Source organism: Janthinobacterium sp. GW823-FHT03B06, assembly GCF_058796955.1.
In genome coordinates this window covers 737,774-792,793 of sequence record NZ_JBXAJE010000001.1, presented here as the reverse complement: position 1 = coordinate 792,793, position 55,020 = coordinate 737,774, and the positions used below count along the sequence as shown (strand labels likewise).

Sequence of the window (55,020 nt, the reverse complement as noted above, 5' to 3'; positions counted from 1 at the left end):
TGGAAACGGAACAGGCCATCTTCAGCGTGCTGTACAGCCTCGATTGCTACTGGCTCAGCCATCCGCTGGCCCTGCGCGGCGCCCAATGGAAAGGCGAACAGCTGGCACGGGCCGCGCGCATGGGCTTTCGCGTGCCCGCCACCGTGATCAGCAATGTGCCCGACGACGTGCGCGCTTTCCGCGCGGCCATCGGCGGACCCATCATTTTCAAGAGCATGTCCACGCCCACCCTGGCGGCCGAAACGGTCGAGGATGCAGACAGGGTCAGCGGCGGCATCGGCACCACCATAGTCGACGATGCCATGCTCGACAGCCTGGACGCCGTCAGCGAACTGAGCTGCCAGTTCCAGGAATATATCGCCAAGCAATATGAACTACGGATCACCGTGATCGGCAAGCAGCTGTTTGCCGCCCGCCTGTATTCGCAGGACGATGCGCGCACGGCCATCGATTCGCGCGACATGTCGGCCCCCATCCGCTACGAAGCGGCGACCTTGCCGGACGACATACACGAGCGCTGCCTCGCTTTCGTGCACAGCTATGGCCTCGAGTACGGCGCGCTGGACCTGATCGTCACGCCCGAGGGCGAGTATGTTTTCCTGGAAAACAATCCTGTTGGTCAATTTTTATATGTGCAACAACTGGTGCCCGCCTTGCCCCTGCTGGAAAGCGTCGCCGATATCCTGATCGAAGGAGCGTTATGCCACAGCCGGACCTGACCCTGCTGCCTTCGCAGCTGCGCGCACTGGAGCAGGCGCGCGACAGCCGCGCCATCGTCCTGGCCGCCTCGCACCTGGACATGGAATTGTTGCCCGCCCTCTACGAAATGTGCCAGGGCATCGGCCCCGCAGCGCGCCTCGACGTGGTGCTGCACGGACGGGGCGGCATCGTCAACGCGGCGCGCCGCATCGCCCTGCTGCTGCGCCAGCATGCGCGCCACCTGAGCTTTATCGTGCCCTTCCACTGCCAGTCGGCCGCTACCCTGCTGGCCCTGGGCGCCGATGAAATCATCGCCGGCGACCTGGCCCTGTTCTCGCCCATCGACCCGCAGCTCGACGGCGTGGACGGCGGCGCCATTTCCAGCCTCGACATCAAGGTCTTCGGCGACATGGCGCAGCAGTGGTTCGGCGTCGATGCCGGCGAAGCGCGCCAGCAATCCTTGTCCCTGCTGTGCGGCAGCATCTTTCCCCCGTCCCTGACGGCCTTTTACCGCACCACGCTGGAAATGGCGCAAATCGGCGAGGAATTGCTGGCCTGGCAATTGCCCGATGCCACGCAAGAGGCGCGGCGCGCCATCGTCGCGCAATTGGTGACCGGATACCACTCGCACAACTACGCCTTGACGCGCGAAGAGCTGGCCCAGCTGGGCTTGAACATGGCGCGCGATGCCCAGGCTGAACGGCTGGGCTGGGCCATCTCGACCCAATTGCAGGCGCACATAGGCGGCGCCCTGCGCAGCGCCCCCGACGAACCGTGGAACGACGCGCTGCTGGCCTCGCGCGACGGCGTGCAGCTGCGGCGCCAGCGTCCGGGCGGCTTCGCACCGCTGTGGACCACGCAAACGGGGGCAGCATGCTGACGGCATTACTGTCTGATATCGCGCGCTGCTGCATCGCCTTGCTGCTGCTGGCGGCCAGCGTGGGCAAGCTGCGCAGCTACGGGGAATTTCGCGGCAACCTGACCACCTCGTTCGGCCTGCCGCCCGCCGCAGCCACAGGCGCCGCGCCGGCCCTGGTGGCGGCAGAACTGCTGCTGGCCGGCTGGCTGCTGGCCGGCGGCGCCCGGCTGCCGATGCTGCTGTCGTTATTGCTATTGAGCTCCCTCACTGCCGTGCTGGCCTGGCGCTACTTCACGCACAGCGTGGTGCGCTGCAGCTGCTTCGGCGAAGCGGCGCGGCCCGTCTCGCAGTACGACTTGCTGCGCAACGCGCTGGCGGTGGGCATCAACGGCAGCTACTGTGCGCTGGCGCAAGATGCGGCCTTGCCCGTCGCCACCACTGTATTGGCGGCCGGCTTGGCGGCCATCGCCTGCGTGGCCATCATTTCCCTGCACGACATCGCCAACCTGGCAAAGGCCGGATGATGGATGCCGCGACCTTGCAACTGGTGCTGGCGGTGCTGGCGTTCGCCATCGCCGGCAATCTCTGGCTGACTCTGGCCGTGCTGCGCGCCAGCCGCCGCGAAAGGCTGGCGCCCACGGCGCTGGAGCTGGGCGAGCCCCTGCCTGCCGTGCCAGCCCGTCCGCTGGCTGGCGGCGCGCGTTTCCAGCCGGGCGCCGGCGGCCAGGCGGCCGTGCTGCTGTTCCTGGCCAGCCGCTGCCCGAAATGCGCGGAAAAGCTGGCCGGCATCGAACGGCTGCTGCCGCTGGCGCGCAATGCGGGCCTGGCCATGTGGCTGGTCAGCGAAGAGCCGGCCCGCCGGCTGCGCGCCTTCCTGCCCGGCGACGCCTTGCGTGCGGCGGCGGCGCGCGTCAGTCTGCGCGACTACCGGCGCGTCAATCCCCAAATGAGCTCGCCGTCCTATGTCTTTGTCAATCACCAGGGACGCGTGGAAGCGGCCGGCCTGATCGGCGACGAAGACTGGCTGGCCCTCGTCGGACAATTGAACGCCGAGCCGTCGCAGGAGCGCGCCGCATGAGCAATATCAACTTCGGCCCGCATTTTGAACGCCTGCGCCTGCTGTACCCCGTGCGCTGGCGCATCGCCGCCGGCCTGCTGTGCATGGCCCTTACCGTGGGCGCCCAGCTGGCCTTTCCGCAAGCCATCGCCTATTTCATCGACAACGTGACCGCCCTCACCCGGCACGGTGTCACGCCGGGCATGGTCGCCGCCATGCTGGCCTTCAGCTTGCTGTATGCGCTGGCCTCGGCCGCGCGCTTCTACCTGCTGCAATCGAGCGGCCACATGGTCGTCATGGGCGTGCGCCGGCGCCTGTTCGACGTGGTGATCAACCAGCCCATCGCCTTCTTCGACAAGCACCATGGTGGCGAGCTGAACAGCCGACTCACGTCCGACGTGTCGGCCCTGCATGAAAGCCTGACCATCGGCGCGGCCAACGCCCTGCGCTCGCTGTGCGTGTTTTTGGGCGGCATCGCCATGCTGCTGCAGCTGTCGCCCATGCTGAGCCTGCCGCTGGCCTTGTTCATTCCCATCAGCCTGTATCTGGGCAAGTTATCCGGCAGCAATTACCGGCAGCGCGCGCGGGCCATTTCGGCCACTCTGGCCACCAGCGGCAAGGTGGCGCAGGAATATTTTGCCCATGCGCGCCTGGTGCAGGCGTTCAACCAGCAAGGCGGCGCCATGGCCCGTTACGCGCAAGCCATGCGGGAGCTGCTGGGAGTGTCCCTGGCCGGTACGCGGCTGCTGGCCGTGTTCCAGGGCGCGCAGGGGCTGCTCGCCTTCGTGGCCCTGCTGACCACCCTGTGCTTCGGCGGCCACCTGATCGGCCAGGGCCAGCTGACGGTTGGCCAGCTGACGGCCTTTGTCATCTATGCCAGCATGGTGACGGACACGGCCGGCTCCATCAGCGAGTTCTGGAACACCTGGATGCGCACCATGGGCTCGACCGACCGCATCTTCGAGATCCTGCGCAGCCACCGCGCCGTGACCGAGGCGCCGCCGCAGCCGCCGCTGGCCGGCCACATCGCGCTGCGCGACGTGCGTTTTGCGTATCCCGAGCGCGTACAGGTCGCGGCCCTCGACGGCGTCAGCCTGTCCATCCGCGCGGGTGAAAAGATCGCCCTCGTCGGCGCCTCGGGTGCGGGCAAGTCCACCATCGCCAGCTTGGTGCTGGGCCACTACAAGATGGACGCGGGCAGCCTGCAATTCGACGGCATCGACGCGCAGGTGCTGGGCGTGACGCAATTGCGGCGCCAGATGGCCGTGGTGGAGCAGGAGCCGGCCCTGTTTTCCGGCAGCATCGCCGACAATATCGCCTTTGCCGTGCCGGACCGGGTCGTGGCGCGCGAAGCGATGGTGGCGGCGGCGCGCCTGGCCCATGCCCACGATTTTATCGCGGCCTTTCCGGACGGCTACGACACCCTCGTGGGCGAACGGGGCGTGCAATTATCCGGCGGACAGAAGCAGCGCATCGCGATTGCCCGCGCCATCCTGCGCGCGCCGAAAATCCTGATTCTGGACGAGGCCACCAGCGCGCTCGACGCGGCCAGCGAACAGCTGGTGCAGCGCGCGCTCGACGCGCTGATGCAAGGACGCACCACCATCATCATCGCCCACCGCTTTTCCACCATCGTCAAGGCCGACCGCATCATCGTCATGGACAAGGGCCGGATTTGCCAGCAAGGCACGCACGCCGAGCTGCTGCGCGCGGGCGGCCAGTATGCGCGGCTGATGCAGCAGCAGCTGTCGCAATTCCAGCAGTTGCATGACAGTACGGCCACCCTGTAAAGTGGGCAAGATGAAAAAAACCTACCATGGCAGTTGCCACTGCGGCGCCGTGCGCTTCGCGGCCAAGATCGACCTGGCGGCCCCCAGCCTGCGCTGCAACTGTTCCTATTGCCTGAAAATCCGCTGCTGGGCCAGCCAGGTGCCGCCCGCCGACTTCCAGTTGCTGGCCGGCGAAGGCGACTTGAGCGCATACCGCTTCGGCGCCGGGCGCGAGCGCCACTATTTTTGCCGCCACTGCGGCGTACGTCCGTTTGGCTACGGCGATTCGCCCCGCAGCGGCCCATTTGTCGGCATTGGCGTGAACTGCCTCGACGATGCGGCGGCGGCCGAGCTGGCCCGGGTGCCCGTCACCTTTGTCGATGGCTGGCATGACGACTGGGACAGGCCGCCGCAGGAAACAGGGCACTTGTAAACAATGCAAATGTAGAAATGGTTGTCAGCTACGCCGGAGTTTTCCTACGTGGCGACAAGGAGTGTCCCTATGGTTAAGCCCGACGCTTGCAACGAGAATGGTCTCAACGGTGCTGCACGGCGCCGGAGCTCAGCAGGAACATCCGACCCAATATTGGAGCGGATGACGACGCAGACTAACCTTAGGGGACATGATCATGACTTCGAACAGCAACGACAAATCCGGCAGCCAATCGGACAAACAGCAATCGGGCAGCCAACAGTCGGACAAACAGTCCGGCAGCCGCCAATCGTCGGGCGGCACCCAGGGCGGCACGCACGAGCAGCACGTCGAGGCGGGCCGCCAAAGCCACAAGAATGACGGCGACAAGCAATCAGGCTCACAAGGTTCGCAGCAGTCGGGCCAGCAATCGGGCCAGGGCAAGAGCGGCGGCGGCAGCCAGCAATCGGGTTCCGGCTCCGGCACGCGCGGCGGCACGCATGAGCAGCACGTGGAAGCGGGACGTCAAAGCCACAAGAATGACGACAAATCCTGATTTCGCAGGCACGGCCCGATACCGCTGGTCGGCATGAAAGCGCTGACGGCCATGCTGTGCGCCGGGCTGGGCATGGGCCTGGCCGCCTGCGGCGCCAGGAATACGGCATCGAACGTGGAGGCCCCGGGCGCGCCAGCCGGGGTCTCCACGCGCGTGCTCGATGCTGGCGCCGACGCCCTGCAAGCCCGGCCGCCCATTGCGGCCCTCAATGCCTATCTCGACGGTTTTCATTTCTACAACGGCAATCTGCGCGGTCAGATGGAGGCGCACCACTATTGCGCCATCGTCAATGAAGAGTTGATTCAATGCGTGATTTACGACGGCAACGTCAAGGATGCCAAGCTGATGGGCGTCGAATACATCGTCAGCGCCAGGCTGTACCAAGGTTTGCCCGCGGCGGAAAAAGCGCTGTGGCACAGCCATGTGCATGAAGTGAAGTCGGGCCAGCTGATCGCGCCCGGCATACCGGCCGTGGCGGAAAAGGCGCTGATGCAAAAGCTGGTGGGCACCTACGGCAAGACCTGGCATACCTGGCACACGGATCTGCACAAGACCTTGCCGCTGGGCGTGCCGCAACTGATGATGGGCTTTACAGCCGACGGCCAGGCCGACGCCGCCATGGTCGCCGCGCGCGACCACCGCTTCGGCATCGATTCGGCCGAAAAACGCCGCCAGCGGACCGACATCGCCGCGCCCGCCATCGTTGCTGGTGCCGACGCCTGGCAGCACGGCACGGTCATCCAGCTGGCCGACCCGACGGGAATGCCGCACAGTTCATCATCACCGCCGCCGCCATCCACGCACACGGCCGCGCCCGCCATTTCGCGTCCAGCCAGATAGACGGCGTGCGAAAGGCCGTTGTCTGGATCGGCATTCTGGGAGATAATTACGCCCATGAACGATACCACTACCTTACCCCCATTGCCCGATCGCCTGTCGATCGACCCGAGCAGCCCTTACCACGTTGCAGCCGTGTTCGAGAACGACGTCGGCATCCGCTTCAACGACAAGGAACGACTTGACGTGGAAGAATATTGCATCAGCGAACGCTGGATCAAGGTCGCTTCCACCAAGTCCCTCGACCGCCGCGGCCGTCCGCTGCAGATCAAGCTGAAGGGCAAAGTCGAAGCGTTTTACCGCTAAGCAACACCTGCAGTTGTCATCGAGGCCGATTTTCATCGGCCTTTTTTGCGTCCGCCGCTTTCCGCTCAGGCAGCGCTGGTGACCAGCCCGGCCGCGGCCGCCAAGGGCAGCCACAGCATGGCGTCGGCCAGCACCTCGTCCGGCGCCCTGCCGCTGGACCGTGCCGCCTGCTGCGCGCACTGCGCCAGCGTCGCGCCCCCGGCCAGCGCCTGCAGGCAGTCAAATTGCCACGGCTGCAGCTCTTGCATGGCAAGCTGGTAATGCATGCGTGAAATGGCAACAAAGGCGGGACTGGCCTGCGGCTGAGCCGGCACGGCAGCGTCCGGCGCCACCTGCACCTGTTGCCAGAATGCACACAAGGGAAATGACAGGGCCAGCAGCCGCGTGCACGGCGCCAGGCGCCAGGCCGGCGCATTTCCCAAAAGCAAGTCCAGACCGGACGGCAGGACGGGCTGCGCCAGTTTTTCCAGCCCCGGCGCCCTGCCCGCCTCGCTGCGCGCCCGCTCCAGCCGCGCCAGTTCGACGGGAAAGCGCAAGACGTCCCCCTGCGCGCCGGCGGCACCCTGGCTGGCGGCGAGAAAATCGGCAAAGCCGCCGCCCAGGTCGTACAAGGTCGGGGAAGCGGACGGGTGGCGCCAGACATAGGCGCGGGCAAAGAAGGCGAACAGCTCGTCGCCCATGACCTTGCGCAAGACAGGATAGTCGGCCTGCAGGCATTCGAGCAGACGCTGCACGTAGCCGTCCGCATGGATGTGCAGCGGCGCCGGCCCGCCCCGCGCCCGCTTCAACACTTGCTCCTGCGTCAAGCCGTGGCGCTCGCTGGCCAGCTGCGCGCCGCGCGCCGCACCGCCCGGCGCCGTCATCGCCGTCAAAAACCACGATTGCAATTGCGCCAGCGGTGCGTCCGCGCGCGCGTCGCCGTCGGCGCTACGGGGCATGGGCGGCCTTCAGGTGAAAGCCCAGCGGCGCCGAGACGGCGGCCAGGCTCGCCGTGGCCGTGGCCGTGGCTGGCACGGCATCGGAAAACTCTCCCCGCCCGGCCGCGCGCGCCTTGTCGAGTTCAGCCAGCAGCTGCGGGTACGCCGGGATATCCGCATCCCATTCCAGCAGGGCCGACACGCCCCCCGTCAACTGCTGCGCCAGCGCGTACAGGCGCCAGACGGCGGCCGGCACGGGGGCGTCGTGCGTGTCGATCAGCACGTCGCCGCAGACGGTGGGCCCGGCCAGGTGGATTTGCACGATGTGGTCATGCGGCAACTGGCGGATGTAGGCTGCCGCGTCATAGCCATGGTTATGCGCGCTGACGTGGACATTATTAACGTCGAGCAAGAGTCCGCAGCCCGTGTCCACCGCCAGGCGGCCCAGGAATTCCCATTCCGGCATGCTGGACTGGGCAAACTCCACGTAGGTGCTGGGGTTTTCCAGGATCAGGGGCCGGCCCAGGAATTCCTGTACCTGGCGCACGCGCGCGCCCACATGGCGCAGGCTGGCCTCGTCCAGCGGCAAGGGCAGCAAGTCATGGCTGTTGAGCGAGGCGGCGCCCGTCCAGCACAGGTGGTCGGAAATCCACGCGGGGCGGATCTCGGCGGCCAACTGGCGCAGCTTGCGCAGGTAGGCCAGGCTCAGGGGATCGCTGCTGCCGATCGACAGCGACACGCCATGCATGACGATGGGCACCTGCGCCGCCACCTGCTCGAGCACATGGCGCGCATAGCCGTGGTTGTCGATGAAATTCTCGCTGATGATCTCGAACCAGTCCACCTGCGGCCCGTGTTCCAGAATGTGCGCGTAATGGGGCGGGCGCAGCCCCACGCCCAGGCCCAAGTTCGGCAGGCCCAGGCGCGGAAGCGCCGCTGGCTTGACGGCCGCCATCAAGTCGACGGCGGCAAGGCCAGGCGCAGGTCGGTGGGCGCCGGCGGCGCGCCCACCGGCGTGCCGCGCGCCGCCATCACCTTGCCGTAGGCTTCCCATGCCTTGTCGTAGACATTGTCGCCGGGCGCGAAGCGCATGCTCTGGTCCAGCGGAATGCTGTGGTGGTCGGGCGCGGGGCCGAAATCGTACAGGGTCATGGTGGCGGGCTCGGGCGGATCCTTCTTCGTGGTGTTCGGATACAGCTGCGATGCCGAAATCGGCACGGCGCAGCCGCCGAAGCCGCCGCATTTGTTGTCGCTGGGCGCGCTGTAGACTTTATCGTCCTGCGGCGGCGGTGGCGGCACGTAGCACTCGCTGCCAGGCGCCGCGGCAGCCTTGACCGAATGGCCGCAGGACGAGCCGCCCGTGTCCGCCTGGGCAAAGCCGCAGCCGCCTTGGGCGTGGCAGCCGTTGGAGCCGCGGCACGTATGGTAGACGGCCAGCGCGGCGCAGGTGGACAAGGCCTCGCCCTCCAGATGCATGCCCTGGCAGGCGTGGTACAGCACGCCTTTCTCGGCCAGCGGCACGCCCGTCGCCAGGTTCGGCGCCTGGCCCAGCACGGCCCAGCAAATGGCCATGCGGTCGCCCGCGCCCACCATCGACGGATACGGAAACTCCAGTTGCTGGTTCAGCCAGTACTTGTCCAGCACGGAAGTGATGCCATAGATGGCGCCCGTGGCCACCGTGCTCAGCATCCCCAATGTGCCGCTGGTATCCTTCAGGCGGTTCAGGGCGCCCGCCACGGCAGCGGGCGCGGGGATGTTCTTCGGCGCGGTGGCCGGATTGTAGCGCTCGTTGGTCAGCATGGCTTCGCTCCAGCGCCCGCCTTCCTTGTGCCAGCCGGCCCAGGTCTGCACGGGCAGCATGGCCTTGACCTGACCGAAGCGCTCGTAGTGGTCGAACGGGGCGCTGTCGTGGCGTGCCTGTGCGTCGCGCGATTCGGCGTCCTTGCCATTGTTCGCGTACGAGGGGTAATCGCACTTCAACGCGGCCAGGTCTTCGCGGTAGTCGGGCTGCACGGCCATCAGGCGCTGCCCTGCGTCACGGCGGTAGCGCTGGATGGCCGTGGCACTGCCCTCGCCCTGGTCCGTGATGGCCGCCATCATGTCGATGGCCTTGTTGAACGAGCCCGTCTGGCCGCCATCCTGGTCCTGCGGGCCGAAGCAGGTGTCGAACTTGGGAAACTCGGCCCGCGCATGGCCCTGCACCTGGCTGTTGAACATGTCCTGCTGCACCGAGCCGTTGACGAACAGCTTGTGCCACAAGGTCTGGCCATCCGTGTATTCGATGCTGATATAGCGCGCGTAGCACTCATACATGTAGCCGATGGTACCGAACAGGGGCAGATCATGCACGTGCTTGCCCGGCGTCCAGCCCACGAACGGTACCTCGGGGAAATATTTGGTGTGGTTGTGCTCGTCAAACTTCGCCAGCTGGGCGCGCGCCTGCTGTTCCGGCTGCTCGATGGCGAGGAACAGGTCACACTGGTTATCGTTCAGCTCTTCCAGGTTGACGCGCACGTGGCGGTAGCCGGCCGTGTCCTGCAAGTCGACGATGTGCGGGATCACAGTGCAATCCTTGCCGTAGCAGGTCCAGCCGTGGTCCTGCGACTGCAGCTCCGAGCCCGTGAAGCATGGCGCCGTGCCGATGGCCGTGGCCAGGTTGGCCGCCATCTGCAGGTGCAGCATTTCCTGGATGAAGACGCTGAAAATGATATTGAAAGCCTTCTGCTCCTTCAGTTCGGGCCGCGCCGTGGTGCCCATGCCCGGCCACTGGCGGCCTTCGTAGTAGGTGATGCCTTTCGAGTTGATCTGGTGCGTGCCCTGGATCGAATACATGGTGGCCATGTACAGGGGAATGGTGAACAGTTCCACGCTGACGGCTGCCTGGGCGATGGCGCGCACTGCCGCCGTATCGGTGGCCAGCATGTCGAGCGGACGGTTGCTGATGGCGGCCTGGGTGCTTCCTAAAACGGGCATTTTCATTCTGTCTCTCCACAGGAACGATGCGTTTCGGATATCGGGCCGGGCCGCACCATCTGCGTGCGCTGCTCACGGCACGGAAATCATACGCCTGAGAAAGATATTTTTGCGGCAAGATTTATGTGCTGGCCGCGGTATTGATCTGCGTCAATTCAGCCGGGTTTTCAGCGCATAAATAAGCGTTTTACGCCGCCATTCGATGACAATTGAATAGAATCGGCGAAACGCGCGCGTGTATAAGCGCCGCACCGTCCAAGGCCGACGCGTCGCTTGCATGATGATAGTCAGGCACCTGGCGGCGGCTGGAAGGCGCAAAAGCCGGGCCACTGGTGGCGGCTGTCGCACACTTTCAGGCAGCCTTGATTGCCCTTGAACGTGGCGACGACCTTGATGGGAAAGCCATACAGTGGCGTGGTGGCCAGGAAAGCGGACGGGCAGCTTTGCTCGTTGCTGAAGCGGAAAGTGATTTCTTCGCGGCGGCCCTTGCGCGCAAAGCTCAGCATGAAGGTTTCATTGCTGTTCCACTGCGCCTTGCCCGGCACGCGGAAGCGGTAGCGCGGACTGCCCGGCTGCTGGCCGTCAAGTTTTTGGCCGAAGATGCGGCTGCTGGCCGTGGCCGTTTCCACCTTAGCGATCGGATAAGGCACGGCAAACATGTAGGTGCCGGCGAAACCCTGGTCGAAGCCCAGGCCCTTCTGGTAGAACGGCACGACGATATGCGGCGCGCCCCCGTATTCCACGCTGTTGCGCGCCGTCATGCGCGACGTCAGCTTGTCGTCGGGCGCTTGCCCGAAGACGACGTCCACTTCCACCAGGGCCTGGCTCTTGTCGATGTCTTGCGCCAGATAATCCCTGGGGGTGATCTCGCTGTGCACGCAGCCGGCCAGCAACGATGCGGCGAAACAGCCGGCGATGAGTTGAGGGTAGCTCATGGCTGTTTTCCTTCCGGGGGCGCGGAACTGAGGCCCAAGCCCGTCACTTGCCAGCCGCCCTTGCCTTGTTTCCATTGAAATTGCTGGCCGAACCAGGCCAGTTCCAGCTCGCGCCGGATGCGGTTGCTATCCGTGCGGCCCTGGCGCGCCTTGATGGCGGCGCCCGCCTGCGCGGAAGCGGCCTGCGACAAGGGTTTCAGCCACCGTTGATACGTGTCGGACGGCAAGGCCAGCACGCCGGCCACGCCGTCGTCGCGCGTGGCGACGATGATCCCCACCTTCGTCAGCGCATTCGTCAGCGCATTCGTCAGATACGCGCCGCGCCGCCCGTCGGGCGAAACGGAGACCAGCATGGCGGGCGCGTAATCGCCGGTGACGCCGCCCGGCACGTCAAACCACAGCAGCTCGCCCGTGCCCGTGTCGAGCGCGCGGCCGTCGCGGGCAAACAGCAGCATCTCGGGACGGCCCGGCTGCGGCACGCCCCATTCGGGGTCGCGCTCCGTGCGCACCATGCTGTCGCGCTGCAGGGGACTGATGGGGCGCATCAGCGGTTCACCATTCTGCACGCCGATGAGGATGGTGCCCTGGCCCGTGTAGCCCTTGGTAAAGGCCAGCAGCATGGGCTGGCCCTCGCGCGTCGCTTTCAGCGGACGCACCTCCACCACTTCGCGCGCGCCGCCGGGCCAGTAGCCGTGCTGGCGAAAGGACAAGGTAACGAGCGCGTCGTGGCGGTCACGCGTGACGACAAAGTCGCCGTATTGCTGCATCACCGGCACGTATGGCGCTTGCGCCTGCGCGGCGGGCACGATGGCGGCGGCCAGGGTGGCGGCGGCGGCCAGGCGGTGTAAAGAAAAGAACAGCATGGCATCCTGTAAAGGTCGCAAGGTGCGAAGGAGGCATATCATAGACGATTTCCCGTCAGCAACACTGTCCGATAGCCAACATCAACGGCGCTGGATTTCGATCAGCTCGATTTCGAACAGCTTGGGCCACAGTTTGCCCGTGACAAACAGGCGCTTTCCGCGCCCATCCCAGGCGATGCCGTTGAGCACGGCATCGGGATTGGCCGTGCCCCGCTGCTCGGGCGGCAGCAAGCCCGTCAGGTCGATCCAGCCCACCACCTTGCCGCTGGCCGGGTCGATGCGGGCGATCACATCCGCGCCCCACACATTGGCGAACAGTTGCCCGTCGACCATTTCCAGCTCGTTCAGCCGGTCGATGGGCCGCCCTTCGGCTTTCACTTCGAAGCGGCGCACTTCCTTCAGGGTTTTCGGATTGAGCACGCGGATGGCCGACGTGCCGTCGCTCATGTAAACGAATTGATTGTCGCTGGCCAGGCCCCAGCCTTCGCCCGGGTAGCTGAATTTACGTTTCAATTTGAAGGTTTTCAGGTCGAAGACATAGCCGGTCTGCGAAATCCACGTCAGGCCCAGGAGCTCATCGCCCACATCCGTGATGCCTTCGCCGAACACGTTCTTGTCGAGCATGCTTTTTTGCAGCACCTTGCCCGTCGTCAATTCCACCTTGCGCAAGGAAGACTGGCCGTTCTGGCCCGTGCTTTCATATAAATGTCCATCCTTGAACAGCAAGCCCTGCGTGAAAGCCTGGGGATCGTGCGGATAGGTATTCTTGACGAAATAGCCATATACGGGCAGGGCGGCCTGAGCGTAGCCCATTTCGCTCATCAGGCCCACGGTGCATAACAATCCCAGCAGCAATGAGCCGGCCGTGCGTTTGAGTCTGGTATTGACGTTGATATTCATCGGGTCGGGCGGAAGTTGGCGAGCGCCTATTGTAAACGTGCCGCGTCCGCCATGCGCGCCCTGACGAGCTCCAGCCAGGCGCGCGCCGCGAACGACAGCCGCCCGCCCCGGCGCCAGGCCAGCATCAAATTCCACTCCACGGGCGGGCCGTCCAGGGGGATGACGTCAAATTGTGCGGCATCAAGCGTGTCGCAATACATCTTCGGCAGCAGGCAGATGCCCACGCCCAGGCGTACCAGCGAGGCAATGAAATCCCACTGGCCGCTGCGGCCCGTGATGCGCGGCGCGAAACCGGCCCGCTGGCAGGCATCCTGCACGATGTCGTTGAGGGCAAACGCGGCGCCATAGGAGATGAAGGGGCTGTCGGCCAGCTCGGCCAGGGCCACGGCAGCGCGCCCCTGCCACGGCGAGCCAGGCGCCGCCAGCAGGCACAGCGGCGAGCGCACGAGGGGCAAGGCTTCGAAATCCTGCCAGGTGGCCGCGTTGCCCGGATAGTCGAGCATGGTGCCCAGTTCCACCGTGCCGGTGCGCAAGTCGCGCTCGATCGCCTGCGTGCCGCTTTCATACATTTTCAGTTCGATGCCCGGATAGCGCTGGTGGTATTCGGCCAGCCATGGCGCCAGGGTGGAGTGCGTCTGCGGCGACACGCCGACGCGCAATTCGCCCCGTTCCAGATGTTGCAGGTCACGCAATTCCACCTTCAGTTCCGCATGCAGGGCCAGCAGTTCATGCGCGCGCGACAGCACCACCTTGCCCGCGTCCGTCAGCGTAAAACGCTTGCCCGCGCGGTCCAGCAGGGCCAGGTCCAGCGATTGCTCCAGCTGTTGCACCATCTTGCTGACGGTGGGCTGCGTCACGTGCAGCCTGGCGGCCGCGCGCGTAAAACTGGCTTGCTCGACCACTTCGACGAAGTAGCGCAGGGAGCGGATATCCATGATGCATTCCAATATCGAATGATAATCATGAGTTTAAGTCATTTTATCTTTTGATGTGGGCTCACTACAATGAAAACCTCCCCCATCCGTTTGAAAGCCTGCCGTGAAAGCCGTCCCTTGTTCCACCGCCGCCCCACTCTCCATCCCTGTCTGGCGCCAGCCCGCGCAGACCGCGTGGCAAGTGGGCATCCTGATCGCCGCCTGGTGGCTGGCCGACGCAGCCGCGTCCGCCCTGCACTTGCCGTTTTCCGGCGGCGTGGTGGGCCTGTTCGTGCTGGTGGCCCTGCTGCTGGCGGGCTGGGTGCGCCCCGCCGCCATCGAACTGGGCGCGAACTGGCTGCTGGCCAATATGCTGCTGTTCTTCATACCGCTGGTCGTATCCGTGGTGCAATTTACGCAACTGTTGAAGTCGCAAGGTCTGATGCTGTTCGTAAATATCGGCCTGGGCTTTGCCTGCGTGATGCTGGCGACGGCGCTGACGGTGGAATGGGTGTGCCGCTATGAACGCAAGTTGCGTCTGAATAAGCTGCTGCGCCAGCGCGCCGCGAGGGCGCAAGCATGAGCACCCTGCTGCTGTCGCTGCTGTTCCTGCTGCTGACCCTGGTGCTGTTCTACGCCAACCAGGCCGTGCACCGCCGCCACCCGCACTTCTTGCTGACGCCCGCCATCTGCACTTCGGCCATCTTGATCGTCATCGTGCAGGCCACGTCGACGCCGTTCGCCACGTATTTCGGCGAGACGCGCTGGCTGCCGTGGTTGCTGGGCCCGGCCACCATCGCCTTTGCGCTGCCCATCTTCCAGGAGCGCAAGCTGATCCGCAAGCATTGGCTGGCCTTGTCGCTGGGCAGCTGCGCCGGCATCGTGGCATCGGTCGCCGCCACCTTGCTGCTGGACCGGGTATTTGGCGTGCACGGCGACATGGCGCGCAGCCTGCTGGCACGCTCCGTCTCGACGCCGTTCGCGCTGGAAGCGTCGCGCCACATGGGCGGTTCGGCCCAGCTGACGGGCATCTTCGTGGTGATGACGGGCTTGTTCGGCTTGATGCTGGGCAAGCCGCTGCTGAAACTGCTGCCCTTGCGCATGCGCATCGCCCGTGGCGCCCCGTATGGCGCGGCCGCGCACGGCTTCGGCCTCTCCGTGGCGCGCAGGGTCGGCACGGAAGAAGGCGCCGTGGCCAGCCTGACGATGATCTTTTCCGGCATCGTGACGGTGCTGCTGGCGCCGCTGCTGGGACATTTGCTGGGCTAGCGGCCCGCTTGCAGCGCCTGCATGCCATGCACGATCAGGTCGATGCCCGCCAAAAAATCCTCGCGGTCGTCGTGCGCGCGCAGCTGGCCCGCCACCTTGCGGGCGAACGGAAACGCCTGCGCGTCGAGGCGTGACCAGGCGCCCGCCAGGGTGTCGAGGAAATGCGCGCGTTCCAGGCCCTGTTCCCGGGCGATGACGGCATTGGCCGCATTCTGCCCGCTCACGCCCAGCAGATAATTGAGCAAGGCGCATGCCGCCATCCACTGCCGGTCCTGCGGCACGCCCAGCGCATCGACCTGCCGGCCCAGGCGTTCCAGGATGCGCACGGTGGGCAGCTGGCCCGGCGCGCGCGACAGGGCCGAACCCAGCCACGGATGCGCATCCATCGCCTCGAACATGGCCAGCGCCACGGCGCGGATGCCCGCCTGCGGCGTATCGCCAGGCGGGGCGGCCTGCATGGCGCGGGCGACGATGGCGTCGCTGGCGGCCGTGAACAGATCATCCTTGTCGGCCACGTGCCAGTAGATGGCGCCCGCCCCCGTGGCCAGGCGCGCGGCCAGGGCGCGGAAGGTCAGGCCGCCCTCGCCCGCTGTGTCGAGCAGGGCAATGGCGGCGTCGATGATGGAGTCGCGCGTCAGCGAGTCGGCGCGTCGTGGTGGGGTCGCTACGGTATCGGGCATCGCTTATCTTGACACAGATGATGGCTTGCCGCAAAATTCTTCTGGAACGCCGTTCCACTACTATTTTGAACACCACCTGAAAGATCACCATGCAAATCGCCATCATCGGCGCGGGCCTGGGCGGGCTGATGCTCGCCCGCGTGCTGCACGTCCACGGCATCGCCGCCACCGTGTATGAAGCGGATGCATCGCCGCAGGCGCGCCGCCAGGGCGGCATGCTCGACATCCACGAGGAAAGCGGCCAGCAAGCGCTGCGGGCAGCCGGCCTGCACGACGCCTTCCTCGCCCTCATCCATGCGGGCGGCGAAGCGAGCCGCGTGCTCGACCAGCATGGCACAGTCTTGCACGACGAGGGCGACGATGGCACGGGCGGGCGTCCCGAAGTGCCGCGCGGCGAGCTGCGCCGCATCTTGCTCGATGCCTTGCCTGAAGGCTGCGTGCGCTGGGGCCACAAGCTGACAAACGTCGCGACGCTGGACGGCGGCAGGTACATGCTGAGCTTTGCGCATGGCGCCACGGCGGCCAGCGATCTGCTGGTGGGCGCGGACGGCGCCTGGTCCCGGGTGCGGCCGCTGCTCTCCAGCGCGCAGCCCGCCTACAGCGGCATTGCCTTCATTGAAACGTATCTGTTCGACAGCGACCGCCGCCACGGGGCCACTGCGCAAGCCGTGGGCGCCGGCGCCCTGTTCGCGCTGGCGCCGGGCAAGGGCATCCAGGCTCACCGCGAAGCCGATGGCGTGCTGCATGCGTATGTGGCCCTGAGTAAACCCGAAGAGTGGCTGGCAGGCATCGATTTTGCCGATCCCGCTGCCGCCCGGGCGGCCATCGCCGCCCAGTTTGCCGGCTGGGCGCCGGCGCTCACGGCCCTGATCACGGACGCGGACACGCCGCCCGTGCCCCGTCCCGTGCACCTGCTGCCCGTCGACCACCGCTGGCAGCGCGTGGCGGGCGTGACCTTGCTGGGCGACGCGGCCCATTTGATGGCGCCGGCCGGCGAAGGCGCCAACCTGGCCATGCTGGACGGCGCCGAGCTGGCGCAGGCGCTTGCCGCGCAGCCAAGCGACGTGGAAGGGGCCCTGCTGGCATATGAAGCGGCGCTGTTTGCGCGCAGCAGCGCGGCCGCGGCCGAGTCGGAACGCATCCTGCGCCTGTGCTTTGACGGCGACGCGCCGCATAGCCTGGTGCGGTTCTTCACAGGCATGCGGGACGCCGGCCCGGCACGCACTGTGTGAAAGGCGGCGCCAAAGCCCCACGCCAGCGGCCTTTATCGGGGATAATACGTCTTTCCCCATTCCAAGCAGCCGCGCCACGATGAAATACCCCGCAGTCCTTCCCTTCAGCGACATCCTGCCACGCCTGCATGAATTCGACGCCATCATCGACGTGCGCAGCCCGTCCGAGTTCGCGGAAGACCACTTGCCGGGCGCCATCAACCTGCCCGTGCTAGACGACGAGCAGCGCGTGCGCGTCGGCACGCTATATAAACAGACCAGCGCCTTCGAAGCGAAGAAGCTGGGCGCGGCGCTGGTGGCGAAGAATATCGCGCGGCATATCGAAGACGGTTTCCTCGGTCACCCGCACGAATGGAAGCCGCTCGTCTACTGCTGGCGCGGCGGCAACCGCAGCGGCGCCATGGCGCACATCCTGGCGCGCATCGGCTGGCCCGTCACGCAACTCGACGGCGGCTACAAGGATTACCGGCGCCACGTGAACGCCGAACTGGCCACCCTGCCCGAGCGCTTCGACTTCATCAACGTGCTGTGCGGCCCTACGGGCAGCGGCAAGAGCCGCCTGTTGCAGGTGCTGGACAAGCAAGGCGCGCAAGTGATCGACCTGGAGCAATTGGCAGCGCACCGCGGTTCCGTGCTGGGCGGCTTGCCAGAGGAAGAGCAGCCCTCGCAAAAGGCGTTCGAGAGCGCGCTGTGGCAGCAGTTGCGCCAGTTCGACCCGGCATTGCCCGTCTTCATCGAATCGGAAAGCAAGAAAGTGGGCCGCGTGCGCGTGCCCGACGCGCTGATGGACAAGATGCGCGCGGCCGCCTGCACCGACGTGCGGCTGGCCACGGACCAGCGCGTGCAATTGCTGATGCAGGACTATGCGCATTTCGTCGGCGACCCGGAGCGCCTGAATGTGCAGCTGGCCCTGTTGACGCAGCTGCATGGCAAGGAGAAAATCGCTCATTGGCAGCAGCTGGCGACGGCGGGCCAGATGGCCGAACTGGTGGAAGAGCTGCTGGTCCAGCACTACGACCCCGTCTACCGGCAATCGATCGCCCGCAACTTCAGCCGCTACGCCCAGGCGACGCCGCTGGTCTTGCCCGATATTTCAGAACATGCCTTTGAGCAAGCCGCGCGCGCGTTGTGTGGTATTGTCGGCACTAATTCCCCCTAAAGACGCAGTGCCGGGGTCGGCCCCTGAGGGTCCGACCCCAGACCTTGCGTTTGGGGTAAAAATGATCATCGTTGTACACAACATCAGCAGGAATTTCCATGTCAGATAGCGCAGCAACATCCAATACCCCCATCCGATTGACCGAATTTGCCCATGGCGGCGGCTGCGGCTGCAAGATTGCGCCCGGCGTACTGGCCGACATCCTGAAAGGCAGCGGCGGCTTTCCCCTGCCGAAGGAATTGCTGGTCGGCATAGAAACCTCCGATGACGCGGCCGTCTACCAGCTCAACGACGAGCAGGCGCTGATCGCCACGACGGATTTCTTCATGCCCATCGTCGACGACCCGTTCGACTTCGGCCGCATCGCCGCCACCAACGCCATTTCCGACGTGTACGCGATGGGCGGCACGCCCATCATGGCGCTGGCCCTGGTGGGCATGCCGATCAACAAGCTTCCCGTGGAAACCATCGGCCTCATCTTGAAAGGCGGCGAAACCATCTGCGCCCAGGCCGGCATCCCCATCGCGGGCGGCCACACCATCGATTCCGTCGAACCGATCTATGGCCTGGTCGTGCTGGGCCTGGTGCACCCGTCGCAAGTGAAGCGCAATGCGGGCGCGCGCGCCGGCGACAAACTGGTGCTGGGCAAGCCGATCGGCGTGGGCATCCTGTCAGCCGCGCTGAAGAAGAATGCACTGGACGCGGATGGCTACGCTTCCTTGATCAACAACACCACCAAATTGAATACCCCGGGCAAGAAACTGGCCCTGCTCGACGGCGTGCATGCGCTGACGGACGTGACGGGCTTCGGCTTGCTGGGCCACACGCTGGAACTGGCGCGCGGTGCCAAGTTGCAGGCGCGCATCGCCATGGCTGACGTGCCGCTGCTGCCGCAAGTGCAGCAACTGGTGCAGAATGGCAACATCACGGGCGCCTCCGGCCGCAACTGGCAGGGCTACGGCGAGCAAGTGGCGCTGGCCGACAGTCTAACTGCCATCGACAAGGCGATCCTGACGGACCCGCAAACGGCCGGCCCCCTGCTGGTGGCGTGCGCGCCGGAAGCCGTCGAGCAAGTGCTGGCGATTTTCCGCGCCGAAGGCTTTGGCGACGCCGTCGTCATCGGCGAGATGCAGGATGGCACGACCGGGGTTTCCGTATATTAATGAACAATCTTTCAAAGGCAGTCCCATGACCACATTCTCCAACAAGTTCCCCGCCATCCTGGCCACCGTCGCCGCCACCCTGGCCATCCACAGCGGCCTGGCGCAGGCGCAGCAAGTGCTGCGCGTGTCCGCCATTCCCGACGAAGCGCCGACGGAGTTGCAGCGCAAGTTCAAGCCACTGGGCAGTTACCTGGAGAAAAAGCTGGGCATGAAGGTGGAATTTACGCCCGTCACCGATTACGCGGCGTCCGTGGAAGGCTTGATCAATCACAAGCTCGACATGGTCTGGTTCGGCGGTTTCACGTTTGTACAAGCCAATGTGCGCAGCGGCGGCAAGATCGTGCCGCTGGTGCAGCGCGAGGAAGACACGAAATTCCGCTCCGTGTTCGTGACCACCAGCAAGGACATCAATCAATTGTCTGACCTGAAAGGCAAGAACTTCACGTTCGGCTCGGAATCGTCGACCTCGGGCCACTTGATGCCCCGTTACTATTTGCTGGCCGCCAAGATCAATCCGGATACGGACATGAAGCGCATCGCGTTTTCGGGTGCGCATGACGCCACCGTGGCGGCCGTGGCCGGCGGCAAGGTCGATGCGGGCACCTTGAACATTTCCGTATGGGAAAAGCTGGTCGAAGCGAAAAAGGTCGATCCAAGCAAGGTGCGCGTGTTCTACACGACGCCGGGCTATTACGATTACAACTGGAGCGTGCGCGCCGACATGAACCCCGTCGTGCGCAAGAAGCTGACGGACGCCTTCCTGGCGCTCGATGCTTCCACGCCGGAAGGCAAGGAAATCCTCGAACTGCAGCGCGCCACCAAATTCATCCCGACCAAGGCCGAGAACTACAAGGATATCGAAGCGGCCGCGCGCGATGCGAAGCTGTTGAAGTAAACGACGTCGTCGCGTTTTATCGTAGGTCGGATTAGCGGCAAAGCCGCGTAATCCGACACAAGCGATAATGCCAACAATGTTGTCGGATTACGGCCTCCGGCCTAACCCGACCTACGCTGCCGTCGCATGGCGTAATCCGACACACCAACGCCCCCATACCGAACATCGCATGACATTCCAACTTCACAAGGTCAGCGTCCACCACGCGGGTGCCGCCGGCAATGCGCTGGCCCTGCGCGATGTGGACCTGGACGTGGCCCAGGGTGAACAGATCGCCCTGATCGGCCCTTCCGGCGCCGGCAAGACCAGCCTGCTGCACACCTTGGCCTGCGCGCTGCGCCCGGCATCGGGCACATTGCACATCCTGGGCACGTCGCCCTGGCAAGTCGGCAGCGGCGAACGCCACGCCTTGCGCGCTCGATTATTCCTGGCGCCGCAAACGCCGCCGCTGCCGCCGCGCCAGCGCGTCGTCAACGCCGTGCTGGCGGGACGCTTGCCGCAATGGAGTTTGTGGACGGCCATCCGTTCGCTGGTCGCGCCCGTCGATCCGCGCGCCGCGTGGGAAGCACTGGGCAAATTCAACCTTCAGGATAAGCTGTACGCCAGGGTCGACCGCCTGTCCGGCGGCGAACGCCAGCGCTGCGGCATGGCGCGCGCGCTCGTGTCGGATGCACAAGTGTTCCTCGTCGACGAACCCTTGTCCGCGCTCGACCCCACACTAGCCTTGCAGACGATCCATGTGCTGCAGGCGGAAGCGACGGCGCGCAACGCCACCCTGATCTGCAGCCTGCACCAGGTGGAGATCGCGCGCGCCTGTTTTACGCGCATCATCGCCTTGCGCGACGGCAAGATCGTCTTCGACTTGCCTGCTAGCGAGGTCAGCGACGCCATGATCGCCGAGCTGTACCGCAACAAGGCCGATCCGGCGCCCCAGTTCGAGGCGGTGGAGGCGAACCTGGACGCCGCGAGGCCCCTTTGCTGAAGAGCGCCGACGCCGCCATGCCGCGCGACCCCGCCTGGCGCGGCCGCCTGACCGGGGCTGCCATCGTGCTGCTCGTGCTGTGGCCGATGCTGGTGCAGGCCGAATTCAAGCCGTGGATACTCTGGAATGCGCAAAGCCTGGCAGCCACCTGGCAATTCATCGCCAGTTTCGTGCCGCCCGCCCACTCGCTGGAATTTTTGCAGCTGGTGGCCATTTCCAGCTGGGAAACCATCGCCATGGCCACGGCCGGCATGGCGCTGGCCATGCTGGGGGCCATTCCCCTGACCTTGCTGGTGACGGAGCGCCTGTCGATTTCACGCATCGGCAGCGGCACCGTCTCGCCCCTGGCCGCCGCCGTGCGCCACGCAGTCCGTGCGCTGCTGGTGCTGCTGCGCAGCGTGCCGGAACTGGTCTGGGCATTGCTATTGGTACGCATCGTCGGCCTGGGGCCGACGGCGGGCGTGATCGCCATCGCGCTCACGTATTGCGGCATGCTGGGCAAGGTGTATTCGGAAATCCTCGAATCGTCGGACGCCGCCGCCTGCAACGCGCTATTGAACAACGGCAGCGGCAGATTAAAAGCCTTGCTGTACGGCGCCCTGCCCGAATCGGCCGCCGAACTGGTGTCGTACACGATCTACCGGTGGGAATGCGCGATCCGCGGCTCCGTCGTCATGGGCTTTGTCGGCGCGGGCGGCCTGGGCCAGCGCATGGATGAATCGATGAAGATGATGGCCGGCAATGAGCTGGCCACCATGCTGATGGTCTTCGTGCTGCTGGTGGCGGGTGCCGATGCCGTGTCCGCCATGCTGCGCCGGAGGCTGGCATGAAGACGGAACCGATGTTGCCCGTCCCTGCCCCCGTGCGCTGGTCGACCTGGGCCTTGCTGGCCGGTTTAGTGCTGCTGGTCATCGCCAGCTTCGCCACCCTGCCCCTGAAATGGGGAGAATTCTTCAGCGCCGACGCCCTGCGCACGAGCGCCGATTTCCTGCACGGCTTCGCCCCGCCCGAGCTGGCCGCCCCCTTCCTGATGAAAGTCGGCGTGGCCACGTTCGAAACCCTGGCCATGTCGACCATCGGCACGGTGATCGCCGCCATCCTGGGCGCGCTGCTGGCCCTGCCCGCCAGCGGCCGTTTCGGCAGCCTGGCGCGCAACGCGACGCGTGGCGTGTTGAATGTGCTGCGCTCGATCCCGGAGCTGGTGTGGGCCTCGATCCTGCTGATCGCCGCCGGCCTGGGCCCGTTCGCGGGCACACTGGCGCTGGCCCTGCACACGGTGGGCGTGCTGGGCCGCTTGTTTGCCGACGCGTTCGAAAACTGCCCGCCCTTGCCGGCCGCCACCCTGCGCATCAACGGCGCCCGGCCTGCGGTGGCCTTTTTGTACGCCACCTTGCCGCAGTGCGGGCCGCAGATGATGTCCTACACTTTGTACCGCTGGGAAAACAATATCCGCGCCGCCGCCATCCTCGGCGTCGTCGGTGCGGGCGGCCTGGGGCAGATGCTGAAATACCATCTGTCGCTGTTCCAGATGCAGAACGCCGCCACCGTCATCGTCGCCATGCTGCTGATGGTGGCCGCCGTCGATGGCCTCAGCTACCTGCTGCGCCGCGCCATGACCCGCTAATTTTCACTTTTCACAAGGAATGCCCATGTCAGGCTGGTGGACGATTATCTCGACAGAAACGCCGGAACAAATGGCCGATATGACGAAAGTCAACAAGGAAGCGTTTCTCGCCACGTGGGAAGCGGGCCTGTTCGGCGCCGACTGGATCGCGCAACTGTGTGAGCAAGGCAAGGCGACCCAGCTGGCCTTCAACGGCTTCCCCAACCGCTACACGGCCTCGGCGGACGTTATCACGCCCCTGCTGCTGGCGGGCATCGCCGAAGCGCAGGATGGGGAGTTTCCGCAAGATAAGCTCACGGGCTGGCCCGGCAGCATTACCGTGTATCCGGAGCGCATCGCCGCCTGCAGACCTGGACAGTTGCTGACGATCGAAGTGTGGGACCAATCGTAAATGATGACCAGAGGCAAATGATTTACACTGGCAGCTGAACAATAAAGGAGTCCATGCATGGGATTGGCAATAACAGTCGGCGCTCTGGCCGACCTGCACGAAGAAGACCCGGAAGGCGCGCAATGGTTGGCCGATTCCCTGGCGCAAGCGAACGCCCTGCTGCAAAAAGCGGGCTTGCCGCAGCATGGCGAACCGCTGGTCTTGCCGCAACTGCAGTCGCGCGCAGCGCTTGATTCCTTTCCATACAGCTACCTGCATTATTTGCGCCGCGCGTATGCGCATGCGGTCCAGGATGGGCAATGGCGGGCCACGCCGCTGGCCGAAGGCGAGGATCCAAGCGAAGATCCGGTGCTGGAAGCGGCGCAGGATGACCTGGACAGCCACCTGCTCTGCCATTCCGATTGCGAGGGCTTTTATTTCCCCCTCGTCTTCGACGACGTCATTTTTGCCGATGATGAACATCCGCTGCTGGGCGGCATGCTCGGTTCCTCGTACAGCCTGCGCGCCGAACTGGTCACGGTCGCGCCCGCGCTGGGCATTTTCCTGCTCGGCGACGAGCTGAGCGATGAAGAAGCGGCGCGCATCAATGCGCGTATCGACGCCGAAGACGATCTCGAGCGCGAACTGATCGCCTGGCTGGCCGCGTATGAGGCATGCCGGCTCAGCATCGCACACAAGACGGCGATCGTCTTCAATTGAGCCTGCTGATACGCCCCACCGCCGCCAGCGACTGGCCCATGCTGAAAGCCACGCGCCTGGCCGCGCTGCTCGACGCTCCGACAGCCTTCGGCGCCAGCCATGCCAGCGCGGCAAGCTTTTCCGATGCGGACTGGCAAGAGCGCGCCATCAGCACGCCGCAGCGCACCTTCTTCCTCGCCTTTGACGGAGAACAGCCCATCGGCCTGGCCGCGCAAGTGGTGGCCGGCAATGGCGAATGCCATTTGATCGCCATGTGGGTACAGTCCGCATATCGCGGCCTGGCCGTGGCGCAAGGCCTGGTCGAGGCCGTAAAACAATGCGCCGTGGACAATAGCCACGTTCGCCTGGTGCTCGACGTCGCGCCCGAGAATGCGCGCGCGGCGGCGTTTTACCAGAAGCAGGGGTTTGTCTTTTTGCCCGAATGGGAAGCGCTGGAAAGCCATCCGCATATCCGCGTGCAGAAGATGGAGTGGCTGGCGCCGGCTTGAACGCCATCCATCTGTACACACAACAACAATCCCACAATGCTCGATACCGCTGCTTTCCCACAGCATGCGCTGGAGCGATGACAGTACGATCGAACTGGCATTCGACAACGACCAAACTGCGCAGTGACTACCGGAATGTCTACTTGACCCGCTGCTTTTCCAGCTTGCGCGCCAAGGTGCGCCGGTGCATGCCCAGCCTTCTTGCCGTTTCGGAAATATTGAAATCCGTCTCGGCCAGCATTTCGTGGATGCGCTCCCATTCCAGGGTCTTGATGTTGGTGGCGCGGTTCGTCAGTTCGATGTCGGCGTTGCCGGCCACGTGGCCGAAGGCCGCTTCGATGTCGTCCGTGTTCGACGGTTTCGCCAAATACTGGCAGGCGCCCAGCTTGATGGCTTCGACGGCCGTGCCGATGCTGGCGTAGCCCGTCAGCACGACGATCAGCATTTCCGGGTCGTGCTGGTGCAGCATCTGCACGCAGGCCAGGCCGGACGTATTGCCATTGAGTTTCAAATCGACGACGGCGTAGTCGGGGCAATGCTGTTCCAGCAAGGCGCTCGCCTCATCGAAATTGGTGGCCAGGATGACCTGATAGCCGCGCCGTTCGAACGAGCGGCCCAGGGTGCGGGCAAACGCGGCATCGTCTTCCACGATCAGTAACAGACGGTCATCCTGCATGGTGGTCGCTTTCTCTTTCCAGTTTGATGGCCGCCAGCGGCAAGGCCAGGTGCACCACCGCCCCGCCCTGCACCCGGTTGCGCGCCGTCACCGTGCCGCCCAGGGTACGCGCGACATTGACCACCAGGAACAGACCGAGGCCGCCGCCGGGCTTGCCCTTGCTGCTTTGATATGGTTTACCCAGGTGCGTCAGCATCGACGGCTCGAAGCCGGGGCCCGCATCGGTAACGACCAGGTGCAAGGCGTCCGCTTCGCGCGTCGCTTCGAAGCGCAGCCACTCGGGCGACGCTTCCAGCGCATTGTCGAGCACATTGCAGATAGTTTGTTTCAAGGTCGAATCGAAGACGACGGGCACATCGTGCTCGATGCGGTTATCGTACTCGAAATCCTGGATCGGGCGGCTCGTGCGCCACTCGTCGACCAGCTCGTTGAGGAAGGTATTGATCGTCGTCTTGACGGAAGATTCCCCGCGCGCCTCGCCCGCCGACAATAAAATGCCGCTGACGATGCTCTTGCAGCGCTGCAATTGCGCCTGCATTTCCGTGATTTCTTCCAGCAGTTCGCTGTTCTTGCTCAGTTCCGGCATGCGGCGCCAGTCGCCGAGGATGACGGACAAGGTTGCCAGCGGCGTGCCCAGCTCGTGCGCGGCGCCCGAGGCCAGCAAGCCCATGCGGATGATGTGCTCCTCTTCCGCCGCACGCTGGCGCAAGTCGGCCACCTTGGCGTCGCCGGCCCGCTGGTTGCGGTTGATGCGCGTGATGAACACCACCAGCAAGGCGGCGTTCAAAATAAAACAGATCAGCAGGCCTTGCACGTACAGGCTGGAAAAGCCGCGCTCGGGGTCGATCGGCAGGATCAAGGGGCCGGGCAGCAAGGCCAGGCCCGCCAGGCACAGGCTGGTAATGGCCACCATGATCCAGGTCGACCACACTTCCAGCAGCACGGCGCTGAGGATGACTTGCAATAAATACAGGAAGGCAAACGGATTGCTGATGCCGCCGCTCAGGTAGAGCTGGGCCGTCAGCACGGTGACGTCGACCAGCAGCGCGAGGAACAGGGCCGTGTTGGAAACGGGCTGGCGTTCGTGCCAGCGCAGCAGGCTGGCCAGATTGAAGGCGATGAGGCAGGACAGCACTTCCAGCATGTAGGGCACGGGCAAGGCGATGCCCAGTCCCACGCCCACGCCGAAGATCGTGCTGATCTGGCCGATCACGGCCAGCCAGCGCAGCTGGATCAGCAGCTTCATGTTCTGGTGGCCGGCCGGATGTTCCATCTCGGCCGCCACGGCGCCGCGTTCTAGTACCTCGCGGTTGGGCAGGATTTCAATCCTGCCCGGCATGGTCGCTTTCCTGGCGATCGGCATTGCCCGCCTTGCGCGCGCGGCGGCGCCGGTCTTCGCGCACGATCCACCATGTGATGCCGGCCACCATCAGGGCCAGCGCGAACCACGTCAAGGCGTACACGAGGTGGTTGTTGTGGAACGAGATCACGGTCAGGCCGCCGACGGGGGCGTCACTGGCCGTTTCCGATTTTTCCTTCGCATCGACGAAATACGGCGCCACGTTGGTGAGCATATGCGAGGCGGCGATGGCGGCCACGTCGCGCGAATACCAGTGCTGGGTGGCAGGACTGTTTTCACGCAAGAAACCGCCGCCCGTCTCGCTGATGCGCAGCAAGCCGTCGACCTCGACGATGCCGGCCGGCGTGCTGGCGGCGATGCCGGCGCGTTTCGGCACAAAGCCGCGGTTGATGAGCACGGTGCTGCCGTCGGCCAGGCGCAAGGGCGTCACCAGCCAGTAACCGCTGCCCAGTGCCGTCGTTGCTTGCACCAGGGTATTGAAAATGGGGAGATAAGTACCGGAGAGTCGCACATGGCGGTATTCATCCGTTTGCTGCGTGATGCTGGCCCAGGCTGCGGGTCCAGGCGCGTCCGTTGCGGGCGCATGTACGCGTTGTTCGACGCGCTCGATCAGGTCAAGCTTCCAGAACAGGCGCTTGACTTGCCAGGTTCCCAGGACGCAGAAACCGGCAAACAAGATCCCCGCCAGCAAGGCTAGCGCATACCGCACAGCCATGCCGCGTGGGCCTGGCGCGGCATCTTGCGATGCGGCGCCAGGGGCGCGCCCGGTGTTGCTTGGGCGCGGTTGACTCATCATGGAGCCGTTTTCGTATGCATGTACTCAGGCATCAGATCCGGCATCATGTTGTGGTTCATGTGGTACATGACCCACAGGGAACCGGCCATGGCAATACCCACGATCATGATCGTGAAGATCAGCGCCATCATGTTCCAGCCGCCTTCGGACTTGGTGTTCATGTGCAGGAAGTACACCATGTGTACCACCACTTGAACGGCCGCGAATGCCAGCAGGACCAGGCCCATGGTGCCCGAGTTGGTGATGGCTTTCGTCATCACCAGCCAGAACGGAATGGCCGTCAGGATCACCGACAGGATGAAACCGATGGCGTAGCTTTTCAGGCTGCCATGATCGTGGTTGTCATGGTGGTGGCTATCGCCGTGTGTGTGGTGGTCGCTCATGGCAGCACTCCCATCAGGTAGACAAAGGTGAAGACGCCGATCCAGATGACGTCCAGGAAGTGCCAGAACAGCGACAGGCACATCATGCGGCGGCCGTTTTCCGGGGTCAGGCCATGCTTGTTCAACTGGAACATCAAGGTCACGAGCCAGATCACGCCGAACGTCACGTGCAAGCCGTGGGTACCGACCAGGGCAAAGAACGACGACAGGAACGCGCTGCGCTGCGGACCGGCGCCTTCGTGGATCAGATGAATGAATTCATACATTTCCAGCGACAGGAAGGCCAGGCCGAACAGGCCCGTGATGCCCAGCCAGACCAGGGTGCTGCGCAATTGCTTGCGCTGCATGGCCAGCATGGCAAAGCCGTAGGTGATCGACGACAGCAGCAGCATGGCCGTGTTGACGGCCACCAGCGGCAGGTCGAACAGCGCGGCGCCCGTCGGGCCGTCCGCGTAGCTGCGGCCGACCACGGCGTACGTGGCGAACAGACAGGCGAAGATCAGGCAATCGCTCATCAGGTAGAGCCAGAAACCGAGCAAGCTGCCGTTTTCCGGGTGGTGCTCGCGCACAAAGTAGCTGCGCGTGCTTGGTGCGGCGCCAGCGGCGCCGGTGTTATGGGCGATGGTATCAGACATGGCTGCTCAGCAATTTAGTATAAGCGTCTTCGGTACGGACCACTTCTTCCGCAGGAATGTAGTAATCGCGCTTGTAGTTAAAGGTATGGACGATGATCGTAATCATCATGACCACGAAGCCGATGCCGGCGACGAGCCACATTTGCCAGATCAGGCCAAAACCGACCAGTGCGGACAGCGCGGCGATCACGAAACCAGCCCAGGTGTTCTTCGGCATGTGGATCTTCGTGAAACCGGACGTCGGACGCTGGTAACCGTGTTTCTTCATGTCAGTCCATGCATCGAGTTCGTGCACTTGTGGCGTGAAGGCGAAATTATAGTCTGGCGGTGGCGACGACGTCGACCATTCCAGCGTACGGCCGCCCCATGGGTCGCCGGTGACGTCGCGCAGGGCGTGACGGTTGCGGAAACTCACATAGAACTGCATCAGCAGGGAACCGATGCCCAGCGCGATCGAGACGGCGCCAAACCAGGCGATGATGGTCCAGATTTGCAAGGATGGATCTTCAAAGTGGTTGACACGACGGGTCACGCCCATCAGGCCCAGCACGTACAGCGGCATGAAGGCCAGGTAGAAGCCGACGAACCAGAACCAGAACGAGCACTTGCCCCAGAACGCATCGAGCTTGTAGCCGAAGGCTTTCGGGTACCAGTAGTTGATCGCAGCAAATACACCGAACACCACGCCGCCGATAATCACGTTATGGAAGTGGGCGATCAGGAACAGGCTGTTATGCAGCACGAAGTCCGCTGGAGGTACGGCCAGCAGCACGCCGGTCATGCCGCCGATGGTGAAGGTGACCATGAAGCCGATCGTCCACAGCATCGGCAGTTCGAAGCGGATACGGCCGCGGTACATGGTAAACAGCCAGTTGAAGATCTTCGCGCCCGTCGGGATCGAGATGATCATCGTCGTGATGCCGAAGAAGGAGTTGACGCTGGCGCCCGAACCCATGGTGAAGAAGTGATGCAGCCATACCAGGTACGACAGGATCATGATGACGCAGGTGGCGTACACCATCGAGGCGTAGCCGAACAGACGCTTGCTGCTGAACGTGGCGACCACTTCCGAGAACACGCCGAACAGCGGCAGGATCAGGATGTAGACTTCCGGGTGACCCCAGATCCAGATCAGGTTGACGTACATCATGGCGTTGCCGCCCAGTTCCGTCGTGAAGAAGTTAAAGCCGGCAACGCGGTCCAGCGACAGCATGGCCAGAACAGCCGTCAGCACCGGGAAGGCGGCGACGATCAGGATGTTGGTGCACAGTGCGGTCCAGGTGAAGACAGGCATTTTCATCCAGGTCATGCCCGGTGCGCGCATCTTGACGATGGTGGCGATCAGGTTGACACCGGACAATAGCGTCCCGACCCCGGCAATCTGCAAGGACCAGATGTAATAGTCTACCCCCACGTCCGGACTGCCGACGATGCCCGACAGCGGCGGATACGCCAGCCAGCCCGTGCGGGCGAATTCGCCGACGAACAGCGAAGCCATGACCAGGGCGGCGCCCATGGTGGTCATCCAGAAGCTGAAGTTGTTGAGGAATGGGAAAGCCACGTCGCGCGCGCCGATCTGCAGCGGCACCACGTAGTTCATCAGACCCGTCACGAAAGGCATCGCGACGAAGAAGATCATGATCACGCCGTGGGCGGTGAAGATCTGGTCGTAGTGATGCGGCGGCAGGAAGCCGGCATTGTCGCCAAAGGCGATCGCCTGCTGGGTACGCATCATCAGCGCGTCGGCAAAGCCGCGCAGCAGCATGACCAAGCCCAGGATCATGTACATGATACCGATTTTTTTATGGTCGATACTGGTGATCCAGTCGCGCCACAGGGTACCCCAGACGCGGAAATACGTCAGTGCCGCAACGAGTGCGATACCGCCCAGGGCGACCATTGCAAAGGTCGCCAGCAGGATAGGTTCGTGAAATGGAATTGCATCCCAAGTCAGACGGCCGAATATAAGCTTCGTCAGATCAATATGGTCTAGCATTGTTACTCTCAGAGAAAAAAGGGAGGCGCCAGGCAAGCGGCGCCAGTATCTGCAGCGCCACTACGATGCGCTGCGGGATTCATGCAGTGGTTACTTGGCTTGAACGCCCTTTTCCACGACTGCATCGCTAGCGACTACTGCCGTTACGGCCGCTACCGGGCTTTTTGCCATCGTCAATTTGTATGGCTCGACCGGCGTCACGCACAGGGCGTCGGAAACGATGGTGCGGTTCAGAATTGCCTTGTACAGATCGTTAGGCACGGCGCTGTAGCGGCGTACCGGGTCGCGTTCGCTAGGCTGGGCCAGCGACAGGTAGTCGTCGCGGTTCAGCGCGCCGCCACCGGCACGTGCCGATTCCACCCATTTGTCGAAGTCCGCATCATTGACACCGTGGAACTTGAAGCGCATGCCCGAGAAACCGGCACCGCTGTAGTTCGCGGAGAAGCCTTTATAGACACCCGGCTTGTTGATGACGGCATTCAACTGCGTTTCCATGCCCGGCATGGCGTAGATCTGACCTGCCAGCGCGGGGATGAAGAACGAGTTCATGACGGACGACGCGGTGATCTTGAAGCGGATCGGACGATCGACGGGCGCGTACAGTTCATTCACGGAAGCGATACCTTGCTCCGGGTAGATGAACAGCCATTTCCAGTCCATGGCCACGACTTCGACGATCATCGGCTTGTGGCTGGCGGGAATGGGGCGGTTGGCGTCGATACGGCTCAATGGGCGGTATGGATCGAGGGTGTGGGTGCTGATCCAGGTCAGCAGGCCCAGCACGATGATGATCAACAGGGGCGCGCCCCAGATAATCAGCTCGAGGCGAGTCGAGTGGTCCCAGTCCGGCTCGTATTTGGCCGCGGTGTTGTTTTTTCTATAGCGCCATGCGAACAGCAGGGTCAGGGCGATTACCGGAACGATAATCAACAGCATCAGCAATGTCGAGATGACAATCAGATTGCCTTGCTGAACTGCGATGTCGCCAGACGGATTCAGTACCACCGTATTGCAACCAGCCAACAATGCGAGAGGTAAAAGAAGCAGTCCGCGACGAACTTTTAATGAAAACATACAGGAAAGTCCAGTACAGGGGATGAAGATATGGTACTGTATTCTCACTGGAGCGCACTGGCAATTGGACGTTTTGTCCTACCCCTTGCTCGGACTTTCACTTGGTAGACGAGGACTTCTCCTACAACTATCTAATGAATAGTCCTGCTCCGGGCGTGAGACACCCGGGGTAAGTTACGCGTTGGCCGAACTCGAAACGATATTGGAGACGATCATCATGTCCAGCACGCGCACACACAGCGGCGATGTACCCGCCGACTTTTCCCCCCACTCCCTGCGCGACGCACGCGGGGCCGGCACGGTCGAATCGCATATCGACCCCGGTGAGATCGCCGTCGGCGTGATCATCGGCCGCGCTTCCGAATACTTTGACTTCTTTGTTTACGCCATCGCCTCGGTGCTGGTGTTTCCGCGAGTCTTCTTCCCGTTCGAAGAACGCCTGGAAGGGACGTTATATGCGTTCCTGATTTTCTCATTCGCCTTCATCGCCCGTCCGTTCGGCACCGTGATCTTCATGGAAATCCAGCGCCGCATGGGACGCAGCGCCAAGCTGACGTTCGCCCTCTTCCTCCTGGGCGTGTCGACGGCCGGCATCGCCTTCCTGCCGACCTACTCCCACCTGGGCTTTGCCGCCATCATCTGGCTGTCCGTGCTGCGCATCGGCCAGGGCGTCGCTCTGGGCGGTTCCTGGGATGGCTTGCCATCGCTGCTGGCCCTGAACGCGCCTGAAAACAAGCGCGGCTGGTACGCCATGCTGGGCCAGCTGGGCGCGCCCGCCGGCTTCCTGATCGCCGCCGGCCTGTTCTGGTTCATGCTGACCAGCCTGACGGATGAAGACTTCCTCGACTGGGGCTGGCGCTATCCGTTCTATGTGGCCTTCGCCATCAACGTCGTGGCCCTGTTTGCCCGTTTGCGCCTGGTGTCGACGAATGAATATGCGCGCCTGCTCGACGAACGCGAACTGCAGCCCGTGAGCGTGTTTGAAATGAGCCGCGGCCAGGGCCGCAACGTGCTGATCGGCGCCCTCGCCGCGCTGGCCAGCTACGCCCTGTTCCACCTGGTCACCGTGTTCCCGCTGTCGTGGATTTCCGTCTACCAGACGCGTTCGGCCCCGGACTTCCTGCAAATCCAGATGCTCGGCGCCGTGCTGGCCGCCATCGGCGTGGTGATTTCCGGCTTGCTGGCCGATAAAGTGGGCCGCCGCACCACCCTGGGCGTGCTGGCCGTGCTGATCGCCATCTTCAGCGCCTTCGTGCCGACCCTGATGGGCGGCGGCAATACCGGCCAGAATGTGTTCATCCTCGTGGGCTTCAGCCTGCTGGGACTGTCCTACGGCCAGGCTGCCGGCGCCGTGACGGCCAACTTCCCTGCCCGCTTCCGCTATACGGGCGCGGCCCTGACGTCCGACCTGGCCTGGCTGGTCGGCGCCGGTTTCGCCCCGCTGGTGGCGCTGGGCCTGTCGGCCAACTTCGGCCTCGCCTATGTCAGCTTCTACCTGCTGTCGGGCGCCGTCGCCTCGCTGGCCGCGCTGAGCCTGAACCGGGCGCTGGAAATCCGCGACTGACATATATATAGAGGCAAATCGGGTGGCAGCGTGCTGCCACCCGACAATACCCAAGAAACGCCGGCACCGTCCGGCGTTTTTTCATGCCCGCTCCTTGGCCAGGCTTACTGTATCGCCAGCTGCCGCCCTCCCGTCCCCTCTTTCTTCGGCAAGTCCAGCAGCAGCACGCCATTTTCATAGCGCGCCTGCGCGCCGGCCTCGTCCACCTCGTGCGGTAGCACGAAGCTGCGGTATTGCTGGCCATACTCGCGTTCGCTGCGCACGGTCTTGCCGCCGCCGTCGCGCGTCACTCTTTCATCTTTGAGTTCGGCACTGATGGAGACGCGGCTCCCCTCGATGGAGACCTTGATATCGTCCTTGTTGACGCCTGGAATGTCTGCCTGCACCTGATAGGCTTGCTCGGTTTCGGAAATATCGACGCGCATGCGTGACGAACCCGCATCGCGCAAGCGCAAGGCGGGCGCGAAAAAGTCATGCATGAAATCTTCCATGTCGCTGAACGGGTCGAAACGTGCCAGCGGGTTTTGCGGATCGCGACGCATCAATTGATTAGCCATGATGTCCTCCTGCATGGGATGGTTTGCACACGGCGGTCGTCGCAGGGACGCCGCCACCTCCTGCATCTTAGGATGCGAACCGCTTGTCTCTTTGATCTGCCTCAATCGCGGCCAGCTTGATTTTTCCCCGACGATCATCTGTGCGCTGGCGCGCTTTGCACCGCCTTACGCGTCGGCAATTTAGCGCAAGACTGTTATGCTAGCGCACGCTATGCTTGACCACCAGAAACCTTGCATTTCAATTAAAATTGACTTTTTCGCGACAGCCTTACACGGACATGATGAATACCAAGACCCCGATCGACTCCTTCAGCTTTCGCCGCATCCTCGCCCGCAACGTTACCTTGCCGCTGCTTATCGGGATCGTCACGGCCCTCGTCTTTGTCGGCCTGATCGCCTACCTGCTCTCGGCCCTGCGCTCGGTCGAGCATTCCGAACGGGTGATCGGCAACGCCAACGAGGTCATGAAGCTGTCCGTCGACCTGGAAACAGGCATGCGCGGCTACCTGCTGACGGGCGATGAAACGTTTTTGGCGCCGTATAAATCGGGCAAGGCAAAGATCGCCGTGGAAATGAACACGCTGCTCGAGCTGGTGTCCGACAACTCCATCCAGGTGGACCGGCTGCGCCGCATCCGCGCGCTGCAAGGCCAGTGGATGGAGTACGCGGAAGCCGTGATCGCCCAGCGCCGCAACAACCAGGAATTCCTCGCGCGCGTGCGCCAGGGCGAAGGCAAGCTGGAATTCGACGAAATCCGCCGCGAATTCCTCACCTTCCTGTCCATGGAACAGCGCCTGCGCCAGGAGCGGGCAGACTCGGCCGAGGGCCGCACCATGCTGGCCGTGGTGGTGTTCCTGATCCTCAGCCTGGGTATGTCCGGCTTGCTCGCCTACCTGGGACGGCGCGAACTGCTGCGCCTGTCCGATATCTATAACGATGCGCTCGAGCAGCGCGGCAAGGACAACGACGTGCTGCAGGAGCAAGCATGGCTGCGCACGGGACAGACGGAACTGGCGGCCCACACGAGCGGTCAGCTGGGCCTGCCGCAGCTGGGACGGCACGTGCTGGACTTCCTGGCGCACCGCCTCGACGTGGCCGTCGCCACCCTGTACGTGGTCGACGAGGATGGCAGCCTGCGCCGTACGGCCGTGTACGGTTTCAACGAACAGGGCGTGAAGGAAAAACAGGTGTTCAAGCTGGGCGAAGGCCTGGTGGGCGAGACGGCGCGCGAAAAGCGCCTCAAGCACGTGCAGCAAGTGCCCGAGAATTATCTGACCGTGACGTCGAGCCTGGGCAGCGGCGCGCCGCTGGAACTGGTGTTGGTGCCCGTCAACAATGAAGGCGTCGTCAACGGCGTCATCGAACTGGGCTTTACGCATCCCGTCAGCGCCCGCGCCAAGGAGTGGCTGAACCTGATTGGCACCAATATCGGCACGTCGCTGGAAGCGGCCCTGTACCGCCAGCGCCTGCAAAATGTACTGGAAGAAACGCAGCAATTGAATGAAGAACTGGAAGTGCAGCAGGAAGAACTGCGCACGGCCAATGAAGAGCTGGGTGAGCAATCGCGCGTGCTGGAACAGTCGCAAGCCCACCTGGAAGAGCAAAAAGCGGCGCTGGAGCAGTCGAACGAGCAGCTGGCCGTGCAGGCGCTGTCGCTGGACCAGAAGAACATGGCGATCGTCCAGGCGCACGCCCAGCTGGAAGCGCGCGCCGAAGAGCTGCAGCGGGCCAGCCGCTACAAATCCGAATTCCTGGCGAACATGTCGCATGAGCTGCGCACGCCGCTGAACAGCTCGCTCATCCTGTCGAAGCTGTTGTCCGACAACAGCAGCGGCAACCTGACGCCCGAGCAAGTGACGTTTGCGCAAACCATTTATTCGGCCGGCAATGACCTGTTGACCCTCATCAACGACATCCTCGACATTTCCAAGGTCGAGGCGGGCAAGCTGGAGTTGACGCCGGACGCCGTGCCTTTCGACGAGCTGCTCAGCAGCATGAAGATGCTGTTCGGCGCCCAGGCGCAACAAAAGAAACTGGTATTTGACGTCAAGGTGGCGCCGGACACGCCGCCGTCCTTCGTCAGCGACCGCCAGCGCCTGGAGCAGATCCTGAAAAATCTGCTGTCGAACGCCATCAAGTTTACCGATGCGGGCACGGTGTCCCTGCACGTGAGCGCCGATGCGGCCGGCCAGGTGCGCTTCCAGGTGCAGGATTCGGGCATCGGCATCGCCGACGACCAGCAGCACAAGATTTTCGACGCCTTCCACCAGGCCGACGGCACCACCAGCCGCCGCTATGGCGGCACGGGCCTGGGCCTGTCGATTTCGCGCGACCTGGCCGCCTTGCTGGGCGGCGGCATCGAGCTGGCCAGCACGCCGGGCCAGGGCAGCACGTTTACCTTGGTGTTGCCGGCCGTCATGCCGGAACGGGCGGTGGAGGCGGCGGCAGCGCCCCACGCCGCGCCGCAAGCGCCCGCAAAAACCGCGGCCGCCGCACCGAAGGCGGCGCCTGCCGCCAAGCCCGTGCCGCTGCCCACGTTCCAGGATGACCGCGATAGCGTGCCCCCCGCCAAGACGGGCCAGCGTTCCGTGCTGGTGATCGAGGATGAGCCGTCGTTTGCCGGCATCCTGTTCGACCTCGCGCATGAAATGCAATACCGCTGCCTGGTGGCGCACGGCGCAGACGAAGGCTTGCGCCTGGCGGAAGAATTCCTGCCCGACGCCATCCTGCTCGACATGGGCTTGCCGGACCGCCCTGGCTTGCTGGTCTTGCAGCAATTGAAGGAAAACCCGATAACCCGCCACATTCCCGTGCACATCGTCTCCGGCAACGACCAGATCCAGGAAGCCATGCAGCTGGGCGCCATCGGCTACGCCACCAAGCCGCGCACGCGCGAACAATTGAAGGAAGTGTTCCACAAGCTCGAATCAAAATTCACGCAGCAGATGAAGCGCATCCTGCTGGTCGAGGACGACGAACGCCAGCGCGAAAGCGTGGTCCACCTGATCAGCGACAACGACGTGGAAATCACGGCCGTGGCGCTGGGTGAACAGGCGCTGGAACTGCTGAAGACGCAAATTTTCGACTGCATGATCATCGACTTGAAGCTGCCCGACATCCAGGGCAACGAATTGCTCGAACGCATGGAACATGAAGAGCTGTGCTCGTTCCCGCCCGTCATCGTCTACACGGGCCGCAACCTGAGCCGCGAGGAAGAAGCGGATTTAATGAAATATTCGCGCTCGATCATCATCAAGGGCGCCCGTTCGCCCGAGCGCCTGCTCGACGAAGTGACCCTCTTCCTGCACAAGGTGGAGTCGGAACTGTCGAGCGAGCGCCAGGGCATGCTGCAACAGGTGCGCAGCCGCGAGCGCGTGTTTGAAGGACGCAAGATTTTGCTGGTGGACGACGACGTGCGCAATATCTTTGCCCTGACGAATGCGCTGGAACAGAAAGGCGTGGTGGTGGAAATCGGCCGCAACGGCTTCGAAGCCATCAGCAAGCTCAACAGCGTGGACGATATCGACCTGGTGTTGATGGATGTCATGATGCCGGGCATGGACGGCCTGGAAGCGACGCGCTTGATCCGCGCCGATGGCCGCTACAACAAGCTGCCCATCATCGCCATTACGGCCAAGGCCATGAAGAATGACCAGGAAGAATGCCTGCAGGCGGGCGCATCCGACTACCTGGCCAAGCCGATCGACCTGGACCGTCTGTATTCCTTGCTGCGCGTGTGGATGCCAAAGATGGAACGCATCTGATGCCACACCACGCGATGGAAAGCCGCTGATGTCCCCGCGCTACACGGACGAGCAGCTGCACGCGTTGATGGAAGCCATCTATCAGCGCTACAGCTACGACTTTCGCGACTATTCCCTGCCCTCGCAGCGCCGGCGCCTGAACCAGGCGCTCGAGCGCTTCCATTGCGCCGACTTGCCTGCCTTGCAGCAGCTGGTGCTGGACGACGCAGCCAGCTTTGGCAAGCTCCTGCAGATTTTGACCGTGCCCGTCACGCAAATGTTCCGCGACCCGGCGTTTTTCCTCGCCTTGCGCGAACACGTCGTGCCCGTGCTGAAAACCTATCCATCGCCGACCATCTGGGTGGCCGGCTGCTGCACGGGCGAAGAGGCGCTGTCGCTGGCCATCGTGCTGCACGAGGAAGGCTTGCTCGAACGCAGCACGATCTACGCCACGGACATCAATCCGCAAGCGCTGGCCACGGCCGCGCGCGGCGTGTATCCGCTGCACCGGCTCGAGGAGTATGGCGCCAACTACCTGGCAGCGGGCGGCCTGGGCCAGCTGGCCGACTACTACACGGTCGAGCATGCCACGGCGCGTTTCCAGCAGCGTCTGCTCGACAGTATCAACTTTGCCGACCACAGCTTGTCCACGGACAGCGTTTTTATCGAAACGCAATTGATTTTGTGCCGTAACGTGCTGATTTACTTCAACAAAACCTTGCAGGAGCGGGCCCTGGGTCTGTTCCACGACTCGCTGTGCCACCGGGGTTTCCTGGGCCTGGGCAGCAAGGAAAGCACGCATTTCACGCGCTTTGCCGCCGACTTCGAGCCATTGCCGGGTCCCGAAAAGCTCTACCGCAAGCGTGCGCCGTCGCACGCCGCTTCCCATTACGCTGGGCGGCACATGCCAGGATTGAAACATGATGAATGAAACAAGTACCAAACTGCTGATCGTCGATGACTTGCCGGAAAACCTGCGCGCGCTCAATGCGCTGATCCGCGAGAGCGACCGCAGCGTCTACCAGGCCTCGTCGGGCGAAGAAGCGCTGGCCCTGCTGCTCGAACACGATTTCGCGCTGGCCATCCTCGACGTGCAAATGCCGGAAATGGATGGCTTTGAGCTGGCACAACTGATGCGCGGCACGGAAAAGACGCGCCACATCCCCATCGTCTTCGTCACGGCGGCCGGCAAGGAAATGAATTTCGCCTTCCAGGGCTATGAAAGCGGCGCCGTCGACTTCCTGCACAAGCCGCTCGACATCAATGCCGTGCAAAGCAAGGTCAACGTGTTCGTCGCCCTGCACCAGCAGCGCAGCGAGACGCGGCGCCAGGTGCAGGCGCTCGAGCACAGCCGCCAGCAGCAGGAAGCGTTATTGAAGGAATTGCGCGCCACCCAGGCGGAACTGCAGCGCTCGCTGCGCCTGCGCGACGAATTCATGTCCATGGTGGCGCACGAGCTGCGCACGCCCCTGAACACGCTGTTCCTCGAGACGCAGATGCGCACCGTGAACCTCGAGCGGGGCAATCTGGCCGCCTTCGAGCCTGAAAAGCTGGGCAAGATGGTGGCGCGCGACGGGCGGCAAATCCGCAGCATGGTGCGCCTGATCGACGACATGCTCGACGTGTCGCGCATTACCAGCGGCAAGCTGTCGATCCGCCGCGAATCGGTCGATCTGACCAGCCTGGTGCGCCGGGTGGCCGACGACCTGTCGCCGTATGCCGCCGCGGCCGGCAGCGTGCTGGAAGTGCTGGCCTTCGAACCTATCCACGGTTACTGGGATGCCTTCCGCGTCGAGCAAATCGTTGTCAACCTGATCAGCAATGCCGTGCGCTACGGCCAGGGCCAGCCCGTGGAAATCAGCCTGGCGCACACGCAGAACAGCGCCGTCATCGAAGTGCGCGACCATGGCATCGGCATCAACGCGCGCGACCAGGAGCGCATCTTCGACGCCTTCGAGCGCGTCATGCACCAGGACCGCACCGGCGGCCTGGGCCTGGGGCTGTTCATCACCAAGCAACTGGTCGATGCGCATGGCGGCGCCATCACCCTGCAAAGCCAGCCCGGCAATGGCGCCCTGTTCAGCGTCACCCTGCCGCTGGCCGGCAGCTGAGGCCGGCATGAGCATCACACCCGCCCCCCGCGGCCAGGCCGGCGCCAGCGGCGTCGCCTTCTTGCTGCAGCTGGAACGCCGGCTGCGGCTGCTGCAGGACACGGGCGAGATCCTGTCCCTGTCGGCGCAGCTGCTGGGACAGCGCCTGGGCGCCCAGCAGGTGGCCTGTTTCGATATCGATCAGAGCCTGCAATGCCCTACCCTGCAGCATGCGTGGAGCGACGGCCTGGCGCCCGGCGCCGCCGGCGAGTATTTCCTCGGCGATTATGCCGCCCGCCTGGCCGATGCACTGGCCGCCGGCCAGGCGCTGGCCGTCAGCGATGTGGCGAGCGACCCGCGCACGGCCATGCCGGCCGCGCTGGCCACGTTTGCGCGCCTGGGCATCCGTGCCTTCCTGAACATTCCCATTGCCAAGGAGGGCCGGCTGGCGGCCCTGTTCGTCGTGCACAGCAGCGCGGCACGGCTGTGGCATGCGGACGAAATCGAACTGGCCGTGCAAGTGTCGGAACGGGTCTGGTCGACCATTTTGCGGGCCCGGGCGGAATCGCGCCTGCGCGCCCTCAGCGCCACCATGGAAACGCAGGTGGCCGAGCGCACACGCGAGTTCGGCCGCACATGGAACGTCAGCCCCGACTTGCTGGGCGTGCTCAACCTCGACGGCTATTTCGAACACTCGAACCCCGCCTGGCAAGCCACCCTGGGCTGGTCGGTCGAGGAAATCCGCACGACGAAATTTTTTGAACTGATCCATCCCGAAGACTTGCCGCGCACCTATGCGGCCTGGGAGGCAGCCAACCAGGGCCAGCCGGCGCTACGCTTCGAAAACCGCTACCGCCACAAGCTGGGCGGCTGGCACTGGCTGTCGTGGGTGGCCGTGCCCGAGGGCGAGAAAGTGTATTGCAGCGCGCGCGACATCACCGTGGAAAAGAAACTGGAAGCGGACCTGGCCGCCCGCAACAGCGAGCGCGAACGGCTGTGGCGCAGCGCGCAAGACCTGATGGTGGCCATCGATGCCGACGGCTGCTTTACCGCCGTCAACCCGGCCGCCAGCGCCATCCTGGGCTGGCTGCCCGAGGAAATGCTGGGCCGCAGCCTGTTCGACTTCGTGCTGCCCGAGGATGCGGCCGCCACGCGCCAGGCGCTGGCGCAAGTGTCGCGGGAAGCCATGCCCAGCTTTGAAAACCGCTACCGGCACCGCGATGGCGGCCACCGTTGGCTGTCGTGGGTGGCGGCGACCGAAGGCGACCTGGTGTTTGCCACCGGGCGCCACGTCACCCTGGAAAAGGAAGCGCAAAGCACCTTGCTCAGCATGCAGGAATCGTTGCGCCACAGCGAAATGGCGCTGCTGCAATCGCAAAAACTCGAAGCGCTGGGCAAGCTGACGGGCGGCGTGGCCCATGATTTCAATAACGTCCTGCAAATTATTTCGGGCAATCTGCAACTGCTGCAGATGACCCTGGACGGCGACCCGCTGGCCGCCAAGCGCATCGCCAGCGCCTCGGCCGCCGTGGAACGGGGCGCCAAGCTGTCGGCCCAGCTGCTGGCCTTTGCGCGGCGTCAACCGTTGAAACCGCTGGTGACGGACCTGGCGCAACTGCTGCGTTCGACGGAAGAGCTGCTGCGGCGCGCCACGGGCGAAACCATCGAAACGCGTCTGCTGCTGGCCGACGACTGCTGGCGCGCGCTGGTCGACCCGCACCAGCTGGAAAACGTCATCCTCAACCTGGCCATCAACGCGCGCGACGCCATGAATGGCCAGGGCCAGCTGACCATCGAACTGAGCAACAGCGTGCTGGACAGCGGCTACGCGGCGCGCCATGCGGACGTGGCACCCGGCGACTACGTGCAGCTTGCCGTCTCGGATACAGGCACGGGCATTCCCGCCGAGCTGCTGGACAAGATTTTCGAACCGTTCTTCACGACCAAAAGCGAGGGCGAAGGCACGGGACTGGGCCTGTCCATGGCCTATGGCTTCCTGCGCCAGAGCGGCGGCCACCTGACGGTGGACAGTTTGCCGGGCCACGGCAGCACCTTCCGCATCTACCTGCCGCGCTCGCTCGAAGCGGAAACGGAACTGCCGCTGCAACTGGGCGGTCCCGTGCTGGGCGGCAAGGAAACCATCCTCGTCGTGGAAGACGACGTGCAAGTGCAGACGACGGTGGTGGACATGCTGCGCGGCCTCGGCTACGTCGTGCTGCGCGCGAGCGACGGCGAAAGCGCACTGGCCATCGTTGGCAGCGGCGTGCCCATCGACCTGCTGTTTACGGACGTGGTAATGCCGGGCAAGGTAGCCAGCACGGAACTGGTGCGCCAGGCCCGCTTGCTGCTGCCGCAGCTGGCCGTGTTGTTTACCTCGGGCTACACGCAGGACGCCATCATGCAGGGCGGCCGGCTGGAACCGGGCGTCGAGCTGCTGAGCAAACCTTACCGGCGCGAAGACCTGGCGCGGCGCATCCGCCACCTGCTGGCCAACGGCCGCCATGTGACGGCCCTGCACCAGTACCGTGCGCAGCTGGCGCCGCAGCCTGCGCCGGCGCTGCCGGAGGGAAGGCATATCCTGTTGGTGGAAGACAATGCCGACGCGCGCGCGATGACGAGCGAACTGCTGGCCATGCTCGGCCACACGGTGCTGGCCGTGGGCACGGCCGAGGAAGCCCTGCCGCTGCTGGGCACGCCGGGACTGGATCTGCTGCTGACCGATATCAGCCTGCCGCAGATGTCGGGCGTCCAGCTGGCCGAGCTGGCGGCGCGCGACTATCCGCAGCTGGAAGTGGTGTTTTCCACCGGCCATGCGCCGGCCAATTCCGGCGTGCTCGACCCGCAGGCGCGCTTTCTGGTGAAACCATTTACCGTCAAGCAATTACAGCGGGCCTTGCTGCCGCCAGGTCAGTAGACGTCGAGCCGGCGTGCCTTCAGTGCGCTGGCCAGCTCTTCCAGGCCAAACGGCTTGCGCAGGAATCGCGCGCTGGCGTCCTGCATCAGGCTGGCGCCCCAGTCGTGTCCTGAAGCAAACACCACCTCCAGCTGCGGCCAGTGCGCGCGCGCATGGCGCGCCAGCTCCAGGCCGGACATGGTGGGCAGGCTGATGTCCGTCACCAGCACGTCCAGGCCCGGCATGGCCAGGAGCGGCATGGCCGCTTCCGCGCTGGCCACGCCGTGCACGGTGTGCCCCAGCATATTGAGCATCTCGGTGGTCATTTCGCGCGCATCGTCATTGTCTTCCACCAGCAGGATGCGCCGCCCGGACGGATCGGGCGCGCCCACCAGGCGGCGGTCGGCCAGCAAATGGCGGATGCGCCGCGCCAGGTCTTCGCGCTGGTAGGGTTTGCTCAACAGCTCGACGCCAGCGTCCAGGCGCCCGCCGCGCATGATGGCGTTATGCGTATAGCCCGAGGTAAACAGCACGGCCAGGTCCGGCAGCAGCAATCTCGCCTGCTGCGCCAGCTCCTTGCTGCTGACGGGACCGGGCATGACGACGTCCGTAAACAGCAGGTCGATGGCCACGCCCGTGCCCAGCAGGGCCAGCGCCGAGGCGCCGTCGTCCGCATGCAGCACGTCGTAGCCGAGGCCGCGCAGCATGTCGACCACCGTGTGCTGCACGGGCGCGTCGTCTTCCACCACGAGGATGGTCTCGCCGCCGCCCAGCACGGGGCCCGTCAGGCCAGGCGGCGGTTCGGCCAGCTTTTCCAGCGAACGGGGCAGATAAATTTTAAAAGTCGTGCCCGCACCGGGCGCGCTGTGCACCTTGATGTGGCCCGCGCTTTGGCGGATGAAGCCGTACGCCATGGAGAGGCCCAGGCCCGTGCCCTCGCCTTCCTTTTTCGTCGTGAAGAACGGTTCGAATATCTGGTCGATCACGTCGCGCTCCATGCCGTGGCCCGTGTCGGTGATGGTCAGCAGCACGTATTGCCCCTCCAGCACATCGGCATGCAGGCTGGCATAGGCGGCGTCGAGCGTGACGTTACTCAAGGTAAACGTGAGGCGCCCGCCCTTGTCCATCGCGTCGCGCGCATTGATGGCCATGTTCAGCAGCACGTTTTCCATCTGGTTCGGGTCGACCAGGGTATGCCACAAGCCTTCGCTGATGAAGGTTTCCTCGGTAATCGCCTCACCCAGGGCGCGGCGGATCAGCTCGTGCATGCGGCGCAGCAGCCGGCCCAGGTCCGTCACCAGCGGTTTTAATGGCTGGCGCCGTGCAAAGGCCAGCAGTTGCGACGACAGCTTGGCGCCCCGTTCGACGGCCGAGGCGGCTGAATCGAGGCGCCTGGCCGCCTGCGGATTGTCGGCCACGGTCAGCTTCAGCAACTGCAAATTACCAGAGATGATTTGCAGCACGTTATTGAAATCGTGGGCCACGCCGCCCGTAAGCTTGCCGATCGATTCCAGCTTTTGCGCCTGCAACAAGGCTTGCTCGCTGCGCACCAGCGCCAGACGCGCCTCTTTTTCATCGGTGACGTCGCGGCCGATGGCGTGGATCAGCTTTTGCGCCGGCACGGCCGTCCAGGAAATCCAGCGGTAGCCGCCATCGCGGCGGCGGTAGCGGTTTTCCATGCGCAAGGTGGGCGCGCCGTGGGCCAGGCGCGACAAATCCTGCAGGGCCGCCATGCGGTCGTCGGGATGCACGAGGCTGATGAAGTCCATGCCCAGCGATTCGATTTCCGGGCGCTCGAGGATCTTGCTCCATGCGGGGTTGACGGCAATGATCATGCCGGACAGGTCTGCCACCAGCATGATGTCGGTGGACAGGCGCCACATGCGGTCGCGGTCGGCCGTACGGTTGGCCATTTCCACTTCCAGCGAGGAATTCAGGTAGGCCATCTTTTCCAGCACGTTCTTCTGTTCCTGCACGTCCGTATTCGTGCCCACCCAGCGCAGCACCTTGCCCGCCTCGTCGAACAGGGGCAAGGCGCGCGCCAGGAACCAGCGGTAGGCGCCGTCGCTGGCGCGGCGCATGCGGAACTCCTGTTCATAGGCGCTGGCGGTGGCGACGGCCCGGTCCCAGCTTTTCTGCGTGATCTGCACATCGTCCGGATGCACGCAGTGGCGAAAGCCGCTCGATACGAGCGACTTCATAGATTGCCCTGTGTATTCGCACACCTGTTCGTTGACCCAGTAGGTGGCGCCGCTGCCATGCGCCAGCCAGGCCTGGTTGGGCATGGTCGAGGCAAGCGAACGGAACTGCGCCTCGCTGTCGAGCAAGGCGTTGCGCGCCTGCCAGTGTTCGTCGATATCTTCGCAGGAGCCATACCATTTCACGGCTTGGCCGCGCTCGTCTCGCCGGCAATACGCGCGCGAATGCACCCAGCGGTACTGGCCATCCTGCCGGCGCACGCGCATTTCCTGGTCCAGGGGCTGGCCGCTGCCCACCGCTTCGCTCCACGCCGCCAGTGTGCGGGGCACGTCCTCGGGATGGATGGCGTCCAGCCAGCTGGTGCCGAGGCCGCTGCCGCCCGTCCAGTCGCGCCAGCGCTGCGCCACATAGTCGAGCTTGCCGTCGAGGTCGGCCGTCCACAGCACTTGCGTGTTGAGCTCGATGGCGTAATGAAAGTGTTCGCGGCTGTCGTGCAGCGCCTGTTCCAGCTGGCCCCGCTCGATGACATGCGCGGCCACGCGCGCGGCCAGCGCCAGCAGTTCGATTTCCGGTTGCGTGGGATGGCATGTCGCCTGGAAAAACAGGCCCAGCACACCCAGGATATGCCCCTTCGCGCCAAAGACGGGGGCGACCCAGCAGGCACGGTAGCCGTGCAGCATGGCTTCCTTGCGTCCGGCGCTCCAGCTCACGTCGCGCGTGATGTCGCCGCAATATACGGGCGCGCCGGAAAAGGCCGCCGTGCCGAATGGAGAAGGCTGTTCGCCGCCGTGGCGCAGGGCCAGGCACAGGTCTTGTGGCAGGCTGGGCGCGGACAAGCCACAAAAGCGGTCGGCCTCGTCGATGAGCACGAGGCAGGCATGTGCGCCGCCCTCGGCCAGGTCTTGCAGCGCCAGCAACAAATGCTCCAATGCCTGGGCCAGGTCGGCGCCTGCCGCGATGCTGCCCAGCGCACTATGCTCGGCGTCCAGCAAGGAAAGAATGTTGTTTGCGTGCACCGTGTCGATAAGGGGAAAACTGATGCCCGAAATATACCATGGGGCAACGCTCTTGCAGGAGGAAAACAGCATGCCCCTTGATCTCTCCCCCCACGCGGCCCTATGCTAAAGTGTTGCTCTCTTCTCAAGCGAATCCCAGCATGCCTACCACCTTGCCGTCCTCCCTGATCGCCACCGCCCTGCTCGCCTCCGTCCACGGCGCCGTCGCCGCCCCCATGAGCCTCGACGATTACCTGGCCCTGAGCGGCCCCGCGCCCACGGCGCAGCTCGCCTATGGCCCCGCGCCGTCGCAATACGCGCAGCTGTTCCGGCCCGAAGGCAGCGGCCCGTTCCCCGTCGTCGTGCTCGTCCATGGCGGCTGCTGGACGGTGGCCTTCGGCGGGATCAAACAGATGCGCAACGTGGCCGGCGCCCTCGTCGCGCAAGGCATCGCCGTGTGGAATGTCGAGTACCGCCGCGTGGACGAACCGGGCGGCGGCTATCCGGGCACCTACGAAGACATGCACGCGGCACTCGACAGCCTGCAGCAGCACGCGCCCCAGTACCAGATCGATACGAGCCGCATCGTCGCCATGGGCCACTCGGCCGGCGGCCAGCTGGTGCAATGGATCGCCGGCCGGGAAAAGCTGCCCAAGACCAGCCCCCTGTACCGCGACAAGTACTTGCCAATAAAAAATATCCTGAGCCTGGGCGGCCTGGCCGACCTGCGCCACGAGAAAGACTTGATCAAGAGCAGCTGCGAACGCGACATCGCGCAACTGGCAGGCAGCGCCAGCACTGAGCGCCCCGACATCTACAGCGACACCAACGCCGCCGACCTGATCCCCAACGGCAGCCGCACCGTGCTTGCCACGGGAGAACTGGACACCATCTCCCCTCCCCGCGTCGCGCACGACTATGCGGCCAGGGCAATCAAAGCCGGCGACCATGCGGAGGTGCTGATCTTGCCTGGAGCCAGTCATTACGACGAGATTGCGGCGACGTCGAATGCTTGGGGGATGATTTTGCCGGTGGTACGGCAGATGCTGGGGATGGGTGCGAAATGATGAAATTGCAGCCTGAAGCAGGCAACATAACAGTAAAAGCATATCCAACACTAGAAGTTACGCTACCTTAGTCAACAGATTAAGCAATAAAAGTTATTTTAATTAACGACAAAGGTTTGATTGTGCAACCCATTCAAGTTTATCTAGATAGCAGCGATTTTTCCGATATCGCGAATGTCAAAAAAAAGCCATCCGAATATAGCGATGCAATAAATTACTTACTAACAAAACGTGACAAAGGCCTAATTCAAATTCGCTTTAGTGAGGCACATGTCGTTGAGGCGGCCCCAACAATCCCGGATTCCATTCCAGCAGCAATTGAAAGATTGAAAACCATCCAGGAAATTTGCGGAAAGAACTCTTTAATTCACCCTATTGATTTAATAGCTTACGAAGTCTCATCTAATGCAATTTCAGGCTCCACCGATGGTCGCTCTCACATCTTTCGCAGTGATGCTAATTGGTTACCAGCCGCATTTGATTTCTCTGAAATTATTCCTGACGTAGAAAAATCTGTGCAACAAGATATTGAAAAAATGGGGCGACTTGAAAGAAGAAAATATCTGAAAAATGGAAAGCCGACAGCACTTTGGTACGGAGAAATGCGAGAGGCGAATAGTGCGACAGGAAGTATCGCTGCTAATAACCTTCCTTTGACAACTGACGCCATCCGTACATTTAGGAGATACTTTATCGGAGATGCTTCCCGAAAAGAGGCATCAAAAGCATTATATGACTCAATAACTGACTTAGAAGTATTTGGCAATTGGTATAAAAAAGATTGGGGAAGAGCCTCTGATATGTCTCGTCACCTACGCGAGATCGGAGGCGAGTTTGAAACTGCACTTGATGAGGCACGTAAGCAGTTCGAAGAAATGATGGTGGAGCATACTGATGCGGGGGGTGATTCTAAAAAACTACTTGACTTGTCAGTGCGTGCGTTCTATGAAGTTTTGGCTGGCAGCAGTAGTCGCCTAGCAAATAAATTGGCACTACAAATTGGAGCGACTCCGAAGCTTACAGAAGATAGTTGGCAAGCATCACCGGGTTTGACTTGTTCTGTTACATTGGCGATGCATATAGCACGACGGTCGGTCGTGGCTAAGCTACCGAGAAGTCCAAAATCTAGTGATTTCCCCGATTGCTACATGCAATTTATCTACCGTACGTTGATGTCTTTCGAGCTGATGGCTTTATGGCCGGAATGCTTCGAGAGTGCAAAATACCATTGTCAACTATGGTTGTGGATAAATTTCTACAACTTCCCGTTAAGATTGATGAGTTGTTAGAAACTCGAAAAAAAGAAATAGTAAGCGACGATGTTGAATAACTCCTTAAGTTACTTCCGCCAAACCGCTTTGCGGTTTAACGCTCCTCAGAAACCACGAGCACAAGATCAAGCCGAGTAGACAACCGCTGCCAACCCAGGCTCCCCGGGCTCCCCGGGCCCAGCGGGCCTGAAAAATGGCCAGGGCAAGGCGCGCGGGCGAAGACAGTACGCATGTACGGCGAGCCCAAGCAACGCAGCCCTGGACATTTTCTCAGGCCCGCGGCTCTGGCCCGCTGTTCAAAACAATACGCTCACTGAACACGCGCCAGGTATTGTGCCAGCTGGGCGAAGGTAGCCTTGAACCCCTGCGTCATCGACTCATGCCCTTCCACAAAAGTCCGATGCTGCTCATCCGTCGCCTTGTGCGGCGTCGACCGCAAGGTCATCGTCGTCTTGCCGTTTTCCTCGGTAAGCGTCATGACATTGAACGATTCCAATGGCCACGTCGCGCTGACCGGGTGCTGCACGGCATTGCCCTGCTTGTCGGCGAATGACAAAATCGAGACGATCCTTTCCGGCGCTTCGATGGCCTGGTAGGTGAACTTGCCCCACATCTCGTAGCCATTGTCGGCGCGCATGCCGTAGTGGAAGACGCCGCCCGGCCGCAAGTCCAGCGCCAGCACGCTCAATTCGAAGCCGACGGGGCCCCACCACTGGGCCAGGCGCTCGGGCTCCACCCACGACTGGAACACCAGTTCGCGCGGCGCGTCGAAGGTTTGCGTGATGACAAAGTCGCTGCTGTCGCGGTGCTGTCCGTCCTGCTTCTGTTTTTCCGTCGTCATGCTGTCTCCTGATGGTGGTGGGCTCACTGTTAATGTACCAGCGGCGCCGGCAAACGGAAAGACCTGTACGCCTGTCAAACCCGCATGCTAGAATATTAGTTAGACACCTAACCATTAGACGACTCACCTTATGATTTCTATCGAAGAGCGCTTTTCCGCCGCGCTCCACAAGACGGCGCGCGGCTGGCGCCATGCGATCGACCGGCGCCTGAAGGACCTGGACCTGGGGCAAGCGAGCTGGATGTGCATCGCCATGATCGCCAAATCGCCGCAGCCGCCCTCGCAAAGCGAACTGGCCCATCAGCTAGGCGTGGAAAACCCCACCATGGTGTCGATGCTGGACCGGCTCGTGAAATCGGGCTTCGTGCAGCGCCAGCCGTCGGAAACGGACCGCCGCGTGAAACTCGTCGTGCTGACGGAAGCTGGCCTGCAGGTGTACGACACGGTGCGCAAGGAGGCGGACGGTTTCCGCAAGGAGCTATTGCAGGGCATTGATCCCGGTCAGCTGCAGGCCGCCACCGAACTGCTGGAAGCCTTGCAGGCGGCCACGGAGAAATCCGCATGAGTTCGGCCACAGCCAGCGCCACACCGGCGCTGCCCGCTTCACAGGACCCTACCTTGAACCGGCGCATGATCACGATTTCGATCATGCTCGCCACCATCATCCAGGCGCTCGACGGCACCATCGCCAACGTCGCCCTGCCCCACATGCAGGGCAGCCTGTCCGCCTCGCAAGACCAGATCACCTGGGTGCTGACCTCGTTCATCGTCGCCGCCGCCATCGCCACGCCCCTGACGGGCTGGCTGTGCGACCGTTTCGGCCAGAAAAACACCTTTCTCGTGTCGGTCGCCGGTTTCACGCTCGCCTCCGTGCTGTGCGGCCTGTCCGGCACCCTGTCCGAGATCGTTGCCGCCCGTTTGCTGCAGGGCGTATTCGGCGCGGCCCTCGTGCCGCTGTCGCAGGCGGTCTTGCTCGACATCAATCCACGCGAAAAACACGGCTCGGCCATGGCCATCTGGGGCATGGGCGTGATGATCGGCCCCATCCTGGGACCAACCTTGGGCGGCTGGCTGACGGACAGCTACAGCTGGCGCTGGGTCTTCTTCATCAACATCCCCATCGGCGCCATGGCCTTCTATGGCATCTGGCGCTACATCCGCAAGGACCCGCCCAACCGCCGCATGAACTTTGACATGTTCGGCTTTGCGACGCTCAGCCTGTCCATCGGCGCGCTGCAGATGCTGCTGGACCGGGGCGAGCAGAACGACTGGTTTTCCTCCACGGAAACGTGGATCGAAGCCATCGTGCTGGCCATGAGCCTGTGTTACTTCATCGCCCACACGGCCCTGCGCCCGGCCGGCAAGTCCTTCCTCGACTACCGCCTGCTGAAGAATTCGAACTATGTGAGCGGCCTGCTGTTCATCTTCATCGTCGGCATGGTGCTGTTCGCCACCCGCGCGCTGACGCCGTCGATGCTGCAAGGCTTGATGAATTACCCGGCGGCCATTGCCGGCCTGGTGACGGCGCCCAGCGGCCTGGGCACGATGCTGGCCATGCTGATCGTCGGCAGGCTGACGGGCAAGATCGATACGCGCATCCTGCTGGGCGTGGGCTTTTCGATTACCGCGTTTTCGCTGTGGCAGATGGCCAATTTCACCCTGGACCTGGTGCCGAAGACGGTCGTATGGAACGGCATCATCCAGGGCATCGGCCTGGGCCTCGTGTTCGTGCCCCTGAGCGCGGCCACGTTCGCCACCCTGTCGCCGCAGATGCGGGCGGAAGGCACGGCAATCTACAGTCTGGTGCGCAATATCGGCAGCAGCATCGGCATCGCCCTCGTGCAGACCTTGTTGGTGCGCAATACGCAGATCGCCCATGCGTCCCTGACGGAACACATCACTATCGCCAACCCGGCCCTGCATGACCCCGGCATCGCCCAGGTGTTCGACCTGGGCACGAGCACGGGCATGGCGGCGCTGAATGGCGAAATCACGCGGCAGGCGTCGATGATCGCCTACCTCGACGACTTCTGGCTGATGATGTGGCTGACCATCCTCGTGCTGCCGCTCTTGCTCCTGATTAAACCACCGAAGAAAAATGCGCCTGTCGTGGTCGACCACGCGGCCATGGAATAACCCTCATGCACACACCGATGAAACTCTCCCTGAGCGTCCTGGCGCTAAGCTTATCCCTGGCCGGCTGCGCCAGCATTGCGCCCGACACGCAACAGCTGCCGCAGCAAGACCTGGCCACCGTGCAATTGGCGGCCGACATCCACCTGGCCAGCGAAGGCTGGCCCGCCGCCCAGTGGTGGCGCCAGTTCCAGGACGATCAGCTGGACCAGCTGATCGAACAGGCGCTGGCCGCCAGCCCGAACCTGGCTGTGGCGAATGCCCGCATCGGCTCGGCCCTGTCCGCGTTTGACGCGCAACACGCGCAGCGCGGCCCCAGGCTGGACCTGGGCGCGAACGCCAGCCGCCAGCGCTATTCGGGCAACGGCCTGATGCCCGCCCCCATCGGCGGCAATTACTACAACGAGGTCACGGTGGGCGTGCAAGCCCATTACGACCTGGACTGGTGGGGCAAGCACAAGGCGCAGATCGCCGCCAGCCTCGGTGAAGTCAACGCCCGCCGCGCCGAGTATGCGATGGCCGAACAGATGCTGGCGGCCGAGATCGCACGCCACTACTTCAGCATGCAAAACGGCTGGGCCCGCATGGACAACCTGCATGCGCTGGTGCAACTGCAACAGCTGCTGGTGCTGGACAAGGAAAAGCGCATCGCCAACGGCCTCGGCGTCAGCGACGACCATCTGTCCGCGCAAACGCGTTTGAGCCTGCTGCAGCAACAAATTGCCCTGCTGGAGACGCAGGTCGTCACGGAACGGGAAGCCTTGCGCGCCCTGCTCGGCGGCGACAGCTCGGCGCTGGCCGGCCTGCAGCCAAAAGTTGCCCAGGCGCTGCCGCACGCCCTGCCCGGCAAGCTGGGCATGGAATTGCTGGCGCGCCGGCCCGACTTGCAGGCGGCGCGCTGGCGAGTGCAAGCATCGATGAGCAAGATCGAGGCGGCGCAGGCATCGTTCTACCCCGATATCGACCTGGGCGCCTCGTTCGGCCTCGATGCCATCAAACTGGGCAAGCTGCTGCAGTCCGGCAGCCGCACCCTGTTCATCGGCCCGGCCCTGTCCTTGCCCCTGTTCGACAGCGGCCGCCTGCAGGCCCAGCTTGCCGGCGCGCGCAGCGAACGCAACGAACTGATCGCCGACTACAACCAGAACGTCTTCAATGTCGTGCGCGACGTGGCGCAGGCCGGTGCCAGGGTACAAGGCGTGGAAAACCAGCTGCGGCTGCAGCAGGACAACCTGCGCGCCAGCGAAGCGCAGCTGCGCAACGCGAATGCGCGACTCAAGCAAGGGCTGGCCGACCGCGCCACGCAACTGAACGCGGAAATGACCGTGCGCGGCCAGGTGGACCTGGGCATGCAGCTGCAAAACCAGCGCCAGAACGCGGAAATCAGCCTGACCGTGGCCCTGGGCGGCGGCTACCGGGGCAGCAGCGACTTTGCCGCCACGACGACTCAACAATAACGATCGATTACGGAATACATCATGAGCAGCGACACCACAACCACCTCCACCGAACAGCCGGGCAAACGCAAGGCCGTCCTGATCGCCATCACGGCCGCCTTTCTCGTGGCCGGCGCCGCCTGGACCGCCTACTATCAACTGGTGCTGTCCAGGGAAGAAGTGACGGACAATGCCTACGTGGGCGGCAACCTCGTCACCCTGTCCGCGCAAGTGACGGGCAATGTCGACGCCATCCGCGCCGACGAGACGCAGATGGTGAAAGCGGGCGCGCCGCTGATCACCCTGAACGCCATCGATGCGGACCTGGCCCTGAGCCAGGCGCAGGCACGGTTGGGCAACGTCGTGCGCCAGGAACGCGAGCGTTATGCCAGCGTGGGACAGTTCGACGCCGTCATCGAGCAGCGCCGCCTGGCCTTGGCCACGGCGCAGGGCAACCTGGCGCGCCGCGCGCCGCTGGCGGCGGATCACACGATCTCGGGCGAAGACCTTGTTCATGCGAAACAGGCCGTCGACGACGCCAAAGCGGCCTTGATCGTGGCCCAGCGCCAGGCCGAGTCCGCCAAAGCGGGCGTGACCGGCGTGAACCTGGCCAGCCATCCGGCCGTGCTGTCGGCCAAGGGCGACGTGCTGCAGGCGTGGCTGGCCGTGCGCCGCAATGCCGTGGTCGCGCCCGTCTCGGGCTATGTCGCCAAGCGCAGCGTGCAGCTGGGCTCGCACGTCACACCGGGTACGCCGCTGATGTCCATCGTGCCGCTCGACCAGTTATGGGTCGACGCGAACTTCAAGGAATCCGAATTGCGCAATATCCGCGTGGGACAGGCGGCGACCATCGAAACGGATTTGTATGGCAGCAAAGTCGTCTACCACGGTAAGGTGCTGGGCATGTCGGCCGGCACGGGCAGCGCGTTTTCGCTGTTGCCAGCGCAAAACGCCACGGGCAACTGGATCAAGGTGGTACAGCGCGTGCCCGTGCGCATCACGCTGGACCCGAAAGAGCTGGCCGCCCACCCGCTGCGCATCGGCCTGTCGACCACGGTGACGGTCGACACCAGCCATGGCGAAGGGGCGACCCTGGACCAGCCGATGGCGGCATCCACCGTCTACACGACCCAGGCGCTAAGCCAGCCCGTGGACGAGGCGGAGAAGATGGCCGATGCCATCATTGCGCAAAACCTCCTGAATTGATGCGTAGGTCGGCTTAGCGCAAGGCGCGTAAGCCGACAACATTGTTGGCATGGCCGGTGGTGGTGTCGGATTACGCGGGGCGTTGCCCCGCTAATCCGACCTACCTGGCCTTGCCAGCCGATGCTACCTGGTCCAGGATATGCTTGGGCACTGCCGCATAATGCTTGAATTCCATCGTGTACGTGGCGCGGCCCTGGGTCAGCGAGCGCAGGGTGGTGGAATAGCCGAACATTTCCGCCAGCGGCACGAGGGCCTTGACGATGCGCCCCGCGCCGCCGGGAATGTCGTCGACGCCCTGCACCATGCCGCGCCGGGCCGTCAGGTCGCCCATGACGTTGCCCATGAATTCTTCCGGCGTTTCCGCCTCCACCTGCATCATCGGTTCCAGCAGCACGGGCGACGCCTTGCGCATGCCGTCCTTGAAGGCGATGGAGCCGGCCATGCGAAACGCGTTTTCATTGGAATCGACGTCGTGGTAGGAGCCGAACGTCAACGTGGCCTTGACGTCGACGACCGGATAGCCGGCCAGCACGCCCGATTTGAGGGTTTCGATGATGCCCTTGTCGACGGCGGGAATGAATTCGCGCGGCACGACGCCGCCCTTGATGGCGTCGACGAACTGGTATCCCGTGCCCGGCTCCAGCGGTTCGAGTTTCAGCACCACGTGGCCGTACTGGCCCCGTCCGCCAGATTGCTTGACGAACTTGCCCTCGATATCTTCCACCGCGCGTGTGATGGTTTCACGGTACGCCACCTGCGGCTTGCCGACATTGGCTTCCACGCCGAATTCGCGCCGCATGCGGTCCACCAGAATTTCCAGGTGCAGTTCGCCCATGCCCGACATGATGGTCTGGCCCGATTCCTCGTCCGTATGCACCCTGAACGACGGGTCTTCCTGCGCCAGACGGTTCAGGGCGATGCCCATCTTTTCCTGGTCCGGCTTGGTCTTCGGTTCGACGGCCTGGGAAATCACGGGTTCCGGGAAGATCATTTTTTCCAGCACGATGATGTGGTCGATGGCGCACAGGGTGTCGCCCGTGGTGACGGCTTTCAGGCCCACGGCGGCGGCGATGTCGCCCGCATACACTTCCTTGATTTCCTTGCGCTCGTTCGCATGCATCTGCAGGATGCGCCCCAGCCGCTCGCGCGCGCTCTTGGTGGGGTTGTAGACCATGTCGCCCGAGTTCACCACGCCCGAATACACGCGGAAGAAGGTCAGCTGCCCCACGAACGGGTCCGTCATGATCTTGAAGGCCAGCGCCGAGAAATGCTCGTCGTCGGCCGGATGGCGCTCCACCTCGTTGTCGTGCTCGTCGTGGCCCATGATGGGCGGCACTTCCAGCGGCGACGGCAGGTATTCGATGACGGCGTCGAGCATGGCCTGCACGCCCTTGTTCTTGAAGGCGCTGCCGCACAGCATGGGCACGATCTCGTTGCGGATGGTGCGCGCGCGCAAGGCCTGCTTGAGCTCCGCTTCGGTGAACGTGTCGCCATTCAGGTAGCGTTCCGTCATCTCGGTGGTGGCCTCG

At 63.7% G+C, this 55,020-nt stretch carries 51 protein-coding genes (2 of these 51 only partly in view); 32 read left to right on the top strand and 19 right to left on the bottom strand.

What is annotated here, in order from left to right; genetic code table 11:
• From AC1RBA_RS03685 to AC1RBA_RS03645, 9 genes are all read left to right on the top strand, one after another.
• Positions 1-719 carry the 3' portion of an ATP-grasp domain-containing protein gene (locus tag AC1RBA_RS03685; protein WP_492416648.1) on the top strand. It extends 295 nt beyond the left edge of the window, so only the last 719 of its 1,014 coding nucleotides appear in the window; its start codon lies beyond the left edge, outside the window; the stop codon is at positions 717-719.
• Positions 701-1,579 (top strand): SDH family Clp fold serine proteinase, encoded by an 879-nt coding sequence (locus tag AC1RBA_RS03680; RefSeq protein WP_492416647.1) that lies wholly within the window; start codon positions 701-703, stop codon positions 1,577-1,579. Before AC1RBA_RS03685 ends, AC1RBA_RS03680 begins: the two co-directional genes overlap by 19 nt.
• Positions 1,573-2,082, top strand: a complete 510-nt coding sequence (locus tag AC1RBA_RS03675; protein ID WP_492416645.1) for a MauE/DoxX family redox-associated membrane protein — start codon at positions 1,573-1,575, stop codon at positions 2,080-2,082. Before AC1RBA_RS03680 ends, AC1RBA_RS03675 begins: the two co-directional genes overlap by 7 nt.
• Complete coding sequence (locus tag AC1RBA_RS03670) at positions 2,079-2,636, top strand: thioredoxin domain-containing protein (RefSeq protein WP_492416643.1); 558 nt, start codon at positions 2,079-2,081, stop codon at positions 2,634-2,636. The genes AC1RBA_RS03675 and AC1RBA_RS03670 overlap by 4 nt, the downstream gene beginning before the upstream one ends.
• On the top strand, positions 2,633-4,405 hold the full coding sequence (locus AC1RBA_RS03665) for an ABC transporter ATP-binding protein (protein ID WP_492416641.1): 1,773 nt from the start codon (positions 2,633-2,635) through the stop codon (positions 4,403-4,405). Before AC1RBA_RS03670 ends, AC1RBA_RS03665 begins: the two co-directional genes overlap by 4 nt.
• Positions 4,406-4,415: 10 nt before the next feature.
• Positions 4,416-4,817, top strand: coding sequence for a GFA family protein (locus AC1RBA_RS03660; RefSeq protein ID WP_492416640.1), 402 nt, complete (start codon positions 4,416-4,418; stop codon positions 4,815-4,817).
• 196 nt (positions 4,818-5,013) lie between these two features.
• A complete protein-coding gene (locus tag AC1RBA_RS03655) occupies positions 5,014-5,352 on the top strand; it encodes a hypothetical protein (protein WP_205602360.1) in 339 nt (112 codons plus the stop codon).
• Positions 5,353-5,385: 33 nt separating this feature from the next.
• Positions 5,386-6,192, top strand: coding sequence for an OBAP family protein (locus AC1RBA_RS03650; RefSeq protein ID WP_492416638.1), 807 nt, complete (start codon positions 5,386-5,388; stop codon positions 6,190-6,192).
• 54 nt (positions 6,193-6,246) lie between these two features.
• On the top strand, positions 6,247-6,495 hold the full coding sequence (locus AC1RBA_RS03645) for a DUF3297 family protein (protein WP_010398340.1): 249 nt from the start codon (positions 6,247-6,249) through the stop codon (positions 6,493-6,495).
• 65 nt (positions 6,496-6,560) lie between these two features.
• Here AC1RBA_RS03645 and AC1RBA_RS03640 read toward each other — a convergent pair whose 3' ends face one another.
• The 7 genes from AC1RBA_RS03640 to AC1RBA_RS03610 form a co-directional block, all read right to left on the bottom strand.
• Positions 6,561-7,433 (bottom strand): HvfC/BufC family peptide modification chaperone, encoded by an 873-nt coding sequence (locus AC1RBA_RS03640; protein ID WP_492416636.1) that lies wholly within the window; start codon positions 7,431-7,433, stop codon positions 6,561-6,563.
• Positions 7,423-8,367: an MNIO family bufferin maturase gene (gene bufB / locus AC1RBA_RS03635; protein WP_492417167.1), complete on the bottom strand. Its 945-nt coding sequence runs from the start codon at positions 8,365-8,367 to the stop codon at positions 7,423-7,425. The genes AC1RBA_RS03640 and bufB overlap by 11 nt, the downstream gene beginning before the upstream one ends.
• Complete coding sequence (locus tag AC1RBA_RS03630; protein WP_492416635.1) at positions 8,367-10,391, bottom strand: ferritin-like domain-containing protein; 2,025 nt, start codon at positions 10,389-10,391, stop codon at positions 8,367-8,369. Before AC1RBA_RS03630 ends, bufB begins: the two co-directional genes overlap by 1 nt.
• A 281-nt stretch (positions 10,392-10,672) precedes the next feature.
• A complete protein-coding gene (locus tag AC1RBA_RS03625; protein WP_492416633.1) occupies positions 10,673-11,320 on the bottom strand; it encodes a hypothetical protein in 648 nt (215 codons plus the stop codon).
• On the bottom strand, positions 11,317-12,183 hold the full coding sequence (locus tag AC1RBA_RS03620) for a hypothetical protein (protein WP_492416631.1): 867 nt from the start codon (positions 12,181-12,183) through the stop codon (positions 11,317-11,319). The genes AC1RBA_RS03625 and AC1RBA_RS03620 overlap by 4 nt, the downstream gene beginning before the upstream one ends.
• Positions 12,184-12,264: 81 nt before the next feature.
• Positions 12,265-13,083: a glutaminyl-peptide cyclotransferase gene (locus AC1RBA_RS03615; protein ID WP_492416629.1), complete on the bottom strand. Its 819-nt coding sequence runs from the start codon at positions 13,081-13,083 to the stop codon at positions 12,265-12,267.
• Positions 13,084-13,109: 26 nt separating this feature from the next.
• A complete protein-coding gene (locus AC1RBA_RS03610) occupies positions 13,110-14,018 on the bottom strand; it encodes a LysR family transcriptional regulator (RefSeq protein ID WP_492416627.1) in 909 nt (302 codons plus the stop codon).
• A 103-nt stretch (positions 14,019-14,121) separates the two neighbouring features.
• On the opposite strand from AC1RBA_RS03610, the gene AC1RBA_RS03605 reads away from it, so the two are divergent.
• Together AC1RBA_RS03605 and AC1RBA_RS03600 are read left to right on the top strand one after the other, a co-directional pair.
• Positions 14,122-14,580: a CidA/LrgA family protein gene (locus tag AC1RBA_RS03605; RefSeq protein WP_492416625.1), complete on the top strand. Its 459-nt coding sequence runs from the start codon at positions 14,122-14,124 to the stop codon at positions 14,578-14,580.
• Positions 14,577-15,266, top strand: coding sequence for an LrgB family protein (locus AC1RBA_RS03600; protein WP_492416623.1), 690 nt, complete (start codon positions 14,577-14,579; stop codon positions 15,264-15,266). Before AC1RBA_RS03605 ends, AC1RBA_RS03600 begins: the two co-directional genes overlap by 4 nt.
• On the opposite strand, the gene AC1RBA_RS03595 is transcribed toward AC1RBA_RS03600, so the two are convergent.
• The gene (locus AC1RBA_RS03595) at positions 15,263-15,946 is read right to left on the bottom strand and encodes a TetR/AcrR family transcriptional regulator (RefSeq protein ID WP_492416621.1); all 684 of its coding nucleotides are present in this window, start codon (positions 15,944-15,946) and stop codon (positions 15,263-15,265) included. The genes AC1RBA_RS03600 and AC1RBA_RS03595 overlap by 4 nt on opposite strands.
• An 89-nt stretch (positions 15,947-16,035) precedes the next feature.
• Between AC1RBA_RS03595 and AC1RBA_RS03590 the strand changes: the two genes are divergently transcribed.
• From AC1RBA_RS03590 to AC1RBA_RS03545, 10 genes are all read left to right on the top strand, one after another.
• The gene (locus AC1RBA_RS03590) at positions 16,036-17,178 is read left to right on the top strand and encodes an FAD-dependent oxidoreductase (protein WP_492416619.1); all 1,143 of its coding nucleotides are present in this window, start codon (positions 16,036-16,038) and stop codon (positions 17,176-17,178) included.
• A 79-nt stretch (positions 17,179-17,257) separates the two neighbouring features.
• Entirely contained in the window at positions 17,258-18,337 is a 1,080-nt protein-coding gene (gene mnmH, locus AC1RBA_RS03585; protein WP_492416617.1) for a tRNA 2-selenouridine(34) synthase MnmH, read from the top strand.
• 98 nt (positions 18,338-18,435) lie between these two features.
• The gene (gene selD / locus AC1RBA_RS03580; protein ID WP_492416615.1) at positions 18,436-19,500 is read left to right on the top strand and encodes a selenide, water dikinase SelD; all 1,065 of its coding nucleotides are present in this window, start codon (positions 18,436-18,438) and stop codon (positions 19,498-19,500) included.
• Between the two features lie 25 nt (positions 19,501-19,525).
• Positions 19,526-20,395 (top strand): putative selenate ABC transporter substrate-binding protein, encoded by an 870-nt coding sequence (locus AC1RBA_RS03575; protein WP_436497063.1) that lies wholly within the window; start codon positions 19,526-19,528, stop codon positions 20,393-20,395.
• Between the two features lie 169 nt (positions 20,396-20,564).
• Positions 20,565-21,377: a phosphonate ABC transporter ATP-binding protein gene (locus tag AC1RBA_RS03570; RefSeq protein WP_492416613.1), complete on the top strand. Its 813-nt coding sequence runs from the start codon at positions 20,565-20,567 to the stop codon at positions 21,375-21,377.
• A gap of 17 nt (positions 21,378-21,394) precedes the next feature.
• Positions 21,395-22,207 carry a PhnE/PtxC family ABC transporter permease gene (locus AC1RBA_RS03565; RefSeq protein WP_492417165.1) on the top strand — a complete coding sequence of 271 codons (813 nt, stop codon included), beginning with the start codon at positions 21,395-21,397 and terminating at the stop codon, positions 22,205-22,207.
• A complete protein-coding gene (phnE, locus tag AC1RBA_RS03560) occupies positions 22,204-23,001 on the top strand; it encodes a phosphonate ABC transporter, permease protein PhnE (RefSeq protein WP_492416611.1) in 798 nt (265 codons plus the stop codon). Before AC1RBA_RS03565 ends, phnE begins: the two co-directional genes overlap by 4 nt.
• A 25-nt stretch (positions 23,002-23,026) precedes the next feature.
• Complete coding sequence (locus AC1RBA_RS03555; protein ID WP_492416609.1) at positions 23,027-23,392, top strand: hypothetical protein; 366 nt, start codon at positions 23,027-23,029, stop codon at positions 23,390-23,392.
• A gap of 57 nt (positions 23,393-23,449) precedes the next feature.
• Positions 23,450-24,091, top strand: a complete 642-nt coding sequence (locus tag AC1RBA_RS03550; RefSeq protein WP_492416608.1) for a putative DNA-mimic protein — start codon at positions 23,450-23,452, stop codon at positions 24,089-24,091.
• Positions 24,088-24,579, top strand: coding sequence for a GNAT family N-acetyltransferase (locus AC1RBA_RS03545; protein WP_492416606.1), 492 nt, complete (start codon positions 24,088-24,090; stop codon positions 24,577-24,579). The genes AC1RBA_RS03550 and AC1RBA_RS03545 overlap by 4 nt, the downstream gene beginning before the upstream one ends.
• Before the next feature lie 139 nt (positions 24,580-24,718).
• Here AC1RBA_RS03545 and AC1RBA_RS03540 read toward each other — a convergent pair whose 3' ends face one another.
• The 7 genes from AC1RBA_RS03540 to cyoA all read right to left on the bottom strand — a co-directional run bounded on the left by AC1RBA_RS03540 (position 24,719) and on the right by cyoA (position 31,499).
• Positions 24,719-25,255 carry a response regulator transcription factor gene (locus tag AC1RBA_RS03540; RefSeq protein ID WP_034788474.1) on the bottom strand — a complete coding sequence of 179 codons (537 nt, stop codon included), beginning with the start codon at positions 25,253-25,255 and terminating at the stop codon, positions 24,719-24,721.
• Entirely contained in the window at positions 25,245-26,594 is a 1,350-nt protein-coding gene (locus tag AC1RBA_RS03535) for an ATP-binding protein (RefSeq protein ID WP_492401326.1), read from the bottom strand. Before AC1RBA_RS03535 ends, AC1RBA_RS03540 begins: the two co-directional genes overlap by 11 nt.
• Positions 26,578-27,411 carry an SURF1 family protein gene (locus tag AC1RBA_RS03530; protein ID WP_492416604.1) on the bottom strand — a complete coding sequence of 278 codons (834 nt, stop codon included), beginning with the start codon at positions 27,409-27,411 and terminating at the stop codon, positions 26,578-26,580. Before AC1RBA_RS03530 ends, AC1RBA_RS03535 begins: the two co-directional genes overlap by 17 nt.
• Complete coding sequence (gene cyoD / locus AC1RBA_RS03525) at positions 27,408-27,794, bottom strand: cytochrome o ubiquinol oxidase subunit IV (RefSeq protein ID WP_034788483.1); 387 nt, start codon at positions 27,792-27,794, stop codon at positions 27,408-27,410. The genes AC1RBA_RS03530 and cyoD overlap by 4 nt, the downstream gene beginning before the upstream one ends.
• On the bottom strand, positions 27,791-28,429 hold the full coding sequence (cyoC, locus tag AC1RBA_RS03520) for a cytochrome o ubiquinol oxidase subunit III (protein ID WP_034788486.1): 639 nt from the start codon (positions 28,427-28,429) through the stop codon (positions 27,791-27,793). The genes cyoD and cyoC overlap by 4 nt, the downstream gene beginning before the upstream one ends.
• Positions 28,422-30,425 carry a cytochrome o ubiquinol oxidase subunit I gene (gene cyoB, locus AC1RBA_RS03515; RefSeq protein ID WP_070218846.1) on the bottom strand — a complete coding sequence of 668 codons (2,004 nt, stop codon included), beginning with the start codon at positions 30,423-30,425 and terminating at the stop codon, positions 28,422-28,424. Before cyoB ends, cyoC begins: the two co-directional genes overlap by 8 nt.
• Before the next feature lie 90 nt (positions 30,426-30,515).
• Positions 30,516-31,499 (bottom strand): ubiquinol oxidase subunit II, encoded by a 984-nt coding sequence (gene cyoA, locus AC1RBA_RS03510; RefSeq protein ID WP_175444764.1) that lies wholly within the window; start codon positions 31,497-31,499, stop codon positions 30,516-30,518.
• A gap of 217 nt (positions 31,500-31,716) precedes the next feature.
• Here cyoA and AC1RBA_RS03505 point away from each other — a divergent pair, with 217 nt between their 5' ends.
• Positions 31,717-33,063 carry an MFS transporter gene (locus tag AC1RBA_RS03505; RefSeq protein ID WP_070288561.1) on the top strand — a complete coding sequence of 449 codons (1,347 nt, stop codon included), beginning with the start codon at positions 31,717-31,719 and terminating at the stop codon, positions 33,061-33,063.
• 104 nt (positions 33,064-33,167) lie between these two features.
• On the opposite strand, the gene AC1RBA_RS03500 is transcribed toward AC1RBA_RS03505, so the two are convergent.
• Positions 33,168-33,620, bottom strand: a complete 453-nt coding sequence (locus AC1RBA_RS03500; RefSeq protein ID WP_492416602.1) for an Hsp20/alpha crystallin family protein — start codon at positions 33,618-33,620, stop codon at positions 33,168-33,170.
• A 281-nt stretch (positions 33,621-33,901) separates the two neighbouring features.
• Here AC1RBA_RS03500 and AC1RBA_RS03495 point away from each other — a divergent pair, with 281 nt between their 5' ends.
• Genes AC1RBA_RS03495 through AC1RBA_RS03480 form a run of 4 tightly spaced genes read left to right on the top strand, consistent with a single transcriptional unit; the run spans position 33,902 to position 42,367 of the window.
• Positions 33,902-37,384, top strand: coding sequence for a response regulator (locus tag AC1RBA_RS03495; protein WP_492416600.1), 3,483 nt, complete (start codon positions 33,902-33,904; stop codon positions 37,382-37,384).
• Positions 37,385-37,412: 28 nt separating this feature from the next.
• Positions 37,413-38,294 carry a CheR family methyltransferase gene (locus AC1RBA_RS03490; protein ID WP_492416598.1) on the top strand — a complete coding sequence of 294 codons (882 nt, stop codon included), beginning with the start codon at positions 37,413-37,415 and terminating at the stop codon, positions 38,292-38,294.
• Positions 38,284-39,474, top strand: coding sequence for a hybrid sensor histidine kinase/response regulator (locus tag AC1RBA_RS03485; RefSeq protein ID WP_070218328.1), 1,191 nt, complete (start codon positions 38,284-38,286; stop codon positions 39,472-39,474). Before AC1RBA_RS03490 ends, AC1RBA_RS03485 begins: the two co-directional genes overlap by 11 nt.
• A 7-nt stretch (positions 39,475-39,481) precedes the next feature.
• Positions 39,482-42,367, top strand: coding sequence for a hybrid sensor histidine kinase/response regulator (locus AC1RBA_RS03480; RefSeq protein WP_492416595.1), 2,886 nt, complete (start codon positions 39,482-39,484; stop codon positions 42,365-42,367).
• Here AC1RBA_RS03480 and AC1RBA_RS03475 read toward each other — a convergent pair.
• Positions 42,361-45,633, bottom strand: a complete 3,273-nt coding sequence (locus AC1RBA_RS03475; RefSeq protein ID WP_492416593.1) for a PAS domain-containing protein — start codon at positions 45,631-45,633, stop codon at positions 42,361-42,363. The genes AC1RBA_RS03480 and AC1RBA_RS03475 overlap by 7 nt on opposite strands.
• A 68-nt stretch (positions 45,634-45,701) precedes the next feature.
• Between AC1RBA_RS03475 and AC1RBA_RS03470 the strand changes: the two genes are divergently transcribed.
• A complete protein-coding gene (locus AC1RBA_RS03470) occupies positions 45,702-46,607 on the top strand; it encodes an alpha/beta hydrolase (protein ID WP_492416591.1) in 906 nt (301 codons plus the stop codon).
• Positions 46,608-46,729: 122 nt separating this feature from the next.
• Positions 46,730-47,896: a hypothetical protein gene (locus AC1RBA_RS03465; protein WP_492416589.1), complete on the top strand. Its 1,167-nt coding sequence runs from the start codon at positions 46,730-46,732 to the stop codon at positions 47,894-47,896.
• A gap of 292 nt (positions 47,897-48,188) precedes the next feature.
• Here AC1RBA_RS03465 and AC1RBA_RS03460 read toward each other — a convergent pair whose 3' ends face one another.
• On the bottom strand, positions 48,189-48,719 hold the full coding sequence (locus AC1RBA_RS03460; protein WP_492416587.1) for an SRPBCC family protein: 531 nt from the start codon (positions 48,717-48,719) through the stop codon (positions 48,189-48,191).
• A 130-nt stretch (positions 48,720-48,849) separates the two neighbouring features.
• Between AC1RBA_RS03460 and AC1RBA_RS03455 the strand changes: the two genes are divergently transcribed.
• Genes AC1RBA_RS03455 through AC1RBA_RS03440 form a run of 4 tightly spaced genes read left to right on the top strand, consistent with a single transcriptional unit; the run spans position 48,850 to position 53,491 of the window.
• Positions 48,850-49,284, top strand: coding sequence for a MarR family winged helix-turn-helix transcriptional regulator (locus AC1RBA_RS03455; RefSeq protein WP_070218336.1), 435 nt, complete (start codon positions 48,850-48,852; stop codon positions 49,282-49,284).
• Entirely contained in the window at positions 49,281-50,855 is a 1,575-nt protein-coding gene (locus AC1RBA_RS03450; protein WP_070311853.1) for a DHA2 family efflux MFS transporter permease subunit, read from the top strand. Before AC1RBA_RS03455 ends, AC1RBA_RS03450 begins: the two co-directional genes overlap by 4 nt.
• Before the next feature lie 5 nt (positions 50,856-50,860).
• Entirely contained in the window at positions 50,861-52,306 is a 1,446-nt protein-coding gene (locus tag AC1RBA_RS03445) for an efflux transporter outer membrane subunit (RefSeq protein WP_492416585.1), read from the top strand.
• Positions 52,307-52,327: 21 nt separating this feature from the next.
• Positions 52,328-53,491: an HlyD family secretion protein gene (locus tag AC1RBA_RS03440; protein WP_070218339.1), complete on the top strand. Its 1,164-nt coding sequence runs from the start codon at positions 52,328-52,330 to the stop codon at positions 53,489-53,491.
• A gap of 100 nt (positions 53,492-53,591) precedes the next feature.
• Here the strand turns inward: AC1RBA_RS03440 and fusA are convergent, their stop codons facing one another.
• Positions 53,592-55,020, bottom strand: the 3' portion of a protein-coding gene (gene fusA / locus AC1RBA_RS03435; protein WP_230503051.1) for an elongation factor G. It continues 680 nt past the right edge of the window; only the last 1,429 of its 2,109 coding nucleotides appear in the window; its start codon lies off the right edge, out of view — the gene reads right to left on this strand; the stop codon is at positions 53,592-53,594.

What these genes read in the sequence shown, in the direction of transcription:
- AC1RBA_RS03485 (WP_070218328.1), top strand. Translation starts at nt 38,284, where the DNA reads ATGATGAATGAAACAAGTACCAAACTGCTGATCGTCGATGACTTGCCG.
- AC1RBA_RS03450 (WP_070311853.1), top strand. Translation starts at nt 49,281, where the DNA reads ATGAGTTCGGCCACAGCCAGCGCCACACCGGCGCTGCCCGCTTCACAG.
- AC1RBA_RS03680 (WP_492416647.1), top strand. Translation starts at nt 701, where the DNA reads ATGCCACAGCCGGACCTGACCCTGCTGCCTTCGCAGCTGCGCGCACTG.
- AC1RBA_RS03540 (WP_034788474.1), bottom strand. Translation starts at nt 25,255, where the DNA reads ATGCAGGATGACCGTCTGTTACTGATCGTGGAAGACGATGCCGCGTTT.
- AC1RBA_RS03625 (WP_492416633.1), bottom strand. Translation starts at nt 11,320, where the DNA reads ATGAGCTACCCTCAACTCATCGCCGGCTGTTTCGCCGCATCGTTGCTG.
- AC1RBA_RS03455 (WP_070218336.1), top strand. Translation starts at nt 48,850, where the DNA reads ATGATTTCTATCGAAGAGCGCTTTTCCGCCGCGCTCCACAAGACGGCG.
- phnE (WP_492416611.1), top strand. Translation starts at nt 22,204, where the DNA reads ATGAAGACGGAACCGATGTTGCCCGTCCCTGCCCCCGTGCGCTGGTCG.
- AC1RBA_RS03600 (WP_492416623.1), top strand. Translation starts at nt 14,577, where the DNA reads ATGAGCACCCTGCTGCTGTCGCTGCTGTTCCTGCTGCTGACCCTGGTG.
- cyoD (WP_034788483.1), bottom strand. Translation starts at nt 27,794, where the DNA reads ATGAGCGACCACCACACACACGGCGATAGCCACCACCATGACAACCAC.
- AC1RBA_RS03505 (WP_070288561.1), top strand. Translation starts at nt 31,717, where the DNA reads ATGTCCAGCACGCGCACACACAGCGGCGATGTACCCGCCGACTTTTCC.
- AC1RBA_RS03495 (WP_492416600.1), top strand. Translation starts at nt 33,902, where the DNA reads ATGAATACCAAGACCCCGATCGACTCCTTCAGCTTTCGCCGCATCCTC.
- cyoA (WP_175444764.1), bottom strand. Translation starts at nt 31,499, where the DNA reads ATGTTTTCATTAAAAGTTCGTCGCGGACTGCTTCTTTTACCTCTCGCA.
- AC1RBA_RS03660 (WP_492416640.1), top strand. Translation starts at nt 4,416, where the DNA reads ATGAAAAAAACCTACCATGGCAGTTGCCACTGCGGCGCCGTGCGCTTC.
- AC1RBA_RS03535 (WP_492401326.1), bottom strand. Translation starts at nt 26,594, where the DNA reads ATGCCGGGCAGGATTGAAATCCTGCCCAACCGCGAGGTACTAGAACGC.
- AC1RBA_RS03445 (WP_492416585.1), top strand. Translation starts at nt 50,861, where the DNA reads ATGCACACACCGATGAAACTCTCCCTGAGCGTCCTGGCGCTAAGCTTA.
- AC1RBA_RS03595 (WP_492416621.1), bottom strand. Translation starts at nt 15,946, where the DNA reads ATGCCCGATACCGTAGCGACCCCACCACGACGCGCCGACTCGCTGACG.
- AC1RBA_RS03610 (WP_492416627.1), bottom strand. Translation starts at nt 14,018, where the DNA reads ATGGATATCCGCTCCCTGCGCTACTTCGTCGAAGTGGTCGAGCAAGCC.
- AC1RBA_RS03645 (WP_010398340.1), top strand. Translation starts at nt 6,247, where the DNA reads ATGAACGATACCACTACCTTACCCCCATTGCCCGATCGCCTGTCGATC.
- AC1RBA_RS03640 (WP_492416636.1), bottom strand. Translation starts at nt 7,433, where the DNA reads ATGCCCCGTAGCGCCGACGGCGACGCGCGCGCGGACGCACCGCTGGCG.
- AC1RBA_RS03500 (WP_492416602.1), bottom strand. Translation starts at nt 33,620, where the DNA reads ATGGCTAATCAATTGATGCGTCGCGATCCGCAAAACCCGCTGGCACGT.
- AC1RBA_RS03655 (WP_205602360.1), top strand. Translation starts at nt 5,014, where the DNA reads ATGACTTCGAACAGCAACGACAAATCCGGCAGCCAATCGGACAAACAG.
- AC1RBA_RS03480 (WP_492416595.1), top strand. Translation starts at nt 39,482, where the DNA reads ATGAGCATCACACCCGCCCCCCGCGGCCAGGCCGGCGCCAGCGGCGTC.
- AC1RBA_RS03565 (WP_492417165.1), top strand. Translation starts at nt 21,395, where the DNA reads ATGCCGCGCGACCCCGCCTGGCGCGGCCGCCTGACCGGGGCTGCCATC.
- AC1RBA_RS03675 (WP_492416645.1), top strand. Translation starts at nt 1,573, where the DNA reads ATGCTGACGGCATTACTGTCTGATATCGCGCGCTGCTGCATCGCCTTG.
- cyoC (WP_034788486.1), bottom strand. Translation starts at nt 28,429, where the DNA reads ATGTCTGATACCATCGCCCATAACACCGGCGCCGCTGGCGCCGCACCA.
- AC1RBA_RS03670 (WP_492416643.1), top strand. Translation starts at nt 2,079, where the DNA reads ATGATGGATGCCGCGACCTTGCAACTGGTGCTGGCGGTGCTGGCGTTC.
- AC1RBA_RS03460 (WP_492416587.1), bottom strand. Translation starts at nt 48,719, where the DNA reads ATGACGACGGAAAAACAGAAGCAGGACGGACAGCACCGCGACAGCAGC.
- AC1RBA_RS03475 (WP_492416593.1), bottom strand. Translation starts at nt 45,633, where the DNA reads ATGCTGTTTTCCTCCTGCAAGAGCGTTGCCCCATGGTATATTTCGGGC.
- mnmH (WP_492416617.1), top strand. Translation starts at nt 17,258, where the DNA reads ATGAAATACCCCGCAGTCCTTCCCTTCAGCGACATCCTGCCACGCCTG.
- selD (WP_492416615.1), top strand. Translation starts at nt 18,436, where the DNA reads ATGTCAGATAGCGCAGCAACATCCAATACCCCCATCCGATTGACCGAA.
- AC1RBA_RS03550 (WP_492416608.1), top strand. Translation starts at nt 23,450, where the DNA reads ATGGGATTGGCAATAACAGTCGGCGCTCTGGCCGACCTGCACGAAGAA.
- cyoB (WP_070218846.1), bottom strand. Translation starts at nt 30,425, where the DNA reads ATGCTAGACCATATTGATCTGACGAAGCTTATATTCGGCCGTCTGACT.
- AC1RBA_RS03590 (WP_492416619.1), top strand. Translation starts at nt 16,036, where the DNA reads ATGCAAATCGCCATCATCGGCGCGGGCCTGGGCGGGCTGATGCTCGCC.
- AC1RBA_RS03665 (WP_492416641.1), top strand. Translation starts at nt 2,633, where the DNA reads ATGAGCAATATCAACTTCGGCCCGCATTTTGAACGCCTGCGCCTGCTG.
- AC1RBA_RS03630 (WP_492416635.1), bottom strand. Translation starts at nt 10,391, where the DNA reads ATGAAAATGCCCGTTTTAGGAAGCACCCAGGCCGCCATCAGCAACCGT.
- AC1RBA_RS03470 (WP_492416591.1), top strand. Translation starts at nt 45,702, where the DNA reads ATGCCTACCACCTTGCCGTCCTCCCTGATCGCCACCGCCCTGCTCGCC.
- AC1RBA_RS03620 (WP_492416631.1), bottom strand. Translation starts at nt 12,183, where the DNA reads ATGCTGTTCTTTTCTTTACACCGCCTGGCCGCCGCCGCCACCCTGGCC.
- AC1RBA_RS03555 (WP_492416609.1), top strand. Translation starts at nt 23,027, where the DNA reads ATGTCAGGCTGGTGGACGATTATCTCGACAGAAACGCCGGAACAAATG.
- AC1RBA_RS03575 (WP_436497063.1), top strand. Translation starts at nt 19,526, where the DNA reads ATGACCACATTCTCCAACAAGTTCCCCGCCATCCTGGCCACCGTCGCC.
- AC1RBA_RS03530 (WP_492416604.1), bottom strand. Translation starts at nt 27,411, where the DNA reads ATGATGAGTCAACCGCGCCCAAGCAACACCGGGCGCGCCCCTGGCGCC.
- AC1RBA_RS03440 (WP_070218339.1), top strand. Translation starts at nt 52,328, where the DNA reads ATGAGCAGCGACACCACAACCACCTCCACCGAACAGCCGGGCAAACGC.
- AC1RBA_RS03615 (WP_492416629.1), bottom strand. Translation starts at nt 13,083, where the DNA reads ATGAATATCAACGTCAATACCAGACTCAAACGCACGGCCGGCTCATTG.
- AC1RBA_RS03570 (WP_492416613.1), top strand. Translation starts at nt 20,565, where the DNA reads ATGACATTCCAACTTCACAAGGTCAGCGTCCACCACGCGGGTGCCGCC.
- bufB (WP_492417167.1), bottom strand. Translation starts at nt 8,367, where the DNA reads ATGGCGGCCGTCAAGCCAGCGGCGCTTCCGCGCCTGGGCCTGCCGAAC.
- AC1RBA_RS03490 (WP_492416598.1), top strand. Translation starts at nt 37,413, where the DNA reads ATGTCCCCGCGCTACACGGACGAGCAGCTGCACGCGTTGATGGAAGCC.
- AC1RBA_RS03650 (WP_492416638.1), top strand. Translation starts at nt 5,386, where the DNA reads ATGAAAGCGCTGACGGCCATGCTGTGCGCCGGGCTGGGCATGGGCCTG.